We start from the raw sequence: 54746 nt of genomic DNA on the forward strand, positions 1-54746 counted from the left end.
TAGCACGTCCTCGACCGCGAGTTCGTGCAGGCCGAGCTCTTCGCTGATCGCGCCCAGCTCGGCCGGGGTGGGGGTGCACAGGTCGAACCAGACGGTGCAGGCGGGGTCGGCCAGATGGTCGGAGACATCGGCTATGGGGAAGCCCTCGGCGACCACGACCCCGTCCCGGTAGGCGCGGGTGCCCTCGAGCTCACTACGACCACCGACGCGCCCAAGATGACCGGCACTCCAGCGCCCTGTGCAACACCTTCAACCGCATGCTCGGCTGCCTGCACCAATGCCTCCAACAGGGCGTGCTCTACAACGAGAACGAGAAGGTCGCCTTCCGCCCTCGCGAAGCGGCCGCAGCAGGTCGGATGTTTCTGTGGTCAGTACAGCAGGCGAAGCCGTATGCAATACGTAGATATGCGGGATTAGTGGCTATGCGCACAAGCCGAAGGGAGGACCATAAGAGATTACAAGCGACGTGCCTAGGATGCGGGGCTCAGGTGGCAAGGGTGTCGATGTCGGCGGCGACTCGGGCGAAGGCCTGGATAAGGTCGTTCTCGGTCTCGGTACGCCACACCAGAGCGTCGTATGACAGGGCGTCGATGTCACTGACGGGCAGGTAGGCGATGTCGGGCCGGCTCCAATAGCGCATCATGTGGGCGCGGAAGAGGTTGACGAACTCCCAGGTGCTGGCCAAGGTGAGAGTCTCCTCGGCGTTGTGTATCAAGGGGCCGCGCTCGATCCGGTGCCCTGAGCGGGTGTGCGACGGGATGAAGCCCTCGGCCCAGTAGTTCGGCCTCGACCCGGGCGTCGCTGTGCTGGAAGTCGACGAGCATCTCCAGCGAGACAGAGGTACGCCGGGTGAGCTCGTGCCCGGCGGCCACGGCCAGCACCCGCGGGTCGGCGAACAGGGCCGGGCCCACCGTCGGGTCGGGTTCTTCGACCGGCAGCCAGCAGACCAGCATGTCGAGGTCGCCACGGCGCAACCCGGCGAACGGATCGACGAAGGAGGCGTGCCGGATCTGCAACTGCCACTGAGGATGGCGGGCGCGGAAGGTGTCCCAGAAGGGGCGCAGGTCGCGAACGTTGAGGGGGAGCATGCCGACGCGCAGGACGTGGGTGATGCCGCGGGCGGCACGGTGGGCGCGTTCGAGGCTGTCGCGCGGGCTCGCGTAGGCCGGTCGCAGGTCGTTGCGGAGTTGGCGGCCGAGCGGGGTGAGGAGGATCTGGCGGCAGTTGGTGCGGTCGAACAGCGCGCCGCCCAGGCGGCGTCCTGCTGGTTGATGGCCTGGCTGACCCGCGCCTGGGAGACGTGCAGCCGGTCTGCGGCCCGGACATCCCGGCCACTGTCGCACCCGCGATCTGGCTCGTTCACCACTAATCTGGGGCAATGGCCGGTGGAGGCAGGCTTGCGTCATCTGCACAATGGTCGCCATGGACGAGAACATCGCGAACGAAGCATGGTGGAGGCGGCAGGCCGCCGCACAAGGGGAATGGTGGAAGAAACGGGCGGCAGGACTGCAGGAGGAGTCCCTCCGGCAAAACAATCTGATGTACGGCGGCTTGATCGGCGTTGGCGCCGTCTTTGTGCAGCCGTTCCTGACCTCGGGAGCCGCTTCCCTCGACCTGTCCGCCATGATCTGCGTGATCGCTTTTTCCTTGGCCATCCCGCTGTTGTCTGCTCTTATCGTGTTGAACCGGCAGGAAACCTATCGGAGGCGCATGTCGAGTTCCGTTGTCGTGCTGGTGGCGCAGCAGGTTGCGCTGGGGCTCGGGTTCGTCGGAGTGGTCGCCGGTTTCTGGCACATCATGCCGATCGCCGGTATCGCGATCCTGGTGGGCGCGATCTTGGGTGTGGCCGTTCACGGCGCGGGCTATGTTCGGCTGGAGGAAGAAGACGCCCGAGCCACACCAGGTGCTGAGCAACCACCTCAAGCGTAAATGCACTGACGTGACGGCCGGGCTGAGATCATCCGCCGACGCGGTCGAGTCCAACAGCCCGGTCACATCATCAAGCCCACCAGACCCTCAGCCCGCGGTCTCATCCCGTCCGACGCGACCTAGCCCAACACCAAACGCAAAGGATCACGCGGCGTACGGGACCTGCGGCCAACGGGACCTCGGCGTACCGGGACCTCAAGCGTAGAGACTCTGGCCCCGCAGAGCCCGCAGTGCCCGAAATTCGCGGAGCCTCCATGCTTGTCCGCTCAGTTCGGGGAAAGCGGCGATGGCGACCCGGGTCTCCGACACCGACGATCACCCATTCTTTCGCCCGCGGAAGGCCCTCGACGCCTGCCGACTACACGCGGGCGCAACACGTGGGCCCGATGGTGGAGGCCGACATCGCCGACTGGCTTCTGGCCACCCGCTAGGGGCAGGCTCCCACGCCGCCCACGATGATGCGTCCGCCCAGCGTGGAGTCGTCGATCAAGGGGTCAGGCCGCCAATCGCACACATCGACCACTCCCGGCTCCAACAGTTCGAACCCTTCGAAGAAGCGATCGATCTCGGCTCTCGGCCGTGGCGTCAGCGCAGCGCCCACGAACTGGAAGCCGTGCCGCACGGCGGCACCGACCTCGGGCGGGGACTCGTCGACGGTGTGGGAGATCGCGATGTGACTGCCCGGCGCCAACCCGCCACCGAGGTGGTGGACGACGCCGTGCGCGTCCTCCTCGTCGGAGATGAAATGCAGCACCGCCAGCATCAGGACGGCGACCGGCTGTCTGAGGTCCAGGAATCCGGCGATCCGGGGAGAGTCGAGGATACGGCCCGGCTTGCGAAGGTCCCCCTGGAAAGCGATGACGTTGCGCACCCCGTCGCGAGCCAGGATCGCCTGACTGTGCCGGATCGCCGCGGCGTCCTGATCCACGTAGGCGATCCGGGCATCGGGGTTGATCTCCTGGGCGACCTCGTGCACGCTGCGCCGTGTCGGCAGCCCGGAGCCGATGTCGAGGAACTGACCGATCCCCACCTCACTCGCCAAATGGCTGACGACCCTGCCGAGGAACGCGCGGTTGGCCTGAGCGGTTTTCCTGGCGGCGGGGTTCGATTGCAGCCGCCGGTTGGCGGCGGCCCTGTCGGTAGGGCAGTTCTCCCGTCCACCTAGGAGATAGTCGCAGATCCGAGCGCCGTTGGGGGTCCAGGAGTCGATGCCGATGGACGCTGCTCGCTTTTCGCGCATACGCGGGCCTCTCCGCACGAATTTGCCTCGCCGGATCAACGTGCAGGCGCGTGGTTCCCGTTCCATGCTGTCGAGGATGAGCCGCGCGCCATGGGCGAAGGCCTCACGGGCGACCGGGACGCCGCCGGAGCGGGTACGGGTGGGCGGCCCGCTCGGCGATCGGAATCAAGGCTCTTTGCCCAGTGCTGCTTGCTGCGCGCGAGCATGGTCAGCCAGGCGGCCTTGCTGTCGCGCTCGCCGCTCGCTGGCAAGGCATTGGTTCACTACTCTGTGCTACTGTGTAGTGGTACTCGGTACTACAAAGTACCAGGAGGACCGAAGAGGAACCACGATGGACGACCTGACGAGCCGCCGTCGCGGTCGCCCGCGACGCTCGGCTGGTGGCCACCCGCCCGCACTTCCAGCAGGCGGCCGACGGTGAGATCCTGGGCGCGATCGTCATCGAACGCAACCATCTGGAATGGCGTCTCGACCCTGCCGGCCTAGCCCGCATCCCCGAGGCGACCTGCCACGACGTCGGTATCACGAGCTCGCGCCGGTGCTCCGGGTCGGCGACCGCCGCATTACGTCACGGATCTGGCCTTCTTCTCGCACGAGGTAGGCGAGACCACCAAAGTTCTCAAGGCGCTCATCGCCTCGGCCACGGTCTTCGGCGGCCCGAGGGTCCTCGTACAGTGAGCGACAGCGCGCTCCTGTAGCGCTGCCTGCGACACGGCCTCAAGATCACCCAGATGACCATCGGCCCTACAACGAGCCGCACGGAGCGTACCTGCTCAGCATCCACTATTGACGATCAGGCCGGTGCGCTGGCGCGGGAGAGGGCTTGCGCGAATCGCCTCAGTAGGAGCACCGCGGTGGCGGTGAGTCCGGCGAACAGACCGAGCCACGTTCCCACCGTGCCCAGCCCTGCCGGCCCTGAAAGGAGCCACGCGGCGGGCAGTCCCACGACCCAGTAGCCGAAGAGGGTCAGCCGGAAGCCGCTCCTGGTGTCGTCGAGCCCGCGCAGCAACCCCACTGCGATGTTCTGGGCGCAGTCGACGAACTGCATGACGGCCGCCACCATGATCAGGCTCGTCGCGATGCGCAGAGCCGTACCGTCGCCGCCGTCCAGGAACGGGCGCAGGATGAGTTCCGGCGTCGCGAGGTAGAGCACCGCCACGACGGCCATCACGCCCGCGCCGCAGGCCAGCGCGGCGCGGGCGATGCGCCACGCCGATTCCGGCTGAGCGAGGGCAGCCTCCCGGCTCACTCCGATCGAGGCGGCGTGCGACAGGCCTACCGAGACCTGGAAGACGATGTAGACGAGTTGGTTGACGGCGGTGTGCGCGGCCAGGGCGGCGGTGCCGTAGGTGCCGACGAGCAGAGCGATGACGGAGAAGAAGCCCGCCTCCGAGCCGTAGGTGGCCGCGATGGGCACGCCGAGGTCGGTGAGCTTGCGCAGGGTGGCCGGATCGGCCCGCCAGGCGCGAAGGTCGAGCATCGGCGCGAGCTCTGGGTCGCGCCGCGCGGAGCCGTACAGGGGCAGGAAGGTCAGCAGGTAGACGGTGCTGGTCGCGATGCCGATGCCAGCCAGGCCGAGGCTGGTCATGAGAGCGGCGTTGAGCCCGAGGTTCACCACGATCGAGACGAGTGTGATGCGCAGCAGCGCCTGGGGGCGGCGCATGCCGACGGTGAACTGCCGGATCGCCTGGAACCACAGGCACGGCACGAGCCCAGGGGCGAGCGCCCACAGCATGGGCCGCATCCGCTCGATCACGGCGAGATCCTGGCCCAACGCGGCGACGCCTTCGCCGATCAGCGCCATGAGCGCGCCGCCCACCACCCCGGCGATGGTCGCCAGGGCCAACGAGGCACGCACGAGGCCGCCGACATCCTTCCCGCGGGCGTGCGCGGCGGCCACCTGGTTGCCGACCGCGGTCACCAGCCCGACGCCCATGGTGCGGAGCTGGTTGAAGATGACCATGGCCAAGCCGCCCGCCGCCAGCGCCTCCACTCCGAGCAACCCGAGCATGACGGTGTCCGTCGTGGTCAGGGCCACCTGGGCGAGCTGGGTGAGGGCGAGCGGTACGGCGAGCGTGGCGAGCTCACGAACGTCGTGGCGGAGCGCAGGCGTCGTCACGTTGCGTTTTCTTTCCTTTTAGGGTAGGCAAACCTAAGTAAAAATATCACCATGGATGGGGACAAAGTGGACCTGAGTCGGCGTCAGCTTCTCATGGCGGCCGGAGGCGCCGGCCTGGTGGCCTTGCTCGCGGCCTGCGGCGGTGGAAACGACACCAAGCCCGCGGCGCAGCCGGCTCAGGGCAAGCCCGCCAGTGGCGGCACCCTGCGGATCGGTGCGCTGGGCCGGGCAAACGCGATCACGCGCGACCCCCACGGCACGCAGGCGAACGAGAGCGACTATCTGATCATCAGCCTGCTCTACGACACGCTGACCGTGCCGGGTGCCACCGAGAACACCGCTCCTCGCCTGGCCACGAGTTGGAAGGCCGACGCGGACGTCACGACCTGGCGCTTCACGCTGGCGCAGGGAGCGAGGTTCCACGACGGCACGCCCGTCACCGCCGAGGACGTCGTCTGGTCGCTGCGGCGGCTGCGGGAGACCCCGGCGGGCGCCGCCCGTCTGCCCGGCATCAAGGTGGACAACATCAGGGCCGACGGCGACGCCGTGGTGCTGACCTCCGACTATCCGAACGCCGACCTGCCGCTGATGCTGCGCCTGACCACGTTCGTGCTGAAGAAGGGCACCACGGAGGTCGCGGGCGCCCCGGGCACCGGGCCGTTCAAGCTCGACTGGTACCGCGACGGCAATGCCCGGCTGGTGCGCAACGACACCTGGCACGGGGGCAAGCCGTACCTCGACGCGATCGAGGTGAAGATCTTCGAAAGCCCGCAGGCCATGGCCAATGCCCTGCTGGGCGGGCAGATCGATCTGGCCTCCAACGTGGGCGCCGTCGCCGCCCGCGTCGCCGCCTCCCGGCCGGACGTCCAGGTGCTGCGCAGGCCCGACGACATGGCGATGCCGATCGTCATGCGCACCGCGGAGGGCAGCCCCTTCGCCGACCCCAAGGTCCGCGAGGCGCTGCGGCTGGCCGTCGACCGCGAGGCCATGGTCAAGCAGGTGCTCAGCGGCTATGGCAAGGTCGCCAACGACGTGCTCGGCACCGGCGACCCCGGTTATGCCAAAGACCTGCCGCAGCGCGCCCGCGACCTGGCCAAGGCCAAGCAGTTGCTGCAGGAGGCCGGGTTCGACCTGTCGAAGACCTACGAGCTGCGCACCACCGAGGACATCTCCGGTCTGGCCGAGTCCGCGGCGCTGTTCGCCACCCAGGTGCGTGAGGCAGGCGTGCAGATCAAGGTCGTCAAGGAGGACTCCGGAGCGTTCTGGGACAAGACTTGGCTCAAGGGCGACCTCTACACCACCTACTGGGGCACCAACGACTCCGTGCTGTTCTTCGCCAGCAAGCTCCTGCTGGCCGGCGCAGGACAGAACGAGTCGGCGTGGAGCGACGCCGAGTTCGACCAGGTCTACAAGCAGGCCGTGGGCACCCTGGACAAGACCACCAGGGCGCAGGCGCTGCGCAAGCTCCAGGAGATCGAGCACGAGCGCTCCGGCTACCTGCTGTGGGGCATGGCCGACGGCATCGACCTGGCCGGCCCCACCGTGCGCGACCTGCCCACGCTGCCCGGATACGGACGAGTGCAGCTCGAGCGGGTATGGCTGGCGCACTGACGGCGCTGCGGTTCGGCGGGCTGCTCGCCCGCCGGGTCGCCTTGCTCGCCGCGCTGCTCGCGTTGGTCTTCGCCGTCATCGAAGCACTTCCTGGCGATGCCGCGGACGCGACCGCCGATCGCGGGGAGAGCGCCGCGGACGTCGCCAGACGGCGTGTCCTGCTCGGCCTGGACCAGCCGGTGGCCGTGCGCTTCCTGCACTGGATGGCCGGATTGCCGACCGGCGATCTCGGCGTCTCCGCGCGCGGCGAGCATGTCTCACGCCTGCTGGCCGGGCCCCTGCCCAACACGCTGCTCCTGGGCGGGCTGGCCCTGGCGATCACGGTTGCACTCTCCCTCATCCTTGGCTGCGGGGCCGCACTGCGTCCGGGGTCGGTGACCGATCGAGTGATCTCCGCGTCGGCCACTGTCGTGCTCGCCCTGCCCGAGTTCGTGATCGCCGCGGGGCTGGTGCTGGTGTTCGCCCTGTGGGCGGGCGTGCTGCCTGCGGCCACGCTGGCGGGACCTGACGGCGCGCCCGCCTCCTGGACCATGGTGGTCCTGCCGGTGCTGGCGCTCGCGATCCCACAGGTCGGATGGAACGCTCGGATCGTCCGCGGTGCCCTCGCCGACGAGGCCAGGGCTCCGCATGTGAGCGCGGCCGTCCTCGATGGCGTGCGTCCCCGCCGGATCCTCACCCACCATCTGCTGCCTGGTGCGCTTCCCACCATCGCGGCGGGAGCGGCTACCTCCACCGGCATGCTGCTGGGCGGTGCGGTAGCGGTAGAGACGATCTTCAACTATCCGGGGGTCGGCGCCTTGCTCGCGGGCGCGGTGGCCGACCGGGACACCCCGATCATCGCGGGCGTCGTGGCGCTGACTGGCGTGGCGATCACGTGCGTGCTGCTCGTCGCCGACCTGATCCGAGCCTGGGCAGCGGGAGGCCGCCTGTGAAGCGTCTCCTGTCCGCGCTGGTGTTGCCGCTGGTCGCCGTCGGAGGGCCATTGCTTGCCCCGCAGCCGATGGACCAGCCGGTCACGATCCCGTACGGCCCGGCCGGGATGGATGGGGCGCTGCTCGGAGGCGATCAGCTCGGCCGCGACGTGCTCAGCAGGCTGTTGTACGGCGGCCGCGATCTGGTCATCGCCTCCCTCGTCGTGGCGCTGCTCGTCACCGCGATCGCGGCTGTCGTCGGTGTCGCGGGGGCACTGCGGCCCGCGTTCGGCCGGTTCGTCGACCAGGTGGCCGATGTGCTCATGCTGCTGCCGGCCGTGCTGGGCATCCTGCTGGTCACCCAATCCTGGCCGGCGGGCGGCCACGTCGCGCTCGTGACCGTGGCGGTCGCGCTCGGCACGCCGTACGCCGTGCGGTTCATGACCGCGGCGGCCGCGCCCGTCGTGGCCACCGGCTACGTCGAGGCTGCCCTGGCCGGCGGCGAGCGGACCTGGCACCTGATCGTCCGCGAGGTGCTGCCGAACCTCCGCTCCACCGTCCTCGCCCTGTTCGGCCTGCGTTTCGTCGCCGCGGTCTACGTGGTCTCCACCGCGGCATTTCTCCAAGTCGGTCCGCAGCCCCCAGCGGCTGACTGGGCGTTGATGATCCGCGAGAACAGCGCGGGCATCGTGCTCAACCCCTGGGCCGTGCTGGCTCCGGGCATCGCGATCGGCCTGCTGGCGATGAGCGTCAACATCGCGGCCCACGCCCTCGCCCCCAAGGCAGGCAACAGAGAGGTGGCGGTCCGATGACACCCCATGCCGAAGTCGCCGACCTGACCATAGCCGCCACCAACGGGCGCGAGCTGCTGTCAGGCGTCTGCCTCACCGCCCGTCCCGGGCAGGTCCTCGCACTGGTGGGCGCCTCCGGCTCGGGCAAGACCACCCTGCTGCGCGCGTTGATCGGCGACCTTCCCCCCGGCACGGACCGCCGGGCAGGCACCGTCCAGGTGCTCGGCGTGGACGTGCTCGGTTGCGAAGCGGCGGACCTGCGCGAGCTGCGCCGTACCCGCGTCGCCTACGTCGGCCAGGATCCGGGCTCGGCGCTCAACCCGAGAATGCGCGTGGCCGCCCTGATCGCCGAGACCGGCTCTCGTGGGGAGGTGGTCCGGCTGCTCGACGAGGTGCGCCTGCCTGCCGTAGCAGGGCTGCTCAGACGCAGGGCCGGAGAGCTGTCCGGCGGTCAGCAGCGCCGGGTCGCCCTGGCCAGGGCGCTGGCCCGCCGACCCGACCTGCTCCTGCTGGACGAGCCGACGGCCGGGCTCGACCCCGCCCTGCGCGACGAGATCGGTGAACTCCTGCGCCGCCTGGCCACCGAGCGCGGCCTCGCCGTGGTGCTGTCGTGCCACGACAGGGAGCTGGTCGAGCAGCTGGCCGATGAGGTGGTCGAGCTGTCCAGCCGGGCGGCTCGCCCACCAGCCGAACGCACGCCGCTCAACCGGCACGCGATCCCGTCGCAGGAGACGGGATTACGGGCCCGCAGACTGGACGCTCACGTCGGCGTCCGGCGACTGCCGGTGCTGCGCGACGTCGACCTCCACGCGCCTTACGGAACCGCGGTGGGCGTGGTGGGACCATCCGGATCGGGCAAGACCACGCTGCTGCGTGCGCTGGTAGGCCTGCACCCGTTCTCGGGCGGCACGGTCACCCTGGACGACGTCGCCCTTCACGCGGACGTACGCAGGCGCGCTCGCGACCAGCGCCGCCGGGTGCAGTTCGTGCCGCAGAACCCGATGGGCGCGCTTAACCCCTCCACCACGGTGTCCGCCGCGCTGGCGCGCCCCCTGCGCCTGCACCGCCGCTGCCCGCGCACCGCCGTACCAGGGCGGGTCACCGACCTGCTGGAACAGGTCGGCCTGGGAACCGAGCACGCCGACCGGTACCCGCACGAGCTGTCCGGCGGCCAGCGGCAGCGGGTCTCCATCGCGCGCGCCTTGGCCGCCGAACCCGACGTACTGGTCTGTGACGAGATCACCTCGGCCCTGGACGGCGATATAGCGCGGGCGGTGATGGAGTTGCTTACCCGGTTGCGGCAGACGCGGGGCATGGCTGTGGTGTTCGCCTCCCACGATCTTCGGCTGGTCCAGGAGTACGCCGACGGAGTGGTGTCGATCGGCACCCGTGAGGAGCACTTGGAAAGGATTCCGTAGCGACCTTGGGTGCGCTTCCCGAAATGCGGGGGCTTCCTGGTGAACACCGCGGGGGAGCTGACCTTCACCCAGTCCGACATGGTGAGGGGTGTTCGCCGCCGCGGCGTTCGCAGGACTGCAGGGTGCGCGGTCACTCAGGGTCGTGTCGGTCGGGGTAGATCGGCGTCCTGGCGTGCCGCGACAGGCTCGCGGCCACGCGGGGCGGGCGGTACCGAGAATCAGCTCTCGAACCCGCTACGACAAGACTCCCACCGGCTACCTCGCTGGCCTCCACTTCCGGGGGGCGCCCTGATGTGGATCCGTAGCCTCTGACCTGCCCTCCTGATCTCAACTGGGAACAGACCCAGTCGAGGCTGCTCCCACCTTTCCTGATAACCCCCGGCTGCCTCCTGCTTCCCCCACCAACCATGAATCAATGTAACGCCTGCTACATTCTTCGGCGTGGCAAAGAATGGAGCACGGAGACGGTGGCTCGTCCTCCTCATCAAGCTGCCCGCCGATCCGTCGCGGCACCGGGTGGCGGTCTGGCGGGAGTTGCGTAAGGTCGGCGCGCTCTCGCTGGGCCAGGGCATCTGGGCAGTGCCGGACGTGCCGGTCTTCGCCGACGGCGTGCGCCGGGCTGTCGAGCTGACCGAGCGGGCCGAGGGCCAGTCAGTGGCGCTGCACGCGTTCGGGCGCTCCGCCGAGGATGAGGCACGCTTCGAGGCGCTGTTCACCGCCGCGCGCTCGGAGGACTGGACGGAGTTCCTCGCCGACTGCGGCAAGTTCGAGGCGGAGATCGCCAAGGAAATCCGGATCGGCAAGTTCACCCTGGCCGAACTGGAGGAAGAGGAGCAGAGCCTGGAGCGCCTGCGCCGCTGGCACCGGGACCTGACGGCCCGCGACGTGTTCGGCGCACCCGATGCGGCCCAGGCCGCGGAACGCCTCAAGCAGTGCACGGCCGCTTGCGAGGACTACGCCGAACGGGTCTTCACCGCTCTGCACCAGAACGAGGGGGCGGACGCGTGACCGCCCACGACACCGCCGGTGCCGGGCGGGGGCGGGCGATGTGGCCGCTGTACGCGGCCGGGTTCACCACCGCCTTCGGCGCGCACGGTATCGCCGCCAACCTCGGTGGCTTCTCCGACGACGCGGTCACCTCCCTCCTCGTCCTGGGCGGCCTGCTCGCGCTGTACGACGGCGCCGAGGTAGTCCTCAAGCCGGTCTTCGGCACCCTCGCCGACAAGATCGGCGCTAAACCCGTGCTGCTCGGCGGGCTGGTCGCCTTCGCTGCCGCCTCCGTGTTGTATGCCGTCGCGGACAGTCCCGGGTGGCTGTGGGTGGCACGGCTCGGCCAGGGCGCCGCCGCCTCGGCGTTCTCCCCCTCGGCCTCCGCACTGGTCGCCCGGCTCAACCCGGCCGCCAAGCACGGCCGGGCGTTCGGCAGTTACGGCTTCTACAAGTCCATCGGCTACACCCTCGGCCCCCTCATCGGCGGCGTCCTGGTCTGGGCCGGCGGACTGCGCCTGCTGTTCACCGTCATGGCCGTTCTGGCTGTAGCCGTCGCCGCCTGGGCCGCGCTCGCCGTCCCCGCCCTGGCCCCACTGCCCAAGTCCCGCCAGACCGTGCTTGACCTGGCCCGCCGCCTCACTTCCCGCACCTTCCTCGCCCCCACCGCGGCCCTGGCGGGCGCGACCGCCGCACTCTCCGTCGGCGTCGGCTTCCTGCCCGTCTCCGGCGCCGCCGCCGGACTCGGCACCGTGGCCACCGGCGCGGCCGTCTCCGTCCTGGCCGCCACCGCCGCACTCGTCCAGCCCTATGCGGGGCGAGCCCTGGACACCGGGCGCATCACCACCCGCACCGGACTCGCGACCGGACTCACGATCACCGCTGCGGGTCTCGGCTGCGCCATGCTCCCCGGCCTGACCGGCGTCCTCACTGGTGCGACCCTGATCGGCGCCGGAAGCGGCCTGATCACCCCACTCGGCTTCGCCGCCCTCGCCGCCGTCACTCCGCCCGAACGGCTCGGCCAGACCATGGGATCAGCCGAACTCGGCCGCGAACTCGGCGACGCCGGAGGCCCCCTCCTGGTTGCCGCCGTCGCCACAGCATCCACTCTCACCTACGGATTCGCCGCCCTCGCCGCACTCCTGGCAGTCGGCCCGCTCCTCCACTTGACCGCGCGCCGCCGCACGATCCCCGCACAGCAGTAGACGCGCACGGCGGAAAGCGGACCTGGGCTGTCCTGGCGGTGGATCTTCTGGCTGACCGTGCCGATCGTCGCAGTCCTGATCCCCTCGGAGATGCGCCCTTGGCGACGTCGGCCGCTTTGGCCGGGCGGGGCAGCGTCTTGGGCACCTTGACGGTGCCGATCCGGTCCAGCGGGTTGGCCTGCAGAAGGTCGTGGCGGACCGCCCACTTCGAGAAGGAAGCGATGGCGGCGCGCTTGCGCTTGCGGCTAGCCGCCGACAGTTCGGCGCTCTCGGCCAGGTAGGCGCGGATCGGCGTCGCGCTCAGCGCGGGAATCTCGCCGTGGTGGTAGGCGGCAAACTGCAGCAGGCCTCCGCGGTAGGCGCGCCGGGTGTGCGGTGAGGCGCCGGCGTTGGCCAGGTCGGTGAGGAAGTCATCCAGGTGCGCCGCGAGCGGGTGGGCGCGGCCGAGCTGCTCGACGATGACCGGATCCATCCCCACGGCCCTCTCCCGGTCCGCCAGGTTGCCCGATAACCGGATACGAAGCGTCCGCGTCGGACGGTCCTCGCCCAGCTCGCGCCCGCCTGCGATCGATAAAGCAACCCGCTTCGCGGGCACGCCCAGGGCGTCAGCTCTCGGTTACCTATGAGGTGCAACCATGGTTACTGTAACTGGGGTTACGCTCGAGAGGTGGGGTATGGCGTGGAGGCGACGGTGACAGGCACGGCCGGGCAATGGGTGCTGCTGGCGTATCGCATCCCGCGCCAGCCCTCGACGTTGCGGATCACGATCTGGCGCAAGCTGGACCGGCTCGGCGTGGCGCGGCTGGGCGACGGGCTGGTGGCCTTGCCCGCCGACGCCCGGACCCGGGAGCAGATCGACTGGCTCGCCGAGGAGATCGGCGAGATGGGCGGCAGCTCCACCGTTTGGCTGGCCGCCGCTGGCAGCGCGGCGCAGGAGAAGGCCATCGCCGCCGAGATGCGCCAGGCGCGGGCGGCGGAGTACCGGGCGGTGCTCGAGCAGGCCGAGGCGGCGGCCCGGGCGCGGCCCGGTGAGCGTAGCCGCGCCCTGAAGCAGCTGCAGGCCGAGCTGCGCAGGATCGGCCGCCGCGACTACTTCCCGCCCGCCGAGCGCGAGGCCGCGCAGCGCGCGGTGCGGGCGCTGGCCGAAGCCAACCCGGAGGCCGTGCGATGAGGTGGGCGACGCGCGCGGGTGTGCACATCGACCGGGCCGCGTGCGCCTGGCTGATCCGCTGCCACCTCGATCCCGAGCCGGAGTTCGTGTTCGTCGACGATCCCGCATCGGTGCCCGCTGACGCCACGCCGTTCGACATGCGCGGGGCCGAGCTGTCGCATCACGGGGACGACTGCAGCTTCGAGACGATCCTGCGCCGCTACGAGCTCGACGACCCGGTGTTGTGGAAGGTCGCCGAGATCGTGCACGAGGCCGACATCGACGACGAGCGCTTCGACGCACCGGAAGCGCGCGGCATGGACGTGATACTGCGCGGGCTGTCGATGATCTGCGACGACGACCGGATGCTGGAGATCACCGGGCCGATCTTCGACGGCCTGTACGAGTTCCACCGGCGCGCGCTGCTGTTGGGGCGGGAACCGGCATGAGCCCGGCTGGCCGCCTGGCTGGCGGCGTGGTCGGCCTGCTGCTGACCTCGCAGGCGCTGCGCGGTCTCGGGTACGGCATCGCGGCCGTCCAGCTCGGCGCGATCCTGCGGCACGACGGCCTGACGCCTGCCGGGGTGGGGCTGATGCTGGCGGCCATCCTAGTCGGCACGCTTGTCGCCAGCCTGGCACTGGCGCGGTGGGGTGACCGTGCCGGCCGCCGCCGGGTATACGCCGCCTTGTACGGGGCCTTGGTCTGCGCAGGGATCGTCATCGCGTTCGGAGCGCCGCCTTGGCTGCTCGCGGCGGTGGCCATGACCGGCGCGCTATCGGTCGAGGTGATGGAGTCAGGGCCGTTCACCACGCTGGAGCAGGTCATGCTGGCCAGCACCGGGCGTCCGCAGCGCGAGGTGGTGCGGGGCTTCGGCCTGTACAACGCGGTCGCCGCCGTCGCGGGAACAGTGGGTGCGCTGCTCGGTGCGCTGCCGGCGGATCGGCGGCTGCTCGGCGGGGTCCTGGCCGTCGTGGGGACGGCCGGTGTGGTGCTGGCTGCTCGGTTGCCCGCGAGCGTCGAGGCGCCCGCCCCGCTCGCGGGGCTGCCGCCCGCCCGGATGCTGGCCCGTTCGCGCGGGCCGGTGGCGCGGCTGGCCGCGCTGTTCGCCGTCGACAGCCTCGCCGGCGGCCTCGTGGTGCAGGCCTACCTCGGCTACTGGCTGAACTTGTGCTACGGCGCCACCACGCAGACCATCGGCATCACCTTCGCCGTGCTCGGGGTGCTGCAGACCGCGTCCCTGCTGGCCGCGCCCCTGGTGGCGGCGCGGGTCGGGCTGCTGCGCACGATGGTGTTCACGCACATCCCGTCCAACCTGCTGCTGGCCGCCGTCCCGTTCGCGCCCGGCTTGGGTGGGGCGATCGCGCTGCTGATGGCGCGGGCCTGCCTGTCGCAGATGGACGTGCCCACCCGGCAGGCCTACGTGATGGCCCTGGTCCCCGCCGACGAGCGGACCGCCGCGGCGGCCGTCACCAACACCGCCCGCTACCTCACCCGACCGGCCGGCCCCGCCTTGGCCGGACTGACCCTGCCCCTCGGCCTGGCGATCCCGTTCGTCATCGCGGGAGCCGCCAAGACCGCCTACGACCTGACCCTGTGGCGGATCTTCCGGTCTGTCCGCCTGCCCGCCGAACAACGCTTCCCCTGATGAGGTTGACGTGACGACTGAAGTAGGTCGCGATGTGATCCCGTTCCGGCAGGCCGTGCGGGCCTGGTTTTTGATATCGCTGCAGACGTTCGGCGGACCGGCCGGGCAGATCGCCGTCATGCAGCGCACCCTGGTGGAGGAAAAACGCTGGATCGGCCAGCAGCGCTTCAACCACGCCCTGAACTACTGCATGCTGCTACCGGGGCCGGAGGCGCAGCAACTGGCCATCTATGTCGGCTGGCTGCTCAACGGCACCCGCGGCGGGCTGGTCGCCGGCACGTTGTTCGTGCTGCCCGGCATGCTCGCGCTGCTCGCGCTGTCGGCGGTGTACGTGCTGTGGCAGGACACCGGCGTGGTGACCGCTCTGTTCGCCGGGATCGCCCCGGCGGTCCTGGCCATCGTCGCCCAGGCCGTCATCCGGGTCGCCACGCGCTCGCTGACCCACCCACTGTTCGTCGCCGTCGCGGTGGCCGCCTTCGGCGCGCTGGCCTTGTTCGGGGTGCCGTTCCCCATCGTGATCGCCGCCGCCGCCCTCCTCGGGTGGGGGGTGCACAAGCTGGCCCCGCAGGTCCTCACCAAGGGCAACGGGCACGGCGGCGACGGCGGCCCGGCCCCGCTGATCCCCGACGAAGCCCTACACCACGCCCAGCCGAGCTGGCGCTCGGCCAGCAAGATCCTCGCGATCGGGCTGGTCGCCTGGTGGCTGCCGGTGGCTGCGGTGGCGCTCTTCCTCGGCACCGACAGCGTCTTCACCACCCAGGGGCTGTTCTTCTCCGGCGCCGCGCTGGTGACCTTCGGCGGCGCGTACGCCGTGCTGGCGTTCGTCGCCCAGCGCGCCGTAGAGGTCTACGCCTGGCTGACTCCAGGCGAGATGGTGCGCGGGCTGGCCCTGGCCGAGACCACACCCGGGCCGCTGATCATGGTGGTGCAGTTCGTCGCCTTCCTCGGCGCCTACCGCGACCCCGGCGGCCTCGACCCGTGGGCGGCCGCGCTGCTCGGCTCCGTGCTCACCGTCTGGGTCACCTTCGTCCCGTGCTTCCTGTTCATCTTCATCGGAGCGCCCTACGTCGAGCGGCTGCGCCACAACACCGCGATCAGCGCCGCCCTCACCGGCATCACCGCCGCGGTCGTGGGCGTCATCGCCAACCTGGCGCTCTACTTCGCCGAGCACACCCTGTTCACCACGACGTCCCCCTGGAACTGGGGCCCCTTCACCATGCACGTGCCAGACCCGGCCTCGCTGAGCCCCGTCGCGCTCGCCATCACCGTGGCGGCGCTGCTCATGACCTTCGTCCTCAAGTGGCCGATGCTGCGCATCCTGGGGATCTGCGCAGTTCTCGGCCTAAGTACGGCGCTGCTTCACCTCTGAGCAGGGAACGGCGCTCGTCTAGATGACATCTAGATGACGCTGATACGGATGCGGCGGAACCAGACGCGACCGGTGTGGGCTTGCAGTCCGAGGTAGGCGGGCACTTCCGCCGTGGTCGGCATTCCGCGGCCGGGGTCGGTGTCGGTGAAGGTGGTGGCCTGCTGCCCGTTGAGCAGCACGGTGTAGTCCTGGCCGCGGACGCGGATCTCGTAGTCGTTCCATTTGCCGGGTGGCCTCGCCGCCACCGGCGTGTAACTCTGGTCCGTGGCTCCGTAGATGGCGCCAGTGCGGTGCTTGTCGGCGCCGTCTGGCCGGGCCAGATCGTTGATCTGGGCCTCGAAGCCGAAATGCGCCGCGACCCAGGCGGGGTTCTCATAGCCCTTGCTGGTGGGGTCGGTCAGACCGCAGGCCGCCGCTTGGGGCGTTCCACCGCGTTGGACAACGGCAAGCTCACCTACATCTGGATGAGCTCGTCGCTGCGCGAACGCGGCGTGGTCGGGCCTTACAGGGCCGGGCTGACCAGCCCTGTCTGGTAAGCGATGAACACCAGCTGCGCACGGTCGCGCGCCTCCAGTTTCGCCATCGCGCGGCTGACATGGGTGCGCGCGGTGGCCGGGCTGAGAAACAACTCAGCACCGATCTCCTGATTGCTCAGGCCCTGCCCCACCAGGGCCAGGACCTCGCGCTCGCGCTCGGTCAGCACCGCGAGCCGGTCCGCTGCGACCCGGGCGACCGTTCGCCGAGCGGTGAGCTGGCCGATCAGGCGCCGGGTGATCCGCGGCGCGAGTAGCGCCTCGCCGGCGGCGATCACCCGGATGGCGTGCAGGAGCTCGCCCGGTCCGGCATCTTTGAGCAGGAAGCCGCTGGCGCCGGCCTGCAACGCATCGAGGACGTACTCGTCGGTGTCGTAGGTGGTGAGGATGAGGACTCGCACCTGCTCCAACCCGCGCGTCCCGGTGATCTGGGCGGTGGCTTGGATCCCGTCCAGCTTCGGCATGCGGATGTCCATGAGGACGACGTCGGGGCGGGTGGCGCGAGCCGTTTCGACGGCTTCGGCGCCGTTGGTGGCCTCGCCCACCACCGTGAGGCCCTCCTCGAGGTCGAGCAGGACCTTGAACCCGGATCGCACGAGCCTCTCGTCGTCGGCCAGCAACACCTTGATCGGAGCGTTCACAGGCGTGCCCCGCTCAGCGCGAGGGGCAGCCGGGCCCTGACCTCGAACCCGCCGCCCGGAAGCGGCCCGGCGTCGAGCTCCCCGCCCAGCAGTTGACAGCGTTCGCGCATGCCGAGAATCCCGCGACCCGCTGGGCGCGGATCCGCCGAGCGACGGCCTGGGGCGGCACGGCTTCCCTCATCGGTCACGCGGATCTCCAGGGCCTCGATCCCGGGGTTCAGCGCGACCGTCACCCTGGTGGGACCGGCGTGGCGGACCACGTTGGTGATCGATTCTTGAACGATGCGGTAGGCGGCGCTCCCCACCGCGCTGGGCAACGGAGCCGCGGGCGAGGTCTCCTCGAGCTCGACCTCTAGCCCGGCCTCACGCGCCTTGGCGGCCAGTTCGTCGATATGCCCCAGACCTGGGTACGGCTCGCGCCCGCCGTCGTCGCCGTTGTCGTCGCGGAGTACCCCGAGGATGGCTCGCATCTCGTGGAGTGCCCGGGAACTGGTCTGCTCAATGGCATGCAGCGCCTCGCGCGCCACGTCCGGCCGCTTGTCGAGCACGTGCGCGGTGACACCGGACTGGACGTTGATGATCGCTATGGCGTGCGCGACGGTGTCGTGGACCTCGCGCGCGATCCGGAGCCTTTCGGCGTCGACCCGCGCCCGCGCTTCCTCCTCGCGCGTCCGTTCGGCCAACTCGGCCCGCTCCTGCGCTTCGGTCGCGATGACCTGCCGGGTCCGGACGGACTCGCCGAGCGCCGCGCTCATGACCGACGCGCCGATCCGGAAGAACACCCACCCGACGGCGGCGCGTGGCTCGATGTCGGCAGCGGCGACCAGCCAGACGGCGGTGAGCACCGAGGTGCCCACACCGGCGATCACCAGCGACCGGCGCCCGTCACCGTAGGCGGTGAGGGTGTACAGGGCGACGAAGAGCCCGAGCCAGCCAGGCCCGTCCGGGAAGTCGAGGCTGTAGTACACCGAGCTGGCGAGAGCGGCGGTGACGAACACCAGCACCGGCCATCGGCGGCGGACGGCGACGACCACGCCGCTCACGATCAGCAGGCCGAACCCCAGATGTCCGAGGTCGGTGAGTGGGCGCTGCACCACCTCGCCGGTATTGCGGACGATCGTGCCCTGAACCTGCATCACGGTGATGAAGAGCGCGAGTAACACGTCCTGCGCCTGCGCCGGCAGGCGCGCCCACATCACGCGGTGTTTCATGCAGCGATCCTACGGTTCCCGCGCGTGGGAGCACTCCGCTCAGCTGCGCGAGCGCCTACGACGACGGACGTAGCCGGGCACGAGACGGCTACGCAGAACTGCGTAGGCGCTGCCGTCCCTGGTCGGAGGCCCACGGCGGCTCGGCAACGCGACGATGAAGCCCGCGAAAGACCTGCGAACACCTCCATGAGGGCAGCCCATCAGCTGGACGCATGCCATGCCCAGCGCTTGGGCGTGCCCGTGCCAGACACGAAAGGTCATCATGAGAAAACGGATGAGGCACCGGCGCATGACTGCCCTGGCAGCGGGTTCGGTGGCCATGGTGATGGGGCTCGCCGCCTGCACGTCGGAATCCGCGGATTCCGTGGCAGACCCGGCGCCGCACCAGGGCCATGGCAGTTCCTCGCCCGCGGCATCGCAGCCGCTGCGGACCGGCGAGCGGTTCGTCAACCTGACCATGCCGGAGTCGTATACGCCGTCCGCTCCCCAGGGCGGCACCGATGACTATCGGTGCCTGCTGATCGATCCACACGTGACCAAGCCGATGTTCCTGACCGGAGCCCTCTTCCAGCCCCAGAATGCGAAGATCGTGCACCACGCCGTCGTCCAGGTGGTGGCACCCGAGGCCGCAGCGCGGGCGCACGCCAAGGACGCCGAGACGCAGGGCCCCGGCTGGACCTGTTTCGGCGACACCGGGTTGGGCCGGGTAGCGGGGACCTACGCCAGCGCCTGGACCCCCAACGGCACAGAAAGCGTCCTGAAGCAGGACGTCGGCTTCCCCGTCAAGCCCGGCAGCCTGATCGTCGTTCAGGCGCATTACAACCTGCTGGCCACCGACGGCCGCACGGGCGAGACGGACCGGTCCAGCGTCCGGTTGCGACTGACCGACGGCACGGCGGCCACCAAACCCCTGCGCACGCTCCCTCTGCAGGCGCCGATCGAACTGCCCTGCGCCAGTGGGGAGTCCGGTGTGCTGTGCGACCGCGCCGCCTCGGTCGCGGATGTCACCAAGCGCTTCGGCGACAGAGTCGGGGGCATCGCCCAGCAATTGCTGGAACTCTGCGGCAACGGCAAGCCGGTGCCCGGCAACACCCAGCGCTGCGATTACCCGATACAGCAGCCCATGACGGTCTACGCGGCGCTGGGACACATGCACATGCTCGGGCGCTCGATCAAGGTCGAGCTCAATCCCGGCACCGCCCAGGCCCAGACCTTGCTCGACGTCCCCACCTTCGACTTCGACAATCAGAAGACCTGGCCATTGCCCACCCCTGTCGACGTCAAGCCAGGGGACACGCTGCGGGTCACCTGCACTCACGACGCCACTTTGCGGAAGCAACTACCGGCGCTGAGCAAGCTCCCACCGCGATACGTGGTCTGGGGCGACGGCTCAAGCGATGAAATGTGCACCGGCTTCATGATCACCTCGGCTGCCGCATGAAGATGATGCGCCGGGTACTGCTGCCGCTGCGCGCGAAGGTGCGTCGCAAACTCGCTCTACTGACGCGTGGCACGCCGGATGAGGGGCCGGCCGTACAGGAGGACGTCAAGCGCCGAACCGCGCTACGGGGCGGTCTGATCGCGGCCGCGACGACCGTTGTCGGAGTGGCCGCGGGGAGCGCGCTGGGACTCGCCCGGCGCCCCGAGACCTCCCCGGAGGACTCGCCGAGCACCGGGCCGGTGATCGCTGCCGCCGCCGACATCACCGCCGGATCGGCGAAACCCTTCACCGCGCCGAACGGGGCACCTGCCTATCTCCTGCGCCCGACCCCGGACACCTTCCTGGCGTTCAACGCCACCTGCACCCATCAGGGTTGCCCGGTCTCCTACGTCGGCCCCGGATTTCGCTGCCCTTGCCACGGCTCCACCTTCGACGAGAACGGCCGGGTGACCGGAGGGCCGGCGCGCGCATCGCTGATCGAAATCCCGGTCAAGGTCGTCGACGGCCAGGTCACGATCGCCTGAAGGCTCTGGGACAGACGAGTTCTTCGGTTATTGCCAACGACGTTGAGGAGAAGCATTGAGCACGTCCAACACCGATGGAGCCCTGGCCAGGCTGGCCCGATTCTGTTATCGGCGCCGCCGTCTGGTCCTGCTCACCTGGATCGTCGGCGTGATCGCCGTGGCGGTGGTCGGCTTCGGGTACGGCGCGGCCCCCGACAACGACTTCACCGGCGGAAATTCCGAATCCGCCAAGGCGCAGGAATTGATCGAGCGGCATTTCCCCGAGCAGCAAGGCGACACGCTGACCCTCGCGATCAAGGCGGACAAGGGAATCGATGATCCCGCTGCCCGGCAGAAGATCGAGAAGGTCCTCGCCGGGCTCGCCGACTCTGCTGTCACCGGACCGATGACGTCGCCGTATGACGACAAGAGCCTGGTGACGGCGGACCGTCGGATCGCTCGCACGACGATCCCGCTGAGCGACAAAGAGGTGGACAAGACCGAGGTCAAGCCTCTGGTGGACCTGGTCAAGGCGGCCTCCGACGACAGCGTCACGCTTGGCCTAGGCGGGTACATGGCGGAAAAGGCCGAGACGCCCCCGCAGGGTCCGGCCGAAAGCGTCGGCCTCCTGGCGGCAGCGGTGATCTTGTTCATCGCCTTCGGCTCGCTGGTGGCGATGGGTTTGCCGATCGTGACCGCCCTCCTGGCGATCGTGGCCGGCCTCGCGCTGATGAAGCTGGTCGGGTACCTGGTTCCCGGGCCGGATTTCACCTTGGTCTTCGGCGCGATGATCGGGCTCGGGGTCGGCATCGACTACGCCCTGTTCATCGTGACCCGGTACAAGGACAGCCTGCAGGAGGGCGATGACCCCGAGAGCGCCACGGTCAAGGCCCTCACCACGGCCGGGCATGCGGTGCTGTTCGCCGGCGTCACCGTTGTGATCGCGTTGCTGGGCCTGGTCGTCATGGGGCAGCGGCTGATGACCGGGGTGGCCGTCGCCACGTCGGTGATCGTGCTGGTGACGATGATCGCCGCGGTGACCCTGCTGCCCGCGTTCCTGGGCTTCACCGGCTACAAGATCAACTCGCTGCGCCTGCCCCGTCGCGCGCAGCGGGGCAACCAGCCCGTCACCGGTGCGTCCCGGCAGCGCCGTACCCCCGCCGAGCGCTGGGCCGGCACGGTGCAGCGCAGGCCGGTGATCGCCGCGACGCTGGCCGGCGCGGTTCTGCTGGTGCTGGCCGCTCCCACCTTGTCCATGCGGCTGAGCCAGCCTGACGCCAGCGTTCAGCCCCACGACAGGAGCAGTTACACCTCCTACAAGATCCTGTCCGAAGGCTTCGGACCCGGCTACGGCGCACCGCTGATCTTCACCACGCAGGTCGACTCCACTGACGCCGATCTGAGCCCCGTCGTCGAAGCGGTGCGCAACACCGACGGCATCGCCTACGCCACACCACCTCGCGTCAGTCGGGACGGGCAGGCCGCCACCTTCATCGCCTTCCCCTCGACCGGCTACCAGGATGAGGCGACCGCGAACCTGGTGCACAAGCTCCGCGACGAGGTGCTGCCCAACGCACCCGGTGGCCGGAACGTCCTCGTCGGCGGCCCGAACGCCGCCACCATCGACGTCGCGGAGGAGTCCGGCTCGCGCCTGCCTCTGATGATCGCCGTCGTCATCGCGATCTCCATGGTGCTTCTGATCGCCCTGGTCCGGTCGGTCACGATCGCCCTGCAGGCGGCGGTCATGAACCTGCTGTCCATCGGCGCCGCTTACGGGGTGATCGTCGCGGTCGTCCAATGGGGATGGTTCGGCCCCGCCCTCGGCTTTCCCGCCGCCATGCCGGTCACGACCTGGGTCCCGATGATGATGTTCCCGGTCCTGTTCGGCCTGTCGATGGACTACCAGGTCTTTCTGATCTCCCGGGTCCGTGAGGAATACGAGCGAACCGGCGACACCCGCACGGCCGTCGCCCGAGGGCTGGCAGGGACCGCCAAGGTCATCACGGCCGCCGCCGCGATCATGATCGCCGTCTTCACCACGTCTCTGCTCGGCCCGGACATCGCCGTCAAGCAGGGAGGCCTGGGCATGGCCGTCGCCGTGCTCATCGACGCCACCATCGTCCGGATGATCCTCGTTCCCGCCGTCATGGAGCTGTTCGGCAAGGCCAACTGGTGGATGCCCGGACGCCGGGCGTCGAAGCCGGCCCCGGCCGCACCGGTCAGGCTCGAAGAACAGGCCGGAGTCTGACCCCTCGCCGACCCTCTACCAGCAAAGGAAGAATCATGTTCTTACGTATCGCGATCATCGCCCAGACCGTCGCCCTGCTGCTCCAGGCGGTGACCGCCGGGCTGCTGCTGGCATCGCCCGGCGGCTGGATGTCGCACCGTGCCACCGCCCCCGGTGTCGTGGTCACCGTGCTGCTGTGCCTGATCGCCGCGCTGGTGTCGCGGCGAATAGGTGCCATTCTCCCCGCCGCAGGCATGCTGGTGATGACGCTGGCTCAGATGGCGCTGGGCATGGCGCAGGTGAAGAGCCTGCACGTGCCGCTCGGCGTGCTGATGTTCGGCGTGAGCATGGTGCAGCTGACACGGGCCTGGTCCGTCAGCCGCACTGAGACGGCGTCGCCGTCACGATGACCGGACGGCCAGCTCCTCGGCCCCGCCACCGAGCGCGCGCCAGGTGGCGGACCCTATACGCCAGCGGTCACCAGGTCACCGGGAGGGAGAGCACGCCGTTGACGGGTGCCAGCTCGCGATAGCGCAGCTCCTCGTACGGGACGGCGAGCCGCAGCGCGGGAAAGCGGCGCAGGAGGGCCGGCAGGGCGACGCGGAGCTCCATGCGGGCCAGTTGCTGGCCGAGGCATTGGTGGATGCCGTGCCCGAAGGCGACGTGCGCGCTGGGGCGGCGGGTGACGTCGAAGGTGTCGGGCTCGGCCGTCAGTGCGGGGTCACGGTTGGCCGAGGGCAGGGAGACCGCCACCCGCTCGCCCTCGCGGATCACCTGTCCCGCGAGGGTGAACTTCTCGGTTGCGGTGCGGATGGCGCCGTTTCTGACGATCGACAGGTAACGCAGCATCTCCTCGATTGCGCCGTTGACCACCGTGGGGTCGTCCCGGACCAGCGCGAGCTGGTCGGGATGGCTCAGCAAGAGCAGGGTGCCGAGGCCGAGCATGTTGGCCGTGGTCTCGTGCCCGGCGATCAGCAGGAGATTGCCGATGCCGATCAGTTCGTCGTCGCTGAGGTCGTCGCCATGCTCACGTACCAGCATGCCGAGAATGTCCGGGCCGGGTTTCTCGCGCTGAGCGGCCACCAGGCCACCCATGTAGGTGTGCATCTCGATGGCGTTGGCGAACTGCTTCTCCATCGTGAGGCTGGGGTCGAGCATGGTGTCGCTGTGCCGTTGGAAGTCCGCGCGGTCCTCATACGGGACGCCGAGCAGCTCGCAGATCACCAGTGACGGCAGCGGCAGCGCGAAGGCGGTCATCAGGTCCACCGGCCCCCCGGTCCGTTCCATCCGGTCCAAGGCTTCGTCGACGACCTCGACGAAGCGAGGGCGGAACGCGTTGATGCGCCGGACGGTGAACTCGCCGGTCAGCAGCCGTCTGACGCGGGTGTGTTCGGGTGGGTCCATGGCCACCAGGAATCCGGCCTGCTCGCCGATCAACGTCCTCAGCTTGGCGTCCGGGCGGCTGCTCAGATGCGGGCAGGCGAGTGCTTCACGGGCCGTGCCGTACCCGGTGACCAGCCGGACGTCGACCAGGTCGCCGGTCGGCAGGAACGTCTGGGTGGTAGCGACGGGATCGGTTGCACGCAACCGGGCCGTCTCCGGGGAGGGGCTGAACGGGCAGGCCGGGTCCCTGCGGATCGGCAACGGAACGTTTTCGAGCATGACAAAGACGCCTTTCTCTAGGATTCGGACGGGCTCAGGCCTTGTCGAGGCGGCTGGTGAGAGCGAGCAGGACGAGCGGGATCACGATGGCCGCCGGGAGCCCGATCAGCAGCGGCACGCGCTCGCCGGGCGTGAGATGGTCCAGCAGCCGGAGGTGGATCGCCAGGTGCGGCACGGCGAAGACCAGGTACACGGCGAGCGCCGTACGCGCCAGGCTTCGCCGTACGACGAAGACGCTCACGCCCAGCACCACGGACGTGGCCAGGCTCATCGCGCCGTAGTCCATCATCAGATGCTCGTTGTACGGCATGCGCATCCCCACCCAGGGGATGGCGAAGAACGAGCGGGGGAACAGCAGCGCCCAGCCTCCTACGGCGAACTGTGTTACGGCGAGGAAGGCCAGGCCGGCGCGTAGCCAGGTGCGGGCGCTCATGCGGCGAGGAACTGTTCGAAGGTGATCCGCCCGTCGGCGTGCTCGGGCGTCAGGTGCCCGCCCTGGCGGTAGCCGCGCAGGCCGGGCATCGGCACCGCCAGCACCGGCCGGCGGCTGGCCCGCGAGCGCGCATAGGCGCGGGCCAGATCGACGGCGGGACGTACCTCGGGCCCGCCCAGGTCCGGTACCCGGCCCGCCGGTGCCGCGCCCGCGAGTGCGGTCAGACGCGTGGCCACCTCGCCGGCGTCGACGGGCTGGAAGCTGACACCGGCGGGCATCACGGTCACCGGCAGGCGCCGCTGGCTCGTGCACATCCAGACGATGAGCTCGTGGAACTGGGTCGTGCGCTGGATCGTCCACGGCAGGCCGGAGCGCTCCACGAGCTGTTCGCAGGCCAGTTTCGCCCGGTAGTAGGGCAGATCGACCCGGTCGACTCCGACGATGGACACATACAGCAGGTGCGGGCCGCCGGCTCGCACCGCTGCCTGGATGAGGTTGCGGGTGCCGTCGAGGTCCGCCCGGCCGTTACCGGTCGCGCAGTGGACGATCACATCGGCGACGTCGACCGCCGCCGCCAGGCCCGCACCGGTGAGCAGGTCACCGCGGCACGTCCGCTCGTCGGATGGCGGTTGACGGCTCAGCACGCGGACGGTGTGGCCGGCCTCCAGCAGCTGTGGCACGAGCGCGCGGCCGAGCCGGCCGGTGCCGCCCGTCACCAGGATCGAAGGCGTCACGGGTGGAACCCCCAAGAACGGTGTGAGTGTCAGGTCACCCGTTCAGAACCGGATAGAGCACCGGAATGTGACAACCGCAGCTTGTCAGGATTGGCGATGATGCGAATCCCGCTGATCCGGCCGTCCGACGTCTCCGGCACCAGCACACCGATCAGCTCCTCACCCGCGCGGGCCAGCAGCCCCAGCACGCCGTTCACCTCCGCAGGTGACAGGCTCACCCGTGGACCGGCGAGGTTCAGCGCGCCCACCAGGTAGCGCGCCACCCGGGAGAGGCCGGAAACGGGCCGCCTTGCGGTGCCGACCCTGCCGCCACCGTCCACCCACACGGTCACGTCGTCGGCCAGCACCTTCTCCAACCCCGGCAGGTCCCCGTGTTCCGCGGCCGCCAGGAAGCTCTCCACCAGGTGACGGGGGGCGGCCCGGTCCACCCGGCGTCCGGCGCCGGCGCCCGCCTGGGCCAGCCGCCGGCGAGCCCTCGTGTACAGCTGCCGGGAGTTGGCCTCCGACGCGTCGATGACCTCGGCCACCTCCCGATGGCTGTAGCCGAAGGCCTCACGCAGGACGAACACCGCGCGTTCCACGGGGTTGAGCGTTTCCAGCAGCACCAGGAAGGCCAGCGAGACGAACTCCCGCTGCTCGGCGCTGTCCAGCGGGCCCAGCGCGCCGCCCTCGGTCAGCACCGGCTCCGGCAGCCAGACACCGACATAGCTCTCCCGGCGCGCACGCGCGGACGTCAACCGGTTCACGCACAGGTTGGCGGTGACCTTGGCCAGCCACGCCCAGGGCGACTCGACGGTGCTGGCCTTGCGCCAGCGCAGGAAGGCGTCCTGGACGACGTCCTCGGCCTCCTCGGCCGAACCCAGCATCCGATAGGCCAGCCCGAACAGCCTGGAACGATGCCGCTCGAACTCCTCAACCACGTCAACTGACACGCCCACCAGCTTCCCAGGTCGCCTGAGCGGCGTCGCTCTCTCCCCGTCAACGTGGCCCCCGCCCGCCTGCGCATGACCGGCCTAGCCTTCGCCTTCTGCTACGGCTGGCCCAGCAGAACGGTCCTGAGACCGAGGACGGCGCAGATTCCGAGGATGCGCAGCATCGGCCATTTCAGCACGAAGGTCATGACCGGCGCCGCGAACGTGATGGCGGAGGCGACGGGGCTGAGCGTGGCCAGTTCGGGGAGCTGGACCTGGAACGGCCCGCTCAGCCAGGTGAACGTGGACGTGAACAGGGTGTGTTCGGCGAAGTAGAGGGCGAGGTTGGCGATGACGCCGACGATGGCGGCGGTGATGCCGGTCAGCGCCGCGCTGATGGCGGCATTGGGGCGCAGCTTCTCCACGTAAGGCGCCGAGGAAGATGAACAGGAAGCACGGCACGAAGGTGACCCAGGTGGTCAGCAGTGCGCCGACCAGTGCACCGGCCCAGGGTGTGAGCAGGCCGGGGTCACGGTAGGCGCCGAGGAACGCGACGAACTGCACGACCATGATGAGAGGGCCGGGCGTGGTCTCGGCCAGGGCCAGACCGCGCACCACCTCGCCGGGTGTGAGCCAGGCATAGGTCTCCACCGCACGCTGGGCGACGAAGGCCAGCACCGCATAGGCGCCGCCGAACGTGATCAGGGCGGTGCCGGAGAAGAACAGGCCCTGGGCGGTGTAGACGCTGCCGGGGCCGAGCAGCAGTGCGACCGCCGCCACCGTCAGCCACCAGACCACCAGGCCGACCGCGAGGATCCTGCCCGCTGAACGCCAACTCGGCTGCGCGTGGTGTAGGTGTACCGCTTCATAACTCGTCGGGTGGTACCTGATCTGCGGCTTTGACCTCCAGAGGCCTCGCGGGCAAGATCGCGGTCTGTGCCGGTTCCTCTGCTGTATCTGACCTTGATTCGAGTGTTTGGCTGGCTCCAAGGCCCGCGCCGCCAACCCGCCCATACTGCAGGTCGAACGTGCCGCCGAGGGCCGCGTCCTTGCGAGTCCGCCTTTGAGCGGATTGCCCACCCCGCCATAGACGAGGTGGGGCGCAGGACCCCGGTGCTACGCTTCGGCAATCCTCGGGTCATGGCCCTGGCCGGCGCCCTGTGCCAGACGCTGCTCGCCGCCACCGGCTTCACCAACAACAACCTTCGCGTCTTGATGATGGGACTACCCGGCAGCACCGCCTACACGACAGGCCAGATGACCTATGACCTGCGCCGCCTCCCCCGCTCCAACCGCTACGCCGTCGCCGACGACGGCATACGCATGGCGGTCTTCTACACCAAGATCTACAACCGGTTACTCCTCCCGCTGACGGCCGCCGACCAACCCCAAGCGCCACCCGAACTCCGAGCGGCGCTCAAGACCATCAGCCGGCACCTCGACGACCACGCCGCTAGGCCGATCCTGGGCCGAATTCGTGGTAGATGTCGGCTAGGAAGGTCGACAGGTGGGTGAACTCGCTCTGGTCGTGGATGAGCATTTCGTAGGCGAAGGAGCGGGCGGCCTCGCGCGGGTCCTCGCCCGAGGCCACGGGGAAGGTGCCGCGATCGAAGATGTAGCGGCTGCGCAGTTCGAAGCCGTCATCGGTGTCGCGGACCAGGTGGAGCATGTAGGCGCTGCCGTTGATGATGCCGCAGGCGTGGGCGTGGACACGGGCCCGGTCGAAGCGGCTGGTGTCCAGGCCCATCTTCGCGGGGTCGTGGAACTCGATGGTCAGCTCGCCGCGGGTCGCGCCGAAGTACTCGATGATGTCGTGGCTGTTGCCGATGTAGCGTTCGGCGTCGGTGAGTCCAGGCTGGGTGAGCACGGCCTGGTCGCGTGGGACGGCTTGAAGATGGTTGTACGCTAGCGGTCTGGGCCGCGGCATCGCCCAGCAGTTGGCCGCCGCCGGCGAGCAGGTGCTGGATGCCAGCGACGTCGCGTCAGAGCCCGCCGCTGTGTGTTCCGCCCCCCTAAACTGCCGCCGGTCAGCCTGGCATGCCGGTCAGGGTGAGGAATTCGCCGCGTGATCGGCCGTCGGTACGCAGCAGGCCGAGGAGGGTTGAGGTCGTGGTGGTGGCGCCGATGGCCTGGACACCGCGCAGGGTCATGCAGGTGTGTTCGGCCTGGATCACGACGCCGACGCCTTGGGGGTCCAGGTGGGTCTGGAGCCAGTCGGCGACCTGTTTGGTAAGGCGTTCCTGTACCTGGGGGCGGCAGGCGAAATGCTCCAGGACGCGGGCGAGTTTCGACAGGCCCAGTATCCGGTGTCCGGGGAGGTAACCGATGTGGGCGGTGCCGACGAAGGGCAGGAGGTGGTGTTCGCAGACGGATCGCAGCGGGATGTTGCGGGCGAGGACCAGTTCGTCGTATCCCTCGTCGTTGGGGAAGGTGGTCAGCTCGAACGGTCGGGGGCTGAACAGTTCGGCGTAGGCGCGGGCCATCCGACCGGGTGTGCCGCGCATGCTCTCGGATTCGGTGCTGATGCCAAGAGCCTGGAGGAACTGCCCGGCGGCGAGTTCGGCGGCCGCCAGGTCCGTCTCCTTGACGTCATGGACGACGTGCAGCGCGTTGGGCATCGTCATCGGCGGCTGGGAGGAGTCCAGGGCCATACGCAACGTCGCGTGGGGGTGCCGAGTCATGTCAGCCTCCGATGCCGAGCGCGGTGAGCAGTACCAGGACCACGGTCACGAGGGCGGCCAGGCCGTGCCCTATGACCACGGCTACCGGGAAATGTCGTTCGGCCGGCCCCGTCGGCGCGGCTGCGCTGGCCCGGCGGACCGGGATCCAACGGGCGAGCATCAGGAATCCCAGTGCGGCGACGGGCACGAGCAGGCCGAAGGCGGTCCAGGTCAGCGCGCCTGTGTCAGTGATCACATAGGTGATCCACACGACGAGACCGATGGCGGCGAGCGCGAGGTGGCCGAAGATGACCGGGACGGGCAGGCGGCTGGTGCCGCCTCGGACGCCGCCGCGCGCGATCCAGGTGCCGAGCATGTAGAAGCCGCCGAGAGCGGTGATCACCCAGGTGATCAGTGCGGCGATGGCCATGGGAACTCCCGATGTCGAGGTGCGGATGCGCCGGGGATGGAGATGGAGCGTGGTCAGCCGGTACGACGGCCGGGCCGCCGCTGAACAGGGACGAAACCCTCGGCCTGCATCGCCTCGTCCGCGACCCGCACGCCGTAGTGGTAGGCGAGCTTGCCGCCCAGATATCCCGAGACGCCGAGCACGGCCAGGCTCACGGCATTCAGCGTGAGCTGGTCCACGCCGACGCTGCCGGATGGCCCCTGTCCGGCATACCGCCACAGGAAATTGCCCGCGTAGGCGGCGGTCACCAGCAGGTTCAGCGTCATGTGGATGAGGCCGACACGGAACGCCCGCGTACCGGTGGGGATAGCCAGCAGATCCAGCAGGCCCACCATGGCCGCGGCCAGGGCGCCGATCACACCCAGCGCGATCAGCCACATGGCTCCTCGGGCGAGGAAGTCCGGGTCCTCGACGATATGGGAGGCGACGTCGAAGACGAGACCGCCTACCCACGCTCCGATCGGCACGGTGACCAGGATGGGATGGAACGGGTGCCCGTAGGGGCCGGCGAGCATGGCGCTGACCGGCCGCTTGGCGTGCTGCGATTCGCTGGACATGGCACGCCTCCTCTCCAGAGGTTTCACTAACGAGTATTGGACTTATTCACACCCCGGTCAACCTGTCCTGGGAAATCATGACGTTGAACCAGCATGGGTTGGAGTTATTGTGGATGCATGACCTTTGACGCGAATCCGGCTGCGCCGCAGACCTCCGCCGCTGTGGGCGTCGACGCGGTCCTGGTCCTCGGAGACGATGTGCGGCGCAGGATGTACGACTTCGTACGGCGTGCCCGTCGGCCGGTGACCCGGGAGGAGGCGGCCAGTGACGCCGGCATCTCGGCCAAGCTGGCCGCCTTCCATCTGGACAAGCTCGTCGCGGCCGGGTTGCTCCGCTCCGCCTACGGCAGCCCGGGTGGCGTCCGCAGGGTGGGCCGTAAGCCCAAGGTCTATGAGCCGGCCGACACCGACATCCGTGTCAGCATTCCCGAGCGCCACCACGACGTACTCGCGGAGATCCTCATCGACGCGGTCCTTACCGAGGAGCCGGGCGGGGACGCGCGATCTGCCGCGCTGCGCGCGGCCCGCCACCGAGGGCAGGAGTTGGGAGCGGCGATCCGCGCCCGCACCCGCCCGGGCCGCCTGGGGCCCGAGCGCTCCCTCAAGGTCAGCGAAACGATGCTGGAGCAGCACGGCTTCGAGCCGTACCGCCCGGCTTCCACCGAGCTGCGACTGCTCAACTGTCCCTTCCACCCCCTCGCCGCTCGTTCGCCCGAGCTGGTGTGCGGGATCAACCACGCCTTCGTTGACGGCTTCCTCGCCGGTCTGGAAGCCGCCGGTATCCGCGCGGTCCTAGCCCCCCGTCCGGGCCACTGCTGCGTCGAACTGCGCGCCGCATCCGGCGGCCAGAATCCCCCCGACCCGGCCGCCGACGGCATCGGCTGCGCGAGGGAGAACGGCACCCCGCCTGTGGATGACCCGGGCAACACGCCATAGTGGGGACCAGTACTGGCAGGGGCCACTAGTGCTTTGTTTTTTTGAGCGGCAAGATTAGACGTACTATCAGGGCCCCAGCGGGTTGTCGATGGGCGGTGAGGCAGTGCCGAAACTCCTGTTCGCGCGGGCGCCGAAGGACGCGGTGGAGGAACGCAAGATCCGCAAGCTGGCCGCTGCGCGACACGCTCCGGCCGACTGGATTCGCAGAGCCCAGATCATCGCTCTGAGCTGGGAGCGGCTGCGGGTGCCGCAGATCGCGCACAGGGTCGGCTGCAGTGAGAAGACGGTGCGTTACCGGCTGGCACGCTTCAACTCGCAGCTCATCGCGCTGACCCGCACATGGCCGCCGGGCCGACCGGTGCGCGATCAGGCAACCGGCGAGCTGACCGCGGCCCAAGAGAGCGGGCCGGGCAACTGGACGCTGGATACCCTGGTCGAGGCCGCCCACCAGCTGGGCATCATGGTGGCGCGCTCGCAGGTGCGGCGGATCCTGCTGGCCGAAGGCGTGCGCTGGCGACGGCCCCGTTCCTGGGCCACCAGCCATGACCCACAGTTCGCCCCAAAAGAACCCGCGTCGTTTCCCTCTACACCTGCCCGCCGCCGGGAGTGACGGTCGTGGCGGCCGACGAACTTGGCCCCGTTCTTCCTCGAACCTTTGACCCTGCCCCCGGCTGGAGCACCGACGGACGGCCGATCAAGGCGGCCCTGGCCTATAGCCGCGGACCGGAGAAGACCTGGATCTACGGCGGCTTACGCATCGCAGACGGTCACGCGGTCACCCTATGTTCCGCCTCGCGTAACAGCGCCGGATGGCAGCGCTTCCTAGCCCTGCTGGAGCAGAGCAACCCGACCGGCACCATCGCGGTGATCACCGACAACCTGTCCAGCCACACCAGCGTCTCCACCCGCGAATGGCTTACCGGGCACCCCCGGATCCAGCAAGTGTTCATCCCGAAGGGCGCCTGCTGGCTCAATCTGCAAGAAGCATGGTGGCGCCTGTTTCGCCGCCAGGCCTTAGCCGGGCAGACCTTCGCCGACCCCAGCGAGATCGCCTACGCCACTACCGTAGCGACGACCCAGCTCAACGCCCGTGCCGGTCCCTGGATCTGGGCCGTCCGGCTCCCAGAGCCGCGCGACCGCTGCAGCGCGGCGCAACTCCAGCATCGAGGCCTCGGGCTCGGTGACGGAAGCTCGCGCTCCTCGCGTGACAGTGCCTCACGCGAGGACGCGTTCGTGAGGCTCTGCAGGAAATCATCGTGCTCTTCCTTTCGGGTGCGTCACGGTTCAGCCGGTGATCGTCGATGCGGCCAGCGATATCAACGAGGCGGTAGGGAGCCGGACGCGAGTCGCGCCTGCAGACCGTCCAGGATGGACTGCAGTCCGAACTCAAAGGTGGCCTCGGACGAAAGGGTGGAGGTGGCTGCCGAGGCTGTGAGGCGGGCGCGCAGTCGGGGGAACTGGTGGGAGACCTCGCCGACTTCCGCGATGGCGTCGCGCAGCTGCTGTTCCGCGTCCGCTCCCGTACGGCGCAGCTGCGCCCGCCACGCGGACTCGGCGGCCTCTCCCTGCGCGGCGCCGATCGCGAACATCAGGACCGTCGCGGCGGCCTGGTCGGCCTCCGGGCCGGCGAACCCCGCGCTTTCGTAGACGGCCAGGCATCGCTCGTCGTATCGGGCCTTGTTGGGGCCGTAGATGAGGTGCGTGCTCATGGCGGGGATCAGCCAGAAATGACGGATGATCATCGCATAGGCGCCGCGGGCCAGCGTCGCCGCGCCCTCCCGCCATCCAGCCGCGCCGAGGTCAGGCAGCCCGATCTCGCTGAAGACGTGATCGGCGGCGAGCACCACCAGCTTGTCCTTGCTCTTCACGTGGTGGTACATCGCCGTGGCCGCCGAGCCCAGGTGGGCTCCCAGGCGCCGCATGTTCAGGCCGTTCACGCCCTCGGCGTCGAGGACCTGGACGGCCGCCAGGACGATCTGCTCTTTGGACAGCGTGTCACGGGGCATACGCTAAGGATAGCCAGACTTGAACTTAGTTCAACGCGATCGTATAGTTGCACTTAGTTCAAGTCGAGCCCATCGAGGAGCCATCATGACCCGCCACGCACACACCCGACGAACGCGCCGCCCCCGCAGCGTCACCGTCGCCGCGACGCTGCAAATTCTGACCGTTGTGCCCTTCCTCTTGGGCACCCTCGTCGTTCTCCTTTACGGGGCGGGCGCGCAGGCGGCTGCCGAGGCGGAGATCACGCGGCAGGGTGTGCCCGCCGCCGTCCTGGCCCAGCACGGCATCGACTTCGGGGGAAGCGAGACGCTGGCCATCGTGCTCGTCCTGATCCTGGTGGCGCTGGCCGCGCTCAACCTGGCAGGAAAGAGGGCCGGCCGGATCCTCAGCTGGATCTTCCACCCCATCCTCTTCGCCATGGGAGCCGTGATCATCCCCAGTCAGCTGTTCACCGTCCAGCTCCTGGAATCCGCCTTCAAGAGCTCGGGCGACTCCACTCTCGCCCGCATCGATGTCCCGGCCCTGGTCGGCGCGGCCACGCACGCCATGCCCGGCTGGCTTCCCTACGCGAACGTCGCCAAGCTCGCCCTGACCACCCTGGGCTCGCTGCTCGTCGTCATCCTGCTCGCGCTTCCGTCGGCGAGAACGTACTTCCGCAGGACGTAGCGGGCGGTCCTGGCATCCGGGACTCGGCTCGTCCCGCGGCCACGCCGGCTCAACGGCCTCCCAGGGGGAGCGGTCATGCTGGGATCGATGAACAACCCCGTGCGGCTTGGCGAAGAAGAACGTCATGACCGCACCCTGCAGCGCATTGAGGTCAAGGCGATGCGCGAGGCCGCCGAGGCCGAGATGGGTCGCCGGGGGTCGGCCGAGTCGACCTGCTGACCCGCATGGGTTCAACTTCGGAGTGAGCAACCCAGCGTCGCGGTCGCGATGTCGGTCGCTGTGATCCTCACCTTGCTGGCCTCGCTCAACCTGGCAGGCAACGGTGCCGACCAGATCGCGTCGTGGATCTTCCAGTCGCTCTTGCTCGTCGATGGAGGGCTCATCATCGACGACCAGGTGTTCACCGTCCGCTACGTCGAGACCGCTTTTACCAAGTCCGCCGACGCCGAATTGCGTGGCCTCGACGTCAGCGCGCTGGTCAGAGCCGCGCGAGCCGCCTTCTCCGGCTGGTTCCACCCGGGCGTCAACACCCGCCTCATCCTGACGACCGTGGGATCACTTCTCGTCATCCTCCTGCTCGCACTTTCCTAAGACTGCTACCTGGCTCCGGCCGAGCGGCCGACGTCCGGGGCGAGCGACATCGCCAGGCCGTTCGGGTTGGCGCCATAGCAGCAACCCGTCCGACAGCTCGCACCCGAACACTTGCTGGCGCACCAGTCGTGACCGGCTTCCAGTTGGGCTTCACAGCCGGGCGAACCGGCTGGCAATTCGATGTGTGCCGCCATGGGCCAGTGCCACCACACGCTCCTGACCCGCCGCGACCGGTAGCGACGAGATGATGACCTGAGGATTGATCGAATGCACGAAGATCCGGGCAGTCAAGGCAGCCGACGGCCGGCTTTGCTCCCCACTCCGACAACAACACCTCTCCACTACGGCGGAGGAGAAGCGCGAGGCGAAGTTGAACCGTACCGGGCGCGTCTGGAAAGAATCGCGCACGAGCTGAACAAGATCGCCGCGGCGCAGGCGGGCCGGCCCGCCACCGCGCACGACGTGGAGCGCGTCGATGACAACGCCGCCGTGTGGCAGCGGGTGCGCGACCTCACTTCCTCGGCGGACGAGATCCTCGCGATGCGCGCAGGGGACGCGAGGCACCGCGACTCGAAGGGGGCCCGGCTCATCACCATGGAGGCTCTGCGGCGTGGCGCCACGTTCCGCACAATCGTGCGCGCTGAGCTGATGAGCAGCCCTGACCAGGCCGCCCGGGTGAGAGAGCTGCATGCGGCAGGTGACCTGCACCGCGTCAGCGATGAGCCGCTGAGAGAAATGCTGGTGTTCGATCGAGTGGTCGCGTTCCTGGCGGTCTCGCCCGATGCGCGCCCCGTGGGGGCTCTCGTGATCAGGCAGCCGAGCATGGTCATGGCCTTGGTCGATCTCTTCGAACGGACTTGGGCAGGCGGCAGCGACGTCATGGCGGCCTCCGATCAGCTGGAGCGACTCACCCGCCGCGAGCGCGAGGTGCTCTCGCTGATGTCGCAGGGCAGATCCAACCGCGCCATCGCCCGCACCCTGTCGATCATGGACGTCACAGTCACCAAACACGTGGCGAACATCTTCACCAAGCTCGAGCTGTCCCCTGACGAGAGCGACCACCGGCGCGTACTGGCAGTACTCGCCTACCTTCGCAATCAGCAAAGGTAGAGCCAGCTCTACCTGGCGATCCTCGCCCCTGCACCCATGCTCCCGTTGGCACGATCCACTTCAATGGCCAGTGACGTCACCTAGCCGGGATCGACGCGCGCACCGACGGCACCCCCGCGCCATCCGCTGCGCGCCGCCATGGGCTGGGACGCGGCTCAAGCCGGACCGCGTCACCGTCACACCTGTGTCAAGACGTCCGCAGGAATGACAGAACCGGAAGTGAAGTCCCCATGACCACAACAGCTCTCATCACGGGTGCCAACAAGGGCATCGGTTCGAGAAGCGGCTGCTCGGCGAACGAGGCATCACCGCCATTGTGGGCGCGCGCGACGAGGAGCGAGGCAAGGCTGCCGCCGCCGCGCGAATCGGTCAGCCGCACATCCGGCTTGACGTCACCGATGCCGCCGGTGTGCGGGCGGCGCAATGAATCGAGCAGGAGTGCGGCAGGCCCGACATCCTTATCAACAACGCCGGCATCGTGGATAGACCGGAGGACGGCCGGCCCAGTACCGCCCCGTTGGGAGTCGTGGGGCGGGTATATGGGACCAACCTGTTCGGCGTGATCACGCCTGCTGGCCAGCTCGGCCTCGACCGCTGCCTGGACGTCGGCGACGTAGACGAGGTCGGCGAGGGGGGCGGAGCGCACTGCCACGGCACTCTCGCTGTGCTGTCACCGCACTGAATTGTTGATGGGAGGCTACCCGAGTGCGAATTGTCATACTTGGTCCTGTTCATGCCTTTACTGATGAGGGCGCGCCGATCGAGGTCGGCGGTGCCCGGCTGCGCATGCTGTTGGCCAGGCTCGCGCTGGAGGCGGGCCGCCCGGTCTCGGCCGACGGGCTGATCGAGGACCTGTGGGGCGAGGAGGCGCCGGTGGGCGCGGCCAGCGCGCTGCAGGGCCTGGTCTCGCGCCTGCGCAAGGCGCTGGGCGCGGCGGCGGCCGTCGAGCTGGTTGCCGGCGGCTACCGGCTGCCGGTGCGCGCACAAGACGTTGATGCGCACTGTTTCGAGGAGTTGGCCGCACGGGGCCGGCGCGAGCTGGTCGCGGGCCGCGCCAAGGAGGCGGCCCCGCTGCTGGGCGCCGCGCTGGGGTTGTGGCGGGGCGCGGCGCTGGCCGACGTGCTGGAGGCGCCGTTCGCCCGCAACCTGGCCACCCGCCTGGACGGAGTGCGCGCCGCCGCCGCAGAGGACCGTTTCGACGCCGAGGTACGGCTCGGCCGCCACGCCGACGTGCTGGCCGACATCACGACGGCCGCCACTGAACACCCGCTGAGCGAGCGCCTGGCCGAGCTGCTGATGCGCGCGCTGTCGGCGGCCGGCCGCCAGTCCGACGCGCTGGCGGCATATGAGGAGATCCGCGCCAGGCTGGCTGACGAGCTCGGCGTCGACCCGTCACCGGAACTCAAGGAGACGCACCTCGCGCTGCTCCGCGGCGAGCTGAACCGGCCGGTCGCCCACGCCGAGCAGGCTGCGCCGTCAAGGCTGCCCGCGCCGCTGACCAGCTTCGTCGGCCGCGACCGCGAGCTAGCCAGATTGGCCGAGCTGATGGCCGCCTCCAGGCTGGTCACGATCGTCGGGCCAGGTGGCGCGGGCAAGACCCGGCTGTCACTGGAGGCCGCGGCCCGCGACCACGCGCATGGCCGGGGCAGGGTGTGGTTCGTGCCGCTGGCCGGCGTGAGCGCGGAGGAGCAGCTGGCCGACGCGGTGCTGGGCACCATGAACGGTCTGTACGACAGCGGCATGATGCGGCAGGACACTCCGGTGGACCGGATGGCCGAGCTGCTGAACGTCGGCGACGCCCTGCTGGTCCTGGACAACTGCGAGCACCTGGTGGAGGCCGCCGCCGACCTGGCCGCGCAATTGCTCGACCGGCTGCCGCAGCTGAGGATTCTGACCACCACCCGCGAGCCGCTGGCCATCACCGGGGAGGCGCTGTGCCACCTCGGCCCGCTGGAGCTGCCGTCGGGGGAGCCCGAGCCGGCCGAGGCGGGCGAGTCTGCCGCGGTGCGCCTGTTCGTCGACCGGGCCGCCAGCGTGCGCCCCGGCTTCACACTCGACGGGGAAACGGTCGGCTCCGTGGTGGAGATCTGCTGGCGGTTGGACGGCATGCCGCTGGCGCTCGAGCTGGCAGCGGCCAGGATGCGCTCCATGGGCGTGGACCAGATCGCCCGCCGCCTCGACGACCGCTTCCGGCTGCTCACCTCGGGCAGCCGGGCCGCGCTGCCGCGCCAGCGGACGCTGCTGGCGGTGGTGGAGTGGAGCTGGGACCTGCTGGACCAGCAGGAGCGGGCGCTGGCCCGTCGGCTGGCGGCCTTCCCCGGCGGCGCCTCCCTGGCCGCGCTGGAGCGGATCTGCGTCGACGACTCCCTCTCCGCCGACGACGTGGTCTACGTGATCGGCTCGCTGGTGGAGAAGTCGCTCGTGCAGCAGGACGGCGAGCGGTACCGGATGCTGGAGACCGTCCGTGCCTACGCCGCCGCCCGGCTGGCCGAATCCGGCGAGGACGTCTCCGCAGGGTTCGCCGGGTACTTCCTCGCTTTGGCCGAGGAGCACGAGCCGCTGCTGCGCACCCGCGAGCAGCTGGAGGCGATCGTGGTCTTCGACACCGAGCACGACAACCTGGTGTTCGCGCTGCGCGGCGTGCTGGAGGCCGGGGACGCGCCCACGGCCGCGCGGTTCGTGCGGGCGATGTTCTGGTATTGGGGCATCCGGGGGATGGCCACCCAGTTCAACACCTTCCTCGACGAGGTGCTCGCGCTCGACACGCTGCCCGACGAGGCCCGCGCCGCATTCCAGGTGATCAGACTCGCGTCGGCCCGCCCCGCCGACGAGCTGCCCAAATCCGACGTCGACACGGCGGCGGCGCTGGGCTTCCATCCGGCGCTGCCGCTGCTGCGGATCTCCCAGATGGCGAGCGAGGAAGACCTCCAGCGGGCGCTGAACCATCCCGACCCCTGGGTGCGGGCCAGCGCGCACTGGGCGCGCGACTTCCTCCTGACCGAGCAGGGGGATCCGTTCACCGGCGCCGATTCCCGGCGGGAGGCGCTGCGCGGTTTCGAGGAGGTGGGTGATCGCTGGGGCCTGGTGATGTGCTATCTCAACATGGGCCGCGAGTACAGCCTTCGGGCCGAGTTCGACCAGGCCGTCACCTGGTACGAGCGGGCCCTCGCCGTCGCCACCGAGCTCGGCACGGAGGAGCACCTGTTCTACTCCTGGGCCGCCATCTCGACCCTGCGCATGCGCAGCGGCGACCTCGACGGCGCCCTGCGCGACCTCCACGCAGCACGACACCAGGCCAGAATGCGGGGCCACCGGCGGATAGAGGTCGAACTGCTGGCCTATCTGGCCGGCGTGTATCGCCGCACGCGTGACTACGAGCAGGCGGACCAGCTGCTCGACCAGAAGGAAGCACTCGTGCACCGCCTGCCGTACCCCGAAGAAGTGGGCAGGAACCTGATCGCCTCCGAGCGGATGGCGGTCAAGGTGGCTGCGGGACAGGCGCGGCAGGCACGTGACCTGCTGCCCCGAGCGATTCGCGGCCTGACGGCCTACGGCAACGCCAACGGCATGGCCTGGGGCACCGAGCTGCTGAGCGGACTGCTCTCGCTGGAGGGAGACCCCGAAGGCGCGGCGACCACGCTGGGCATGGCCCAGGTGATCCGCGGCGGGCTCTACCACGGCGATCCGGAGCTGGACACGCTGATCGACCGGCTCGTCGAGGAGCTCGGCGAGGACGGCTACCGCGCGGCCTTCGACCAGGGCGCCACCATGCCGCGCCAGGACGCGCTGAACCGGCTGGCCGAACATGCCGGCCAGCCGGTCGCGTCGTGAGAATTCAGCCCGCGTTCTTGCGGTAGGCGCGCATGGCCAGCGGGAAGAACACCGCGACCACTCCGGCCATCCAGAGCAGGCTGCCGAGCAGCGGGCCGGCGACGGCCCCGCCGTTCATCAGCCCCCGCAGCGTCTCCGACATCAGGCTGACCGGGTTGACCTCGGACCAGGCCTGCAGCCAGCCCGGCATGGTCTGAGAGGGGACGAAGACGTTGCTGGCGAAGGTGAGCGGCAGCACCAGGATCGTCATGATGCCCTGCACCGACCCGGGCGTCTTCACCAGCATGCCGAGGAAGACCGAGATCCAGCTGAAGCTCAGCCCGAAGGCGACCAGCAGGGGGACCGCGACCAGCAGGGCGAGCGGGGTGGTCTCCACCCGGTAGCCCATGACGGTCGCGAGTGCCAGCAGCACGGCAAGGGAGACGAGGTATCGGACGAGGTCGGCGAGCACCGCGCCGACGAGCGGCGCCGAGCGCGCGATCGGCATGCTGCGGAAGCGGTCGAAGACGCCCGTGCCGGCGTCGGTGTTCAGGGAGACGCCGATGCCGATGCTGGCCTGGAAGACGGTCATCACCATGATGCCCGGCACGATCGTCTGCAGGTAGGCGTCGACGTTGCCGCCGCCGATGGCACCGCCGAAGAGGTAGACGAACATCAGCAGGAACACCACCGGCGTCAGGATCACGTCGACGAGCTGCACCGGGGTCTTACGGATCTTGGTGATGCCTCGGCCGGCCAGGGCGAGCCCGTGCCTGGCGGCCTGGAGCGGGCCCACGCGCAGCGGGGCCTGGGGGGTGACGGTGTAGGCGCTCATGCCACGTTCCTCTCAGCAACGATGTTCTGCCTGGTCAGCGCCAGGAATACCTCGTCCAGGCTGGGCAGGCGCAGGCCTACCTCGTCAGCCGTGATGCCGGCCGCGTCCAGCCTTCTGACCAGCGCGGAGACCAGCATCGAATCGACGGCCGGCACGGTCAGCAGGCCGGTGTTCTCATCGCGGTCCGGGGTGTGGCCGGTCAGCTCGGTCAGGATCCGGCTCACCGCGTCCAGGTCGCCGGGCAGGGTGGGGCGCACGTGGAGGATCTGGCCGCCGACGCGCCGCTTCAGTTCGCCCGGCCGTCCCTCGGCCACGACCCGACCCTGGTCGATCACGGTGATCCGGTCGGCCAGCTGGTCGGCCTCCTCCAGATACTGCGTGGTGAGCAGGACCGTGGAGCCGTCGGCCACCAGGCCTCTGACCACGTCCCAGACCTCGTTCCTCGTGTGGGGGTCGAGACCGGTGGTCGGTTCGTCGAGGTAGAGCACCTGCGGCCGGCCGACCAGGCTCGCCGCCAGGTCGAGCCGGCGGCGCATGCCGCCGGAGAAGGTGGCGATCGGCCGGGCGGCGGCGTCGGTGAGCTCGAAGCGCTCCAGCAGTTCGGCGGCACGTGCCTTGGCCTGTCGCGTGGACAGGTTGAGCAGGCGGCCCAGCAACACCAGATTCTCGGAGCCCGACAGGCTCTCGTCCACTGAGGCGTACTGCCCGGTCAGCCCGATCAGCGAGCGCACCCGCACCGGATCCTTCACCACGTCGTAGCCGCCGACCGTGGCGTGGCCGCCGTCGGGCCGCATCAGCGTCGCCAGAATCCGTACGGTGGTGGTCTTGCCGGCCCCGTTCGGGCCGAGCACGCCGACCACTCTCCCGACCGGGACCTCCAGGTCGACGCCGTTGAGCGCGACCATGTCCCCGTAGCGCTTGACCAAGCCCTCGGCCCGGATCGCGTACGACATCGTGTCTCCTCTTCAGAACCTCGCCGTTCTCGATGGCGACAACGATGCCGACGGGCGCTGACAGCAGGCGGACGCCGCTCTGATACCCGCTGTTGGCGGGGTTGGGCCGCTGTCAGCGGTGCTGCGCACCGTATGGATGTGCACCAGACGTACGACGCATCTTCTTCGGTGGACCTCGCCGAGGTGATCGTCACGAAGTTCGGCAGGTCGCTGTCGGAGAGGGGCTGATGTCGTGCCCGTGGGAGGCGACGAAACTCCTCGACGCTGATGCCCGCCAGGGTTGAAAGCTTTGACGGCCGTGGAAACCTGGCTACGTGACGCGCGACATTTCGTTCTCTTCACCCACGATGGGGGGCGATCGCGACGTTGCAGGTCGAGGAGGACCGCGCGGCTGTACGAAGGTATCAATGTTGATCGGCATTGATACCTTCGTTCGCGGGCGCGGCGACGCTCATCGGCTTGCCCTCGAGTGCCACGGTGGCCTCGGTGCACTCGCCCCAGGGCGACCGGCGGATGCTACTGGTCTCCCTCAGCTTCTGCAGGGTCCCGCGGGCGTCGCGTTCCCGCCCGATGGCTTTCCGCCCAGTTGCGGCCCACCTGCCCTGGGCGGCTAGGTCGCGAAGAGCGGCGAGCCGATGTCGCAGGTCGGCGACCCGGTCGGCGACCTGGGGAGCCGGTCCCGCGATACGGCTGACCAGCCTTGCCCTTGTCTCGAGCGCGATGGACTGCGCGCTCTCCACCTCATCGACGAGGGCCGTGATCAGGAGCCGTTCCCCGGCAGCCTCCTTGATAGCGAGCGCCTCGTCGAGCTCGAGACCGATCCTGGTCAGCGACTCCTCCAGTCGGTCGAGTGTTGCCGTATCACTCTGTGCGCTCAGCGGATCCGTCCTGCATGCTCTGGGGGCCGTCGCCACGTCACGTTCGAGCCCGTCCAGGGGCTGACCCAGCGAGGCCGCGTTGACGCCGATCCGACGAGCCGACTCCTCCATGTGTGAGACGCGCGGCAGCAGCGCCGACCAGGCGGCGTCGGCGTCGGCCACCAACTGGCGACGCTGTGGTATGCCGTGGTCATCCTGGTGACCAGCTCGGTGAGCGTCACCCGTTCGACGGCCCTTGCCGGCCCTGCCAGGCTGTGGTTCTGGATGGGCACTTCGGGGCCGAAGAGCTCGATCGAACGACTGTTCAGCAGGTCGACTAGCGCATCCATGGCGCCCTGTTCCCGTAATCGCCTGGCTTGCTCCGCCGTACGACGGAAAAGCTCCCACAAGGACCACAGCGAGGCGATCACGGGCTGCACGGCCGCCTAGCGCTCCGCGGTGAGACCTGTCAGCTCGCCCCCGTCGAGAAGTCGATAGCCCATGTGCCTGTCGACGTTGAGCAGGTTGGCTGCGATATCCTTCTCGTCGCGTTCAACCTGGGCGAGAGCCTGCTCGACCTCGTGGTAGGTCATATTCCTCGGTGCCTTCGTCGTACACAGAATCCCCGTGTGATGAAGAAGATCCTGTTCGACTTCAGGTCGATAGGAACAGGAATTATTACGAATATTTACGCCGTTGCTACGCGTTTCTGACTGGAGGACTTCGTGGTGTTGGAGCGCGTCCGGTGTTCGCTAACTCCGCCACTCGCTGAGCCTGGACGCTGAGTCATGGCGAGCGAGGGTGCGGTCAGGAAAGCAGTTCGTACGCCAGGGTGACGGCGGCGACCACGACGATCAGCACGAGGAGCCCGAAGGCTTCAGGTCGTAGTTTCGGGGGTGTCATCATGCTCCTTGCGATCCGGGTGGGCAGGAAAGGCGGGCCACCGGAGTGCATCACAGTCCCACTTCGCGCCGGAGAAGGTCGTCGGACTCCTCCCTGCGGACCACGAGGCGGGCCCTGCCATCTGCCACCACGACGACGGGCGGGCGGCCCATGAGGTTGTAGGTGGAGGCCATCGAGTGGTTGTAGGCGCCGGTCGCGGCCACGGCGAGCAGGTCTCCAGCGCGGACGTCTGCGGGAAGCGGCACGTCGACCGCGATGACATCGCCCGACTCATAGTGATGGCCGACCACGGTGGCCGCCCGCATGGCCTCGCGCGAGCGCCGGCCGATCATCCTGACGGTGTAGCGGGCGCCGTACAGAGAGGGCCGTGGGTTGTCGCTCATCCCGCCGTCGACCGCGACGAACCTGCCCGCCGCCGCGCTTGACGGCGATCACCCGGTACAGGGTCAGCCCCGACGGGCCGCTGATCGCCCTGCCGGGAAGCTCCAGCCTGAGCTACTAACCCGACGCAGAGACGGTCCCGGTGCATGGAGGCTTGTCCGCGCCATGGCGGCCGTGGGATGCGATCCCCAGCCAGGGCAGACCGTCACCGTCCATCGTGTCGTTGAGCGCGCGCATGTCCCGCTGCATCTCCTCGCGCATCTCGACCAGGACGTGGGCGGTGAACACGGCGGCGTCGCGGCCCAAGCGCTTCCTCTCGGACGCATGCCAGGCACCTGTTCCCGGCATGATCGGGACGCGTGCACCATGCGCCCAGGACGCCTCCGGGCCGAACCTCTGGCTGTCCAACCGGAAACCGTTCCAGAGGAGACAATCATGGCGGCAGCGGAACTGCTCGTCGACCTCGGCCCCTGCGACGACAACGCCCACCTGTACATCAACGGGCGCCAGGTCGTCAGCACGACGCTCGGCGAGACCCGGCGCTTCCAGCGCGATCTGCCCGACGGCGACTACAACTTCCGGCTCGTGGTCACCAACGACGGCGCCTGGGCCTGGCGGGCGCAGCTTCGGCTCATCATCAACGGCACCACCCTGGCCGACATCACCGAAGTCGGTGGCAGCGGCCTGTTCACCGGTCAGGTCTACAGCGGCGAGTGGCAGTGCCGCATCGTGGACGGCAAGCTCACCGAGTTCGACTGATGAGCGTTCGACCGATGCGAGGTCACCCCATGAGCACAGCCATTGGCTGGACGGGTGCGGGGCGGGCCGGCGCGGCGGCGGTCCTGCTGGGAACCGGCCTGTGCTGGGCCGCAGCGGCGATCATCGGCCCAGCGTGGAGCCAGCCCGAGTCGCCGCACTGGGCCGCCGCCCATCCCACTCGCGCGGGGCTGGCCCTCACCTTCGACATCCTGTCCATCCCGTTCCTGATCGGGACCATGCTGGTGTGGCTGCTGCTGGCCCGCCCGGGCGCGCCGCGGCTGGCGTGGAGCGGGGCGGCGCTGCTCACGGGCGCGGCGGCCGGGCAGGGCATCGTGGAGGGCGTCGAGCTGGCCGGGTACCTGATCGCGCAGAGCGATAGAATCGACCCCTTGGCCTATTCCGACGTGCTCGGTTCGGGATCGGGGCTGCCGATGGTTGTGTTCGAGGTCCTGTTCATGGGCGGCGCGTCTCTCGGGCTGCTGCTCATGATGATCGCGCTGTGGCGGTCGCGGGCCGTGCCGCGGGTGGCCTGCGCCCTGCTGGTGGTGCTTCAGGCCGCCGAGTTCCTGGGGCCGCCGTTGCCATATGTGCTGGGCACCGGCGCGGTGCTGTCCTGGATGGCGGCGTCGGTGCTGCGCCGCCCGGTCACGACATGAGCGGGGCCGTCTCCCGGGCGATCGCCACCTGGCTCGCCGTGGCGGTGGCGGTGGAGACGGCCTTGTCCGGGCTGCTGTTCTGGCGCAGCGGGCTGCCGCTGGCGGAGCTGGTCGACGGCAACGGCCTGACCGCGATGCTGGCCGGGCTGTCCACTGGGGCTGTCGGCGCGTTCGTCGTGCGGCGGACGCCGGGCAACGCCCTGGGCTGGGTGTTCGTCGGCTGTGGCCAGTCGGAGGCGCTGGCATCGATCGGCTGGTCCTATCACGTGGCCGAGCCTGGCTCGCCGCTCGACGGGGTGGCTGCGTGGGTGGGGGCGTACGCGTGGATGCCAGGGTTTTTGATGTTCGCCGGGCTGGTGACCGTGCTGTATCCCGACGGGCGTCCGGCGTGGCGCCCCCTGGCGTGGGCATCGGGCTTGTGCTGCGCGATCGCGACACTGACGGCGTCCACGCTGCAAGGGCCGATGGCCGGCATAGGGCCACGCGCGGTCAACCCGCTCGCCCCCGGCGGCGGCTGGGAGCAGATCGGCGAGGGCGTCACCCTGGCGTTCTTCTACGCCACGGTCGTCTGCGGGCTGGCCGGCGGGGTGCTGCTGGTGGTGCGGACGTTACGGGCCACGGGCGTGCAGCGGCGCCGGCTCGCCTGGTTCTGCCCGTCGGTGGTCTTGGCGATCGTTGCGGCGCTGCTGCCCGGCGGCACGCTGCCCAACCTGCTGTCGGCGGTCTTCTTCCCTATCGGGCTGGGGGTGGCCATGGTGCGGCACCGGCTGTTCGACGGGGACCGGCTGCTCAACCGCACGCTCGTTTACACGGCGCTGACGTTGCTGGTGGCGGGGGTGTTCGGGCTGGGGGTCGGGCTGGCCTCGGCGGCGCTCGGCGGGCCCGGCGTGGGCGCTGTGCTCGCGGCCGTGGTGATCACGCTGGGACTGTCGCCCGCCCGCACCGCCGTGCAGCAGGTCGTGGACCGGCTGCTGTACGGGGCGCGGCGCGATCCGTACCAGGCGCTCACGGATCTGGGCCAGCGGCTGTCGGCCGCCCTCGCGCCCGAGGAGGTGCTGCCCATCATCGTCCGCACCGTCGCGGGCGCGCTGCGCCAGCCGTACGTCGCCGTCCGCCTGGTCGGCGAGTCCGCGCCCGCGGCCGCCTTCGGCACTGCGGGAGCCGCGGCCGTGGACGTGCCGCTGCGGCACGCGGGCGAGGACGTGGGCGTGCTCGCCCTCGGCCAGCCGGTCGTCGATCCCGGCGACGAGCGGCTCCTGCTCGACTTCGCCCAGCGCGCCGGCACCGCCGCGCACGCCGTGCGGCTCACCCACGAGCTGCGCCGCTCGCGCGACAACCTGCTCATCGCCCGCGAGGAGGAGCGCCACCGCATCAGCCGTGACCTGCACGACGGGCTCGGCCCGGCGCTGGCCGGCGTGGCGCTCGGGCTGGATGCCGCCCGCCGTTCGGCCTCCTCCGAGCAGGCGGCCGAGCTGCTGACCCGGCTGGAGCGCGAGGTGAAGGACGGGCTGGAGAACGTCAAGCGACTCGTGTCCGACCTGCGGCCGACCCTTCTGGAACAGTGCGGCCTGGTCGAGGCGCTGCGGCGGCACTGCGAGATGATCTCGGCGCGCGGGCTGCTGCAGGCGGTACTGGAGATCGGTGAGCTGCCGCCGCTGCCGCCGGACGTCGAGGTGGCCGCCTGCCGGATCGCGCTGGAAGCACTGACCAATGCCACCCGCCACGCCAGGGCCACCCGCTGCACAGTGCATGTCAGCGCTACTGGCGCGGCGCTGCACCTGTCCGTGCGCGACGACGGCACCGGCATCCCGCCCGACCTGGTGGTGGCCCGTGGCCTCGGCCTGGCATCCATGCGCGAGCGGGCCGCCGAGCTCGGCGGCGAGTGCTTGATCAGCGATGCGCCCGGCGGCGGCACCCTGGTCTCGGCGGCCCTGCCCCTGACGAGTCCCGCAGCGGGGCCCGCATGTTCCCCCGCGAGGCTTCCATGACGATCCGTGTGCTGATCGCCGACGACCACCCCATGTTCCGGTACGGCCTGCGTGCCGGGCTGGCCGACCTCGACGACATCGCCATCGTCGGCGAGAGCGCCGACGGCCGCACCGTGGTATCCGACGCGATCGAGACCAGCGCCGAGGTCGTCCTCATGGACCTGCACATGCCCGGCCTGCACGGCGTGCAGGCCACCCGCGAGTTGACCGCGGCCGCGCCCGACGTGGCGGTACTGGTGCTGACCATGTATGACGACGACGATTCGCTCTTCGCCGCGATGCGGGCGGGCGCACGCGGCTACCTGGTCAAGGGGGCGGACCGGGACCAGATCGTGCGGGCGATCCGGGCCGTGGTGGCGGGCGACGTGGTGTTCGGACGCCAGATCGCGGGGCGGGCGCTGGCGCACTTCCACGCCGCCGCCGCGCCGCGCCCCTTCCCGGAGCTGACGGACCGGGAGGTAGAGGTGCTTGAGCTGGTGGCACGAGGGCTGTCGAACACCGAGATCGCGCGGCGGCTGTTCGTCAGCGACAAGACCGTACGCAACCACGTCTCCAACATCTTCGCCAAGCTGCGGGTCGGTGACCGCACCCAGGCTGCGCTCCGCGCCCGGGAGGCGGGCCTCGGCGGCACCGGCGAGGCCGCATCCGAATACTGACGCGCCTGGTGAGACATAAATAGCCCTCGATGAGGCGCTAAAAGGGGGAGAGCATGGATTGGGGTACATGGCTGGCTGTGGCAGTATTCGTCCTCGTCTTTCTGGGGGCCAAGAAACTGTCAGATGTCCTGATGGCCAGATCGGAGGCGACCCACGACCACCAGCGGTGGAAGAAGACCGCGCTGGTGATGGCATCGATTGCTGCCGGCCTGCTCGTCAGCTTCCTTGTCGCGAGCCTTGTGGAGGCACTCAAGGACACGTTGGGGCCATAGGCGGCGCCGCCGCGGAGACCGACCATCGTCGTCTCATCGATCAGGCTGCTGCCGCCACTACACCCGAGGCGTTCGAGCTGGTCAGAGGTCTTCGACGTAGCCGACGGCGATGTCGTCGGGTTGGGATTGGGTTCGGCCCGTTCCGGGCGGGCGAGACCAGCCGCGCGCCCGGCCTGCTGCCCCGCACCCGGCTGGTGGACCTCAGCGGCGGCCGTTCCGTCCACGACAGCGACCCGGCTAGGTTCTCCATGATCTTCCGAGAATCTTGGAACCTGGATGAGGAAGCAAGGCGAGGGTGGACGGGGCGCGTGACCGGATCGCCGGACATGTGCGTCACCTTCGTAGCACGGTCAGGGCACGCGAGACGCAGGTCGCGGTGGTCGGCGGTGGCCATCCGGAAGCCGGGGGCAGGGGCCTGGTTGCCGTAGTCGCGATCCCACTCCTGGATGGCGGCGACGACCTGCTCGGCAAGGGGCGTAGCGCGCGGGCCGTGGCCGATGACGCCGATCTCCCAGAAGCGGCCCTCGGCGTCGTCGCCCTCGCGGATGGTCAGGTAGCCCAGGCTGTCACCGTCGAGCGCCGCCATGGAACCCCACCCGAAGTGCGGGGTGAACCCGGGCCGCTGGCCGGGCATCCGGGACAGGCCGTTGGGCAGGACGCACGCCAGCCACAGGTATACCCACTCCCAGGGCGGGACACAAGCACGCCGGATCGAGCACCTGCGAGCGCTGCGGCACCGTAAGAGGGAAAGTGCCGGGTGGCCAAGTCCATCTTCGGCACCACCTGGCCCTTCCCTTCTAGCGTGGAGACCTGACCTAAGGAGAAGGTTGGGTCGTGGGGGAGACGGGAAAGCCGATCGATCGCGCAGGTCGCAAACTGCTGGAACGATTGGCCCTGGCCGAGGCGACTGCCGCCGAGAGGGCGGCCGAGCTGCGCGAATAACTCATCGCAGCGGAGGAAGGCCTATACCAGTTGGCCACCCGCATCCCCATCCCGCTGATCGCCGTGACCGCGAGGAAGGCGTCCGGCACGTCGAAGACGCCCTCTGTGATGCCCTCGTTGAGGATGTCGATCAGCAACTGCCGGCCGTCGGCACGGAGCATGACCGCGGGACCGGCCAGCTCAGGGGAGAGGGCGTGTAGCTCGTTGTTGGCGACGACGGCAAGCAGGGGGAACTCGGCGTGGGCCAGGACGTGCGCGCGGACCACGCGGCGCAGGCGCGACTCGGGGTCGGCCGGGCCTTCCGAGGCCGCCTCGACCAGCCGCCGGTGGTGCTCCTCGTGACCGATGCGGACCAGCTCGGCCAGGACGTTCTCCTTGGCCGGGAAGTGGGAGTAGAGGGTCGACGAGCGGATCTCGCAGGCCTCCGCGAGGTCGCGGATGGAGGTGCCGTAAAAGCCCCGCTCGGCGAACAGCAGCAGCGCCTCGCGCAGGATCCGGCCGGAGGTGCCCTCCAACAGGACGTGCTCCGGGAGCCGGACGTCGGAAACGGCGATCCGGCGCTGGTTCGCGAGTGCTGCCGATCGATCGTTAGTCACGACCTCATTCTGCCGTGATGTCGCTCTGGTTGGTCTCCTTGAGCGCCAGGGCGGAGGCGAGGGAGACCAGCAGCGAGGCGCAGACGTAGGCGGCGACCGCCCAGATGCCGGAGGTGGTGAGCAGCAGGGCGGTGGCGATCAGTGGGGCCAGGCCGCCGCCGAGGACGGCGCCGATCTGGCCGGCGACCGAGGCTCCGCTGAAGCGCACGGCGGTGGGGAACTGCTCGGCGATGAAGGTGATCAGCGGCGCGTACATGATGGTCATGAAGCCGAAGGCCAGCGCGTAGGCGAGGTAGATCAGGGGGGTGCTGCCCGTGCCGAGCAGGGTGAAGAAGGCGAAAGAGAACCCGGCGGACAGGGCGGAGCCGGTGACGATCAGCGGGCGGCGGCCGAAGCGGTCGGACAGGCGGCCGCACAGGGGGCCGAGGACGATCACCATGATCGAGCCGATGGCGACCGCGATCAGCGGCACCTGCGCGGGTAGCTTGAGCTGGGTGGTCAGGTAGGAGCCGGCGAAGACGAGCAGCACGTAGAAGACGACGTAGAAGCCGAAGCCGGTGCCCACCCCGAGCAGGACGGTGCGGGTGTGGCGGCGGAAGACCTCCAGGATGGGTGCGGAGTGGCGGGTCCTGGTCTCGGTGAAGGCGGGGCTCTCCGGGGCGGTGGCGCGGATGGCCAGGCCGACGAGCACGAGCACGGCTGAGACCAGGAAGGGGATGCGCCAGCCGTACGAGAGGAAGTCGGCCTTGTCCATGCCGGCGACGGCCATGATCGCGATCGTCGCCAGGAGCAGGCCGGCGGGTCCGGCGGTGGGGACGAAGCTGCCGATGTAGCCGCGGCGGTGCCGGGGCGCGAACTCGGTGGTCATGAGCACCGCGCCGGTGACCTCGCCGCCATAGGAGAAGCCCTGGATTATCCGGAGGGTGACGAGGAGCACCGGCGCCCAGATGCCGATCGTGGCGTAGGTGGGGAGCAGGCCCATCGCGGTGGTGGCCAGGCCCGCGACCAGGAGGGTCATGACGAGCATGGACTTGCGGCCGATGCGGTCGCCGTAGTGGCCGGCGACGATCGCGCCGATGGGGCGGGCGACGAAGCCGATGGCGAAGCCGGCGAAGGCGACGAGGGTGCCAACGGTCGGGTCGGAGCTGGGGAAGAAGAGTGTGTTGAAGACCAGAGCGGTCATGAAGCCGTAGAGCAGGAAGTCGTACTGCTCGATGACGGTGCCCACGAAGCTGCCGATGGTCACCCGCAGGAGGGCGGGTCTGGGCCGGCTTTCGACGGTCATGGCGGGGGGTTCCCTTCCGAGCGATCGATCGGTAGGCCGAGAGTAGCCGACCGATCGATCGGTAGAAAGAGGCTTTTTCGGCGGGGGACGAGGACGTTGCGGTTTGGGCAATGTGACGATCCTGGGATGTCCGACCTGCACGGCCGGATGGCACCGAGGGTGCGGGAGCTCACCTCCGCGGTGGTCGCGCGGTGCGCCGCCGAGATCCCGTTCTACCGGGAGCTGCCGCCCGAGACCTTGAGGGGCGAGGTGACCCGTTCGGTCTCGGCCGTCCTGGCGATCCTGCTGCGCACGCTGCGCAGGCCCGACGCGGTGGGACCGGCCGATCTCACTCGCATCATCGAGTGGTCGGGGCGCGGGCCGAGGAGCGGCTGCCGCTGGAGGCGGCGGTGACCGCCTACCTCATCGGCGCCGAGGTCTGGTGGCAGGCGCTGGCCGAGCCCGGCGAGCTGGCCGCGGCCGGTGGGGGCTGCCCGGCTGCCTGTGTACGGCGATGCCCGCCGTCGCCCTGGCGCACCAGCAGGCAGCCGCACCTGGTCGGACGTGCAGCGCAATCCGCTGGCGCAGGTCCTGTAGGCCGTTCATCGCCAGGCTCGCAGTTCTTCCTCCCGCAGGCCGTTGACCACCCGCGGGAGGGGTGTCGAAGAGCATCACGGGGTGGGTTTCGTCTCAGTACGGCCAGCCGGGGTCGCCGGTCCTGGGGAAGGAGATCCACGTTCGGTGCATGGCGTCGGCGAGTTCTTGCGGCGCGTCCGATTCTGTCCGCGTGACCGCGTCGGCGAGGGGGTCGAAGACGACGCCGATCTCCAGGTGTGGCGGGCGCCCAGGTCCTGAACGGGGGAGCGCCAGGCGGCAGTCGCCTCGGCCAGGGCCAACGTTCCAGCAGTGACTTCGGGCGTTCACTCCGGAGTGTGGACACGGGGATCATGCGGGAGACAGAAGTACCTGCCAGCCAAGTCTCCTGGCAGGGAGCCGGGCTCCTCCTGACGTATCCGTCAGTAGAGTGCGGACATCCAGATGCTGTAGAGCACGGCGACGACCCGCTTCGGATCCGTTTGAGGCGTGCGGCCCAAGGCTTGGGTCAGATACCAGAACTTGCTCGCGCCTTCGCGCGGGACGTGGTGCGGCTCTCACTGTCTGGCCGCGTCTTGGAGTGCGGTAAGCAGTGTGTCGAGGGCGGGTTGGCCCCGTGAGGTCTCTCGCACGGCCGCGTGGATCGCCCTGACAGGCTCGGGATTGCGTACTTTGCGGATGACGACGGCTGGATGGCGGTTGACCAGCCCCATATCGGGGATAAGGCTCAGCCCGAGGCCGGCGGCGACGAACCCCTGCGCGGTGGGGTAGTCCTCGCTTTCCACCACGAAGTTGGGACTGAAGCCCGCCGCGGCGCAGCCGTCGAGGACCGCGTCGAGGCAGGGGCCGGGCCGTTCGCTGCGTACCCAAGGTTCCTCGGCCAGGTCGGTCAGGTCGAGGAGACGTTTCGCGGCCAGCCGGTGACCCTTGGGCAGGGCAGCGCGGTACGGGTCGTCAAGCAGGTGGACGAGGCGAACGCCGTCGTGGTGGCGGCCGTGGGGGGCGACCGCGATGGCCAGGTCGGCCCGGCCTTGCGCCACTTCTGGGAGCGGATCATCGGGGTCGGTCATCCTCAGGTCGATCCGTACCCCCGGGTGTTGTGTGCGGAGTTGGGCGAGCGCCGGCGCCATCAGAGTGGCGCCGGCGGTGGCGAAGTAGCGGATCGTCAGTCGTCCGGTACGTCCGGCGCGCAGGTCGGCCAGTGCCGTCTCGGCTTCGGCCAGTTGCCTGCTGATGATGGCCGCGTGTTCGGTGAGCAGCCTTCCGGCCACGGTGGGCTGCACGCCCCGGCCGACGCGTTCCAGCAGCGTCATCCCGGCCTCCTTCTCCAGCACGGCCACCTGCTGGCTGATCGCGGAAGGCGTGTAGCCGAGGTTGGTGGCGGCGGCGGTCACCGAACCGCTGGTGACCACCGCCCGGAGGATCTGCAGGCGACGCACGTCAAGCATGTAGGAAAGCTTAAAGGAGCTACACAACTTTTCACTTGTCCTATCGAGTCGGTGCCAGGCAGCCTGAGTGCTGGATCCGGACGAGATAAAGGGGCTTTCCGGTGCGCATGGCGATACTCGCACTTCTGTGGGGCTCGGCGTTTCTGTGGATCAAGCTGGCACTGAACAACGGGTTTACCCCGGTCCAGATCACCGTCACTCGCTCCGCGCTCGGCGCACTCGTGTTGCTCGGCCTGGCCTGGGCCGCCCGCCAACGTCTCCCGCGCGACCGCGGGACGTGGGCTCGCCTGGCCGTTGCCGCCTTCTTCTGCAATGCGTTGCCCTTCTTCCTGTTCAGCATCGGCGAGCAGAGCGTGGATTCTGGAGTGGCGGGCGTGCTCAACGCGACAACTCCGCTGTGGTCCCTGCTGATCGGCCTGGCCATCGGCACCGAGCGCGGGCTGTCCCCGGTACGGCTGGCCGGACTCCTTCTCGGATTCACCGGAACATTGCTGATCTTCGCACCCTGGCAGCAGCACGGCCTGCTGAGCTGGGGCGCACTGGCCCTGCTCGGGGCGGCGGGCAGCTATGCCATCGCCTTCGCCTACATGGATCGGCGGCTCACCGGAAAGGGCACCGCACCCCTCGCCCTGTCCGCGGCCCAGCTCATCGCCGCCACCGGGCTGAGCGCGGCGGCCCTGCCCGTCGGGGGAGCGGTAACAGGGCTGCAGCCGTTGGGCGTGCTCGCCATCGTCGTCCTCGGCGTCTTCAGCACCGGAGTCACCTTCTACCTCAGCTACCGCCTGATCGCCGACGAAGGCGCCACCAGCGCGGCCACGGTCGGTTACCTGCTGCCGATCGTCTCGGTGGTGCTCGGGGCGATCCTGCTGGGCGAGGCGCTCGGCTTCCGCGTCCTGACCGGCATGATCATCATCCTCGTCGGCGTCGGCATGACACGGCGGGCCACGCGGGCCCCCGCACCCACCACCTGAAACGGAACCGATGCACCTCGATTCGGCCTGGCGGAACCCTGGCTTCCGCACGCTGTTCACCGCGACCACCCTGAGTCAGCTGGGCGTCAACATCAGCTACGTCGCCGTGCCGCTCGCCGCCGTTTCCGCCCTGGACGCCGGCCCCGGCCAGGTCGGGATGCTGGCGACGCTCAGCACCATCGCATTCCTCCTCATTGGCCTGCCCGCCGGTGCATGGGTCGACCAGATGCGTCATCGGTGGGTACTGATCATCGCGGACCTCGCCCGGGCCGCCTTGTCTGCTTCCATCCCGCTGGCATGGTGGCTCGACGCGCTCACGCTCGAGCAGCTGTACGTGGTCGTCCTGCTGAGCGGCTGCGCCACGGTCTTCTCCGACGTCGGTTCCCAGAGCGTGCTGCCACGGCTGGTCGGCCGGGACGGTCTCGTCCAAGCGAACGCCGTGATCGTGAGCCTCATTGCCGCCGGCAACGTGGCTGGACGCGGCGCGGGCGGCGCGCTCGTCCAACTGTTCACCGCGCCTGTGGCCCTGGCAGGTACCGCCGTCGGCCACCTGGCCTCGGCGGTTCGCCTCCTGGCCATCCCCGGCAGCGCGCCCACTCCGCCCAGCGCCGGAGCGCAGGTACGGCTGGCCACGCAGATCGCACAAGGGCTGCGCCACGTATTCAAAAACCGGGAGCTGCGTGCCCTCGCGCTCACGGCGACCCTCACCAACCTCGGCTCCTCGATCGCCAACACCATGCTCCCGGTGCTGTTCACCCGGGAACTCGGGCTCTCTGCAGGCGTGCTTGGCCTGTTCTGGGCCGCAGGCGGAGCCGGGTTGCTGCTCGGCGCCCGCTGCGCCCGCTCGGTCTCCGGGTGGCTCGGGCACGGTCGAGCCCTCGGCCTGGCCGGGCTGTGCCTGGCGCCCGCAGGGCTGCTGGTCCCGCTCGTCGGGCGCGGCCCCTGGCTGTGGCTGGCCGGGGCCGGCTGGCTGCTGGCCATGTTCAAGACAGGCATGGACAACGTGCTGGGTGTGAGTCTGCGACAGCGGATGACGCCCGATGACCTGCTCGGGCGCATGAACGCGACCTTCCGTTTCGTGCTGACCGGCGCGCTCGCGGTCGGCTCCGCCGTGGCAGGGGTGATCGGTGAACTGGCCGGAGCCCGCGCTGCCCTGTGGGTGGGCGGTGCCGTACTCGCGACGGCCTTCCTGCCGGT

General features: G+C 69.6%; 59 protein-coding genes and 2 pseudogenes (1 of these 61 running past the window's edge). 32 read left to right on the plus strand and 29 right to left on the minus strand.

Going from position 1 to position 54746, the window contains the following annotated elements:
• Positions 1-484: 484 nt before the first annotated feature.
• Positions 485-685, minus strand: coding sequence for a type 2 periplasmic-binding domain-containing protein (locus tag ACFSKW_RS50140; RefSeq protein WP_379582234.1), 201 nt, complete (start codon positions 683-685; stop codon positions 485-487).
• A complete protein-coding gene (locus ACFSKW_RS50145; protein ID WP_379582122.1) occupies positions 594-1436 on the minus strand; it encodes a LysR substrate-binding domain-containing protein in 843 nt (280 codons plus the stop codon). Before ACFSKW_RS50145 ends, ACFSKW_RS50140 begins: the two co-directional genes overlap by 92 nt.
• Between ACFSKW_RS50145 and ACFSKW_RS50150 the strand changes: the two genes are divergently transcribed.
• Positions 1423-1929 carry a hypothetical protein gene (locus ACFSKW_RS50150; RefSeq protein ID WP_379582123.1) on the plus strand — a complete coding sequence of 169 codons (507 nt, stop codon included), beginning with the start codon at positions 1423-1425 and terminating at the stop codon, positions 1927-1929. The genes ACFSKW_RS50145 and ACFSKW_RS50150 overlap by 14 nt on opposite strands.
• Before the next feature lie 427 nt (positions 1930-2356).
• On the opposite strand, the gene ACFSKW_RS50155 is transcribed toward ACFSKW_RS50150, so the two are convergent.
• Together ACFSKW_RS50155 and ACFSKW_RS50160 are read right to left on the minus strand one after the other, a co-directional pair.
• A complete protein-coding gene (locus ACFSKW_RS50155; RefSeq protein ID WP_379582125.1) occupies positions 2357-3169 on the minus strand; it encodes an SAM-dependent methyltransferase in 813 nt (270 codons plus the stop codon).
• A gap of 793 nt (positions 3170-3962) precedes the next feature.
• Positions 3963-5288 carry an MATE family efflux transporter gene (locus ACFSKW_RS50160; protein WP_379582126.1) on the minus strand — a complete coding sequence of 442 codons (1326 nt, stop codon included), beginning with the start codon at positions 5286-5288 and terminating at the stop codon, positions 3963-3965.
• Positions 5289-5339: 51 nt separating this feature from the next.
• Between ACFSKW_RS50160 and ACFSKW_RS50165 the strand changes: the two genes are divergently transcribed.
• The 6 genes from ACFSKW_RS50165 to ACFSKW_RS50190 all read left to right on the plus strand — a co-directional run bounded on the left by ACFSKW_RS50165 (position 5340) and on the right by ACFSKW_RS50190 (position 12211).
• The gene (locus tag ACFSKW_RS50165; protein WP_379582128.1) at positions 5340-6899 is read left to right on the plus strand and encodes an ABC transporter substrate-binding protein; all 1560 of its coding nucleotides are present in this window, start codon (positions 5340-5342) and stop codon (positions 6897-6899) included.
• Positions 6884-7831 (plus strand): ABC transporter permease, encoded by a 948-nt coding sequence (locus ACFSKW_RS50170; protein ID WP_379582130.1) that lies wholly within the window; start codon positions 6884-6886, stop codon positions 7829-7831. Before ACFSKW_RS50165 ends, ACFSKW_RS50170 begins: the two co-directional genes overlap by 16 nt.
• Positions 7828-8622, plus strand: coding sequence for an ABC transporter permease (locus ACFSKW_RS50175; RefSeq protein ID WP_379582132.1), 795 nt, complete (start codon positions 7828-7830; stop codon positions 8620-8622). Before ACFSKW_RS50170 ends, ACFSKW_RS50175 begins: the two co-directional genes overlap by 4 nt.
• Positions 8619-10019 carry an ABC transporter ATP-binding protein gene (locus tag ACFSKW_RS50180; RefSeq protein WP_379582134.1) on the plus strand — a complete coding sequence of 467 codons (1401 nt, stop codon included), beginning with the start codon at positions 8619-8621 and terminating at the stop codon, positions 10017-10019. Before ACFSKW_RS50175 ends, ACFSKW_RS50180 begins: the two co-directional genes overlap by 4 nt.
• A gap of 441 nt (positions 10020-10460) precedes the next feature.
• Positions 10461-11027, plus strand: coding sequence for a Chromate resistance protein ChrB (locus ACFSKW_RS50185; RefSeq protein ID WP_379582136.1), 567 nt, complete (start codon positions 10461-10463; stop codon positions 11025-11027).
• The gene (locus ACFSKW_RS50190) at positions 11024-12211 is read left to right on the plus strand and encodes an MFS transporter (protein WP_379582138.1); all 1188 of its coding nucleotides are present in this window, start codon (positions 11024-11026) and stop codon (positions 12209-12211) included. Before ACFSKW_RS50185 ends, ACFSKW_RS50190 begins: the two co-directional genes overlap by 4 nt.
• Here ACFSKW_RS50190 and ACFSKW_RS50195 read toward each other — a convergent pair.
• Positions 12117-12683 (minus strand): site-specific integrase, encoded by a 567-nt coding sequence (locus tag ACFSKW_RS50195; protein WP_379582228.1) that lies wholly within the window; start codon positions 12681-12683, stop codon positions 12117-12119. The two genes, ACFSKW_RS50190 and ACFSKW_RS50195, sit on opposite strands and share 95 nt — an antisense overlap.
• Positions 12684-12878: 195 nt before the next feature.
• Here ACFSKW_RS50195 and ACFSKW_RS50200 point away from each other — a divergent pair, with 195 nt between their 5' ends.
• Genes ACFSKW_RS50200 through chrA form a run of 4 tightly spaced genes read left to right on the plus strand, consistent with a single transcriptional unit; the run spans position 12879 to position 16375 of the window.
• Positions 12879-13382, plus strand: coding sequence for a Chromate resistance protein ChrB (locus tag ACFSKW_RS50200; protein ID WP_379582140.1), 504 nt, complete (start codon positions 12879-12881; stop codon positions 13380-13382).
• Positions 13379-13810 carry a chromate resistance protein ChrB domain-containing protein gene (locus ACFSKW_RS50205; protein ID WP_379582142.1) on the plus strand — a complete coding sequence of 144 codons (432 nt, stop codon included), beginning with the start codon at positions 13379-13381 and terminating at the stop codon, positions 13808-13810. Before ACFSKW_RS50200 ends, ACFSKW_RS50205 begins: the two co-directional genes overlap by 4 nt.
• Positions 13807-15006 carry an MFS transporter gene (locus ACFSKW_RS50210; RefSeq protein ID WP_379582144.1) on the plus strand — a complete coding sequence of 400 codons (1200 nt, stop codon included), beginning with the start codon at positions 13807-13809 and terminating at the stop codon, positions 15004-15006. The genes ACFSKW_RS50205 and ACFSKW_RS50210 overlap by 4 nt, the downstream gene beginning before the upstream one ends.
• Before the next feature lie 10 nt (positions 15007-15016).
• Positions 15017-16375 (plus strand): chromate efflux transporter, encoded by a 1359-nt coding sequence (chrA, locus tag ACFSKW_RS50215; RefSeq protein WP_379582146.1) that lies wholly within the window; start codon positions 15017-15019, stop codon positions 16373-16375.
• A gap of 29 nt (positions 16376-16404) precedes the next feature.
• On the opposite strand, the gene ACFSKW_RS50220 is transcribed toward chrA, so the two are convergent.
• The 3 genes from ACFSKW_RS50220 to ACFSKW_RS50230 form a co-directional block, all read right to left on the minus strand.
• Positions 16405-16776, minus strand: coding sequence for a 3-keto-disaccharide hydrolase (locus ACFSKW_RS50220; protein ID WP_379582230.1), 372 nt, complete (start codon positions 16774-16776; stop codon positions 16405-16407).
• 101 nt (positions 16777-16877) lie between these two features.
• Positions 16878-17549, minus strand: coding sequence for a response regulator transcription factor (locus tag ACFSKW_RS50225; RefSeq protein ID WP_379582148.1), 672 nt, complete (start codon positions 17547-17549; stop codon positions 16878-16880).
• Positions 17546-18760, minus strand: coding sequence for a sensor histidine kinase (locus ACFSKW_RS50230; RefSeq protein WP_379582150.1), 1215 nt, complete (start codon positions 18758-18760; stop codon positions 17546-17548). The genes ACFSKW_RS50225 and ACFSKW_RS50230 overlap by 4 nt, the downstream gene beginning before the upstream one ends.
• A 289-nt stretch (positions 18761-19049) precedes the next feature.
• On the opposite strand from ACFSKW_RS50230, the gene ACFSKW_RS50235 reads away from it, so the two are divergent.
• The 4 genes from ACFSKW_RS50235 to ACFSKW_RS50250 are packed head-to-tail and all read left to right on the plus strand — an operon-like array spanning position 19050 to position 23341.
• Positions 19050-20201, plus strand: coding sequence for a monooxygenase (locus ACFSKW_RS50235; protein WP_379582152.1), 1152 nt, complete (start codon positions 19050-19052; stop codon positions 20199-20201).
• Positions 20198-20725 (plus strand): QcrA and Rieske domain-containing protein, encoded by a 528-nt coding sequence (locus tag ACFSKW_RS50240; protein WP_379582153.1) that lies wholly within the window; start codon positions 20198-20200, stop codon positions 20723-20725. Before ACFSKW_RS50235 ends, ACFSKW_RS50240 begins: the two co-directional genes overlap by 4 nt.
• A 55-nt stretch (positions 20726-20780) precedes the next feature.
• Positions 20781-22952: an MMPL family transporter gene (locus ACFSKW_RS50245; RefSeq protein ID WP_379582155.1), complete on the plus strand. Its 2172-nt coding sequence runs from the start codon at positions 20781-20783 to the stop codon at positions 22950-22952.
• Between the two features lie 35 nt (positions 22953-22987).
• Positions 22988-23341 carry a hypothetical protein gene (locus ACFSKW_RS50250; protein ID WP_379582156.1) on the plus strand — a complete coding sequence of 118 codons (354 nt, stop codon included), beginning with the start codon at positions 22988-22990 and terminating at the stop codon, positions 23339-23341.
• 67 nt (positions 23342-23408) lie between these two features.
• Here the strand turns inward: ACFSKW_RS50250 and ACFSKW_RS50255 are convergent, their stop codons facing one another.
• From ACFSKW_RS50255 to ACFSKW_RS50275, 5 genes and pseudogenes are all read right to left on the minus strand, one after another.
• Positions 23409-24593 carry a cytochrome P450 gene (locus tag ACFSKW_RS50255; protein WP_379582158.1) on the minus strand — a complete coding sequence of 395 codons (1185 nt, stop codon included), beginning with the start codon at positions 24591-24593 and terminating at the stop codon, positions 23409-23411.
• Between the two features lie 34 nt (positions 24594-24627).
• Positions 24628-25026: a hypothetical protein gene (locus ACFSKW_RS50260; protein ID WP_379582160.1), complete on the minus strand. Its 399-nt coding sequence runs from the start codon at positions 25024-25026 to the stop codon at positions 24628-24630.
• Positions 25023-25760, minus strand: a complete 738-nt coding sequence (locus ACFSKW_RS50265; protein WP_379582162.1) for an SDR family oxidoreductase — start codon at positions 25758-25760, stop codon at positions 25023-25025. Before ACFSKW_RS50265 ends, ACFSKW_RS50260 begins: the two co-directional genes overlap by 4 nt.
• Before the next feature lie 29 nt (positions 25761-25789).
• Complete coding sequence (gene sigJ / locus ACFSKW_RS50270; protein WP_379582164.1) at positions 25790-26692, minus strand: RNA polymerase sigma factor SigJ; 903 nt, start codon at positions 26690-26692, stop codon at positions 25790-25792.
• A gap of 98 nt (positions 26693-26790) precedes the next feature.
• Positions 26791-27685, minus strand: a pseudogene (locus ACFSKW_RS50275) (chromate transporter).
• Between the two features lie 126 nt (positions 27686-27811).
• On the opposite strand from ACFSKW_RS50275, the gene ACFSKW_RS50280 reads away from it, so the two are divergent.
• Complete coding sequence (locus ACFSKW_RS50280) at positions 27812-28186, plus strand: hypothetical protein (protein WP_379582166.1); 375 nt, start codon at positions 27812-27814, stop codon at positions 28184-28186.
• Here the strand turns inward: ACFSKW_RS50280 and ACFSKW_RS50285 are convergent.
• The 4 genes from ACFSKW_RS50285 to ACFSKW_RS50300 all read right to left on the minus strand — a co-directional run bounded on the left by ACFSKW_RS50285 (position 28125) and on the right by ACFSKW_RS50300 (position 30357).
• Complete coding sequence (locus tag ACFSKW_RS50285) at positions 28125-28538, minus strand: DAPG hydrolase family protein (protein ID WP_379582168.1); 414 nt, start codon at positions 28536-28538, stop codon at positions 28125-28127. The two genes, ACFSKW_RS50280 and ACFSKW_RS50285, sit on opposite strands and share 62 nt — an antisense overlap.
• A 160-nt stretch (positions 28539-28698) precedes the next feature.
• The gene (folE, locus tag ACFSKW_RS50290) at positions 28699-29352 is read right to left on the minus strand and encodes a GTP cyclohydrolase I FolE (RefSeq protein WP_435192818.1); all 654 of its coding nucleotides are present in this window, start codon (positions 29350-29352) and stop codon (positions 28699-28701) included.
• 1 nt (position 29353) lies between these two features.
• Positions 29354-29761, minus strand: coding sequence for a hypothetical protein (locus tag ACFSKW_RS50295; protein ID WP_379582170.1), 408 nt, complete (start codon positions 29759-29761; stop codon positions 29354-29356).
• A 53-nt stretch (positions 29762-29814) separates the two neighbouring features.
• Positions 29815-30357, minus strand: a complete 543-nt coding sequence (locus ACFSKW_RS50300) for a DUF2231 domain-containing protein (protein ID WP_379582172.1) — start codon at positions 30355-30357, stop codon at positions 29815-29817.
• Positions 30358-30474: 117 nt separating this feature from the next.
• On the opposite strand from ACFSKW_RS50300, the gene ACFSKW_RS50305 reads away from it, so the two are divergent.
• The 3 genes and pseudogenes from ACFSKW_RS50305 to ACFSKW_RS50315 all read left to right on the plus strand — a co-directional run.
• Positions 30475-31293 carry a helix-turn-helix transcriptional regulator gene (locus ACFSKW_RS50305; RefSeq protein ID WP_379582174.1) on the plus strand — a complete coding sequence of 273 codons (819 nt, stop codon included), beginning with the start codon at positions 30475-30477 and terminating at the stop codon, positions 31291-31293.
• A 103-nt stretch (positions 31294-31396) separates the two neighbouring features.
• Entirely contained in the window at positions 31397-31903 is a 507-nt protein-coding gene (locus ACFSKW_RS50310) for a helix-turn-helix domain-containing protein (protein ID WP_379582176.1), read from the plus strand.
• Positions 31904-31908: 5 nt separating this feature from the next.
• A pseudogene (locus ACFSKW_RS50315) lies at positions 31909-32328 on the plus strand (transposase); the annotation flags it as partial.
• 281 nt (positions 32329-32609) lie between these two features.
• Here the strand turns inward: ACFSKW_RS50315 and ACFSKW_RS50320 are convergent.
• Positions 32610-33299: a TetR/AcrR family transcriptional regulator C-terminal domain-containing protein gene (locus ACFSKW_RS50320; RefSeq protein WP_379582178.1), complete on the minus strand. Its 690-nt coding sequence runs from the start codon at positions 33297-33299 to the stop codon at positions 32610-32612.
• Between the two features lie 85 nt (positions 33300-33384).
• Between ACFSKW_RS50320 and ACFSKW_RS50325 the strand changes: the two genes are divergently transcribed.
• The 4 genes from ACFSKW_RS50325 to ACFSKW_RS50340 all read left to right on the plus strand — a co-directional run bounded on the left by ACFSKW_RS50325 (position 33385) and on the right by ACFSKW_RS50340 (position 35664).
• Positions 33385-33963, plus strand: a complete 579-nt coding sequence (locus tag ACFSKW_RS50325) for a hypothetical protein (RefSeq protein WP_379582180.1) — start codon at positions 33385-33387, stop codon at positions 33961-33963.
• 87 nt (positions 33964-34050) lie between these two features.
• Positions 34051-34182, plus strand: coding sequence for a hypothetical protein (locus ACFSKW_RS50330; RefSeq protein ID WP_379582182.1), 132 nt, complete (start codon positions 34051-34053; stop codon positions 34180-34182).
• A 48-nt stretch (positions 34183-34230) separates the two neighbouring features.
• On the plus strand, positions 34231-34554 hold the full coding sequence (locus ACFSKW_RS50335) for a hypothetical protein (protein ID WP_379582184.1): 324 nt from the start codon (positions 34231-34233) through the stop codon (positions 34552-34554).
• A gap of 267 nt (positions 34555-34821) precedes the next feature.
• Complete coding sequence (locus tag ACFSKW_RS50340; protein ID WP_379582186.1) at positions 34822-35664, plus strand: LuxR C-terminal-related transcriptional regulator; 843 nt, start codon at positions 34822-34824, stop codon at positions 35662-35664.
• Positions 35665-35851: 187 nt separating this feature from the next.
• Here ACFSKW_RS50340 and ACFSKW_RS50345 read toward each other — a convergent pair whose 3' ends face one another.
• Entirely contained in the window at positions 35852-36316 is a 465-nt protein-coding gene (locus ACFSKW_RS50345; protein WP_379582188.1) for a hypothetical protein, read from the minus strand.
• A gap of 134 nt (positions 36317-36450) precedes the next feature.
• Here ACFSKW_RS50345 and ACFSKW_RS50350 point away from each other — a divergent pair, with 134 nt between their 5' ends.
• On the plus strand, positions 36451-39495 hold the full coding sequence (locus ACFSKW_RS50350; protein WP_379582190.1) for an AfsR/SARP family transcriptional regulator: 3045 nt from the start codon (positions 36451-36453) through the stop codon (positions 39493-39495).
• A 4-nt stretch (positions 39496-39499) separates the two neighbouring features.
• Here ACFSKW_RS50350 and ACFSKW_RS50355 read toward each other — a convergent pair whose 3' ends face one another.
• From ACFSKW_RS50355 to ACFSKW_RS50380, 6 genes are all read right to left on the minus strand, one after another.
• On the minus strand, positions 39500-40309 hold the full coding sequence (locus ACFSKW_RS50355; protein WP_379582192.1) for an ABC transporter permease: 810 nt from the start codon (positions 40307-40309) through the stop codon (positions 39500-39502).
• Positions 40306-41262, minus strand: coding sequence for an ATP-binding cassette domain-containing protein (locus ACFSKW_RS50360; RefSeq protein ID WP_379582194.1), 957 nt, complete (start codon positions 41260-41262; stop codon positions 40306-40308). Before ACFSKW_RS50360 ends, ACFSKW_RS50355 begins: the two co-directional genes overlap by 4 nt.
• Before the next feature lie 404 nt (positions 41263-41666).
• On the minus strand, positions 41667-42305 hold the full coding sequence (locus ACFSKW_RS50365; RefSeq protein ID WP_379582196.1) for a hypothetical protein: 639 nt from the start codon (positions 42303-42305) through the stop codon (positions 41667-41669).
• Positions 42306-42565: 260 nt separating this feature from the next.
• Positions 42566-42712, minus strand: coding sequence for a hypothetical protein (locus tag ACFSKW_RS50370; protein WP_379582198.1), 147 nt, complete (start codon positions 42710-42712; stop codon positions 42566-42568).
• Positions 42713-43072: 360 nt separating this feature from the next.
• Entirely contained in the window at positions 43073-43405 is a 333-nt protein-coding gene (locus tag ACFSKW_RS50375) for a hypothetical protein (RefSeq protein ID WP_379582200.1), read from the minus strand.
• A 115-nt stretch (positions 43406-43520) separates the two neighbouring features.
• A complete protein-coding gene (locus tag ACFSKW_RS50380; RefSeq protein ID WP_379582202.1) occupies positions 43521-43709 on the minus strand; it encodes a hypothetical protein in 189 nt (62 codons plus the stop codon).
• Positions 43710-43838: 129 nt separating this feature from the next.
• Between ACFSKW_RS50380 and ACFSKW_RS50385 the strand changes: the two genes are divergently transcribed.
• Genes ACFSKW_RS50385 through ACFSKW_RS50405 form a run of 5 tightly spaced genes read left to right on the plus strand, consistent with a single transcriptional unit; the run spans position 43839 to position 47734 of the window.
• Positions 43839-44162, plus strand: a complete 324-nt coding sequence (locus tag ACFSKW_RS50385) for a hypothetical protein (protein ID WP_379582204.1) — start codon at positions 43839-43841, stop codon at positions 44160-44162.
• Positions 44163-44191: 29 nt separating this feature from the next.
• A complete protein-coding gene (locus ACFSKW_RS50390) occupies positions 44192-44818 on the plus strand; it encodes a hypothetical protein (RefSeq protein ID WP_379582206.1) in 627 nt (208 codons plus the stop codon).
• Positions 44815-46806: a sensor histidine kinase gene (locus ACFSKW_RS50395; protein ID WP_379582208.1), complete on the plus strand. Its 1992-nt coding sequence runs from the start codon at positions 44815-44817 to the stop codon at positions 46804-46806. The genes ACFSKW_RS50390 and ACFSKW_RS50395 overlap by 4 nt, the downstream gene beginning before the upstream one ends.
• Entirely contained in the window at positions 46803-47462 is a 660-nt protein-coding gene (locus ACFSKW_RS50400; protein WP_379582210.1) for a response regulator, read from the plus strand. The genes ACFSKW_RS50395 and ACFSKW_RS50400 overlap by 4 nt, the downstream gene beginning before the upstream one ends.
• 53 nt (positions 47463-47515) lie before the next feature.
• Positions 47516-47734: a hypothetical protein gene (locus ACFSKW_RS50405; RefSeq protein WP_379582212.1), complete on the plus strand. Its 219-nt coding sequence runs from the start codon at positions 47516-47518 to the stop codon at positions 47732-47734.
• A gap of 40 nt (positions 47735-47774) precedes the next feature.
• Here the strand turns inward: ACFSKW_RS50405 and ACFSKW_RS50410 are convergent, their stop codons facing one another.
• The 3 genes from ACFSKW_RS50410 to ACFSKW_RS50420 all read right to left on the minus strand — a co-directional run bounded on the left by ACFSKW_RS50410 (position 47775) and on the right by ACFSKW_RS50420 (position 50557).
• The gene (locus ACFSKW_RS50410; protein ID WP_379582214.1) at positions 47775-48320 is read right to left on the minus strand and encodes a hypothetical protein; all 546 of its coding nucleotides are present in this window, start codon (positions 48318-48320) and stop codon (positions 47775-47777) included.
• Between the two features lie 229 nt (positions 48321-48549).
• Positions 48550-49272, minus strand: coding sequence for a TetR/AcrR family transcriptional regulator (locus tag ACFSKW_RS50415; RefSeq protein WP_379582216.1), 723 nt, complete (start codon positions 49270-49272; stop codon positions 48550-48552).
• Between the two features lie 4 nt (positions 49273-49276).
• Complete coding sequence (locus ACFSKW_RS50420; protein ID WP_379582218.1) at positions 49277-50557, minus strand: MFS transporter; 1281 nt, start codon at positions 50555-50557, stop codon at positions 49277-49279.
• A 126-nt stretch (positions 50558-50683) separates the two neighbouring features.
• Here ACFSKW_RS50420 and ACFSKW_RS50425 point away from each other — a divergent pair, with 126 nt between their 5' ends.
• Positions 50684-50950: an RsbRD N-terminal domain-containing protein gene (locus ACFSKW_RS50425; RefSeq protein WP_379582220.1), complete on the plus strand. Its 267-nt coding sequence runs from the start codon at positions 50684-50686 to the stop codon at positions 50948-50950.
• 737 nt (positions 50951-51687) lie between these two features.
• Here ACFSKW_RS50425 and ACFSKW_RS50430 read toward each other — a convergent pair.
• Entirely contained in the window at positions 51688-52578 is an 891-nt protein-coding gene (locus tag ACFSKW_RS50430) for a LysR family transcriptional regulator (protein ID WP_379582222.1), read from the minus strand.
• Positions 52579-52685: 107 nt separating this feature from the next.
• Here ACFSKW_RS50430 and ACFSKW_RS50435 point away from each other — a divergent pair, with 107 nt between their 5' ends.
• A complete protein-coding gene (locus ACFSKW_RS50435; protein ID WP_379582224.1) occupies positions 52686-53549 on the plus strand; it encodes a DMT family transporter in 864 nt (287 codons plus the stop codon).
• Positions 53550-53559: 10 nt separating this feature from the next.
• Positions 53560-54746, plus strand: partial view of an MFS transporter gene (locus ACFSKW_RS50440; RefSeq protein WP_379582226.1) — the 5' portion only. 61 nt of this gene lie beyond the right edge of the window; only the first 1187 of its 1248 coding nucleotides appear in the window; the start codon lies at positions 53560-53562; its stop codon lies beyond the right edge, outside the window.

The organism is Nonomuraea mangrovi, from assembly GCF_042681425.1.
Classification (GTDB): Bacteria; Actinomycetota; Actinomycetes; order Streptosporangiales; family Streptosporangiaceae; genus Nonomuraea; species Nonomuraea mangrovi.

Coding starts and splice junctions, on each gene's coding strand:
- ACFSKW_RS50150 (WP_379582123.1), top strand. CDS start 1,423: ATGGACGAGAACATCGCGAACGAAGCATGGTGGAGGCGGCAGGCCGCC.
- ACFSKW_RS50145 (WP_379582122.1), bottom strand. CDS start 1,436: ATGTTCTCGTCCATGGCGACCATTGTGCAGATGACGCAAGCCTGCCTC.
- ACFSKW_RS50155 (WP_379582125.1), bottom strand. CDS start 3,169: ATGCGCGAAAAGCGAGCAGCGTCCATCGGCATCGACTCCTGGACCCCC.
- ACFSKW_RS50165 (WP_379582128.1), top strand. CDS start 5,340: ATGGATGGGGACAAAGTGGACCTGAGTCGGCGTCAGCTTCTCATGGCG.
- ACFSKW_RS50170 (WP_379582130.1), top strand. CDS start 6,884: ATGGCTGGCGCACTGACGGCGCTGCGGTTCGGCGGGCTGCTCGCCCGC.
- ACFSKW_RS50180 (WP_379582134.1), top strand. CDS start 8,619: ATGACACCCCATGCCGAAGTCGCCGACCTGACCATAGCCGCCACCAAC.
- ACFSKW_RS50195 (WP_379582228.1), bottom strand. CDS start 12,683: ATGGATCCGGTCATCGTCGAGCAGCTCGGCCGCGCCCACCCGCTCGCG.
- ACFSKW_RS50205 (WP_379582142.1), top strand. CDS start 13,379: ATGAGGTGGGCGACGCGCGCGGGTGTGCACATCGACCGGGCCGCGTGC.
- ACFSKW_RS50210 (WP_379582144.1), top strand. CDS start 13,807: ATGAGCCCGGCTGGCCGCCTGGCTGGCGGCGTGGTCGGCCTGCTGCTG.
- ACFSKW_RS50230 (WP_379582150.1), bottom strand. CDS start 18,760: ATGAAACACCGCGTGATGTGGGCGCGCCTGCCGGCGCAGGCGCAGGAC.
- ACFSKW_RS50235 (WP_379582152.1), top strand. CDS start 19,050: ATGACTGCCCTGGCAGCGGGTTCGGTGGCCATGGTGATGGGGCTCGCC.
- ACFSKW_RS50240 (WP_379582153.1), top strand. CDS start 20,198: ATGAAGATGATGCGCCGGGTACTGCTGCCGCTGCGCGCGAAGGTGCGT.
- ACFSKW_RS50250 (WP_379582156.1), top strand. CDS start 22,988: ATGTTCTTACGTATCGCGATCATCGCCCAGACCGTCGCCCTGCTGCTC.
- ACFSKW_RS50255 (WP_379582158.1), bottom strand. CDS start 24,593: ATGCTCGAAAACGTTCCGTTGCCGATCCGCAGGGACCCGGCCTGCCCG.
- ACFSKW_RS50260 (WP_379582160.1), bottom strand. CDS start 25,026: ATGAGCGCCCGCACCTGGCTACGCGCCGGCCTGGCCTTCCTCGCCGTA.
- ACFSKW_RS50280 (WP_379582166.1), top strand. CDS start 27,812: ATGGCCCTGGCCGGCGCCCTGTGCCAGACGCTGCTCGCCGCCACCGGC.
- folE (WP_435192818.1), bottom strand. CDS start 29,352: ATGACTCGGCACCCCCACGCGACGTTGCGTATGGCCCTGGACTCCTCC.
- ACFSKW_RS50295 (WP_379582170.1), bottom strand. CDS start 29,761: ATGGCCATCGCCGCACTGATCACCTGGGTGATCACCGCTCTCGGCGGC.
- ACFSKW_RS50300 (WP_379582172.1), bottom strand. CDS start 30,357: ATGTCCAGCGAATCGCAGCACGCCAAGCGGCCGGTCAGCGCCATGCTC.
- ACFSKW_RS50305 (WP_379582174.1), top strand. CDS start 30,475: ATGACCTTTGACGCGAATCCGGCTGCGCCGCAGACCTCCGCCGCTGTG.
- ACFSKW_RS50320 (WP_379582178.1), bottom strand. CDS start 33,299: ATGCCCCGTGACACGCTGTCCAAAGAGCAGATCGTCCTGGCGGCCGTC.
- ACFSKW_RS50325 (WP_379582180.1), top strand. CDS start 33,385: ATGACCCGCCACGCACACACCCGACGAACGCGCCGCCCCCGCAGCGTC.
- ACFSKW_RS50330 (WP_379582182.1), top strand. CDS start 34,051: ATGAACAACCCCGTGCGGCTTGGCGAAGAAGAACGTCATGACCGCACC.
- ACFSKW_RS50335 (WP_379582184.1), top strand. CDS start 34,231: ATGTCGGTCGCTGTGATCCTCACCTTGCTGGCCTCGCTCAACCTGGCA.
- ACFSKW_RS50340 (WP_379582186.1), top strand. CDS start 34,822: ATGCACGAAGATCCGGGCAGTCAAGGCAGCCGACGGCCGGCTTTGCTC.
- ACFSKW_RS50350 (WP_379582190.1), top strand. CDS start 36,451: ATGCTGTTGGCCAGGCTCGCGCTGGAGGCGGGCCGCCCGGTCTCGGCC.
- ACFSKW_RS50355 (WP_379582192.1), bottom strand. CDS start 40,309: ATGAGCGCCTACACCGTCACCCCCCAGGCCCCGCTGCGCGTGGGCCCG.
- ACFSKW_RS50360 (WP_379582194.1), bottom strand. CDS start 41,262: ATGTCGTACGCGATCCGGGCCGAGGGCTTGGTCAAGCGCTACGGGGAC.
- ACFSKW_RS50370 (WP_379582198.1), bottom strand. CDS start 42,712: ATGACCTACCACGAGGTCGAGCAGGCTCTCGCCCAGGTTGAACGCGAC.
- ACFSKW_RS50375 (WP_379582200.1), bottom strand. CDS start 43,405: ATGAGCGACAACCCACGGCCCTCTCTGTACGGCGCCCGCTACACCGTC.
- ACFSKW_RS50385 (WP_379582204.1), top strand. CDS start 43,839: ATGGCGGCAGCGGAACTGCTCGTCGACCTCGGCCCCTGCGACGACAAC.
- ACFSKW_RS50390 (WP_379582206.1), top strand. CDS start 44,192: ATGAGCACAGCCATTGGCTGGACGGGTGCGGGGCGGGCCGGCGCGGCG.
- ACFSKW_RS50395 (WP_379582208.1), top strand. CDS start 44,815: ATGAGCGGGGCCGTCTCCCGGGCGATCGCCACCTGGCTCGCCGTGGCG.
- ACFSKW_RS50400 (WP_379582210.1), top strand. CDS start 46,803: ATGACGATCCGTGTGCTGATCGCCGACGACCACCCCATGTTCCGGTAC.
- ACFSKW_RS50405 (WP_379582212.1), top strand. CDS start 47,516: ATGGATTGGGGTACATGGCTGGCTGTGGCAGTATTCGTCCTCGTCTTT.
- ACFSKW_RS50410 (WP_379582214.1), bottom strand. CDS start 48,320: ATGGCGGCGCTCGACGGTGACAGCCTGGGCTACCTGACCATCCGCGAG.
- ACFSKW_RS50420 (WP_379582218.1), bottom strand. CDS start 50,557: ATGACCGTCGAAAGCCGGCCCAGACCCGCCCTCCTGCGGGTGACCATC.
- ACFSKW_RS50425 (WP_379582220.1), top strand. CDS start 50,684: ATGTCCGACCTGCACGGCCGGATGGCACCGAGGGTGCGGGAGCTCACC.
- ACFSKW_RS50430 (WP_379582222.1), bottom strand. CDS start 52,578: ATGCTTGACGTGCGTCGCCTGCAGATCCTCCGGGCGGTGGTCACCAGC.
- ACFSKW_RS50435 (WP_379582224.1), top strand. CDS start 52,686: ATGGCGATACTCGCACTTCTGTGGGGCTCGGCGTTTCTGTGGATCAAG.